This window comes from Neorhizobium sp. USDA 3394 (assembly GCF_056280385.1).
The window spans coordinates 113,863-169,379 of record NZ_JBWCDU010000002.1 but is presented as its reverse complement, the minus strand read 5'-3'; the positions used below and the strand labels follow the sequence as shown (position 1 = coordinate 169,379).

Below are 55,517 nucleotides of genomic sequence, written 5' to 3'. Positions count from 1 at the left end.
GCAACGGGCCGCGTCGAATTCGATGGCCAGGAGCTTCTGGGGCTTCCCGAGCGCCGCTTTCGCCCGTTCAGGGGACGCAGGATCGGCTTCGTGCCGCAGGATCCGGGCAATTCCCTGAACCCGGTGCGCACCATCGGCGCGCAGGCGATGGAAGCTGCCGCACTGCTGGACGAACCGGACAAGGCGCTTCGCAAGGCAGTCGTTCTGGAGACATTCGCGCAAGTCGGGCTCGACAATCCGCAGCGCGTCTACGACTCCTATCCGCATCAGCTTTCCGGCGGCATGCTCCAGCGCGTGCTGATCGGTCTCGCCGTTCTGCCGCGGCCGGCGCTGCTGGTCGCGGACGAGCCGACTTCCGCACTCGATGTGACGATCCAGAAGCGTATTCTCGACCTCTTGTCGAAATTGCGGGAGGAGTTGCAGATCAGTCTTCTCCTGATCACCCATGACCTGGCGATCGCAGCGGAGCGCGCGGATTCGATTGTCGTCCTCAAGGACGGCGCCATCCAGGAAACCGGCAGTACCGCTATGGTATTCTCCGCCCCTTCCTCGTCCTACGCCAGAAAGCTCCATGGCGATGTGCCGGCACTCAACCCGGACCGGTACCGGCCGTTGCGAGAGCCTGGTTTCCGGCACCTCGGCGCCAGGCGCGACAAGACACCGAAGATCGAGGTCAGCGGCGTAACGAAGAACTTTACCGTCGACGGCAAGGTTCTGACCGCCGTCAACGACGTCTCGTTCGACGTTCAGGCGGGAACGACGCATGCGCTGGTGGGGGAATCCGGATCCGGCAAGACGACGGCGATCCGGCTTTTGCTCGGGCTTGAGCAGCCCGATACCGGAAAGATCGCTGTCGGCGGCGAACAGGTGAACGGTCGGTCGCCGGAGCAGCTTCGCTCTGTCTGGCGCCACCTGCAGCTTGTCTACCAGAACCCCTTCACATCCCTCGATCCGACCTGGAACGTCGAAAAAATCGTGCGCGAACCGCTGGACCGCTTCAAGATCGGGACATATCAGGAGCGGACACTCGCGGTCCGCAAGGCGTTTGCAGACGTGGGACTGGGGGAACATCTCTTGTCTCGAAAGCCCGCCGCCTTGTCGGGCGGCCAGCGCCAGCGCGTCGCCATCGCCCGGTCGCTTGTCCTGAAACCCGATGTGATCGTGCTTGACGAGCCTACTTCGGCGCTCGACGTCAGCGTCCAGGCCGATATCGTCGAAGTACTGCTGTCGCTGCAGGTCAAGCTCGGCCTCACCTACATCTTCGTGTCGCATGATCTGGCGCTCGTGCGGCAGCTTGCCCACACGGTCTCGGTCATGCAGCGCGGACGCATCGTCGAGCACGGCACCGTCGCAGAGATCTTCGACACCCCCCGCCAGCCCTACACCCGCTCGCTGCTGGAATCGATCCCATCAGGTGCCGCGCGTCTTGCGCGCACCCAACCCCTGCAGCACCGGCAGATCTTCAACGAGGAAAAGATCGCATGACCGTCATCGCCCCCTCCCCGGAGCAGTCCGCGTCATTTCGTCCGAAGAAGCGGCTCGGGTTCAACACGCGCGTCTCGTTCAACGACGAAACCGGCCCCGCCCACGGCTTGCGGGAGGGCATCGAGCTTTTCAAGGCGGCAGAACGCCTGGGCTACCAGTCGGGTTGGGCCTATCAGCGGCATTTCGACCACTATCTATCCTCGCCGCTGCCCTTCTTTGCCGCGGCGGGTCAGCATACCAGCCATATCGTGCTGGGTTCGGCCGTCATTCCAATGCGTTATCAGGACCCCATTCTTCTGGCAGAAGCCGCAGGTACGACCGACCTTCTGATCGGCGGCAGATTGGAACTGGCAATCTCGACCGGTTCGAACGCAGCCTTCGATGCTGTCTTCGGCGCGGTCGAAGCCGACGCCCGGACGGAAGCCAGGCGCCGCCAGGCGCGTTTTCTGTCCGCGATCTCCGGCGAGGTGCTGCACACCGTCGCAGAACCCGGCCAGGGTGCCGCGCAAGGCAGCCAACTGAGGGTGACGCCGCACAGCCCGACCCTTCGCTCGCGCATCCGTCAAGGTTCCGCCAGCCTCGGGTCGGCGATCCAGGGCGCCGAACTCGGCATCGGGCTGATCGCCGGTACCGTACAGCACGACCACGCCGAGGGTGAGAGCTTCGGAAACTATCAGGCCCGTTGCATCGAGGCCTTCCGATCCACGTGGCGAAAGCAGCGGACAAGCGAGCCGCCGCCCGTCGCCGTGGCAGCGTCGATCCTGGTCGGCACGACATCCGACATTCGCGAGAAATATGCAGCCTATGATCTTGAGCGCCGTACCCAGGGCATAGCCGCATCGCGGCCGAAGGGCGCACTCGAGCCGAGCGCGCGGACCAACCAGCCGCCGGGAAGCCAGATCTCGCCGGTCTTCCACGGCACTCCGGACCAAGTAATCGAAGCAGTGCTCAGTGATCCCGGGCTCGCCGCGGCCGACGAGATCGTTCTCTTCCTGCCGCCGGCCTTCGGCCTTGCCGAGAATATCCAGCTGCTGACCGACCTCGCCGGGACTGTCGCCCCGAGCCTTGGCTGGTCGCCTGACTGGTAGAGGCGTCCCCTGGAATTTAAACGCCGGCAGCCATCGATTGGATATATTTTCTATAGTTTCAATAGAAATAGAAAGACCTGTCTTCCTTAGCCTCTGCCTGCCGCCTAACTTCCTGCCACCATCGACAACCAGAGGAGCTTCCATGTCCGCGGAATTCATCAGCGTCAGCTTTCCCAACGCCTCGAACGACCTCAACCCCATCCCGGATGCCCCGGTCGATCCCCGCTATCTTGAGCGCTACTCGCGCGCCCTCGATGACTACGGCTTCAACTACACGCTGATCCCCTACTCCTCCTCGTCCTTCGACCCTTTCACGATCGGCGCCACGGTTCTCGCGCATACGAAGAACATTAAGATCATCGTCGCGCTGCGGCCCAACACCGTCTATCCGACGGTCGCGGCCAAATCGCTGGCAACCCTTGATCAGTTGAGCGGCGGACGCGTCGTCGTCCACTTCATTGCCGGCGGCAGCGATGACGAGCAGGCGCGCGAGGGCGACTTCCTCGACAAGGAACAGCGCTACGAGCGGCAGGAAGAATATATCCGCATCCTGCGCCTTGCATGGACTTCCACCGAGCCCTTCGATTTCGATGGCAAATATTACCAGTTCAAGCAGTTCCGCAGTGCTGTGCGTCCGACAAACGGTCTGATCCCGATTTCGCTTGGCGGCTCATCGGATGCAGCCTATCGCATCGGCGGTTCGCTCTGCGACATCTTCGGGCTCTGGGGCGAGCCGCTCAAGGAAACGAAACAGCAGATCGATCGCATCTACGCGGAAGCCGCAAAGGCAGGCCGAACGGACCGCCCGCGCATCTGGGTGACGTTCCGGCCGATTGTCGCCGAAACGGACGAGCTTGCCTGGGAAAAGGCGCACAAGGTTCTGGACCGCCTGAACGAGAACCGCCAGAAGGGGCTCCACCGCGCGCCCGTAAACGCCGCGCCGCCAGCCAATGTCGGTTCGCAGCGCCTCCTGGATATCGCCAAGCGCGGCGATGTTCATGACCGGGCGCTCTGGTATCCAACCGTCACCGCCACCAATGCCAGCGGCGCGACCACGGCACTTGTCGGTTCGCCGCGCACGATTGCCGATTCCATTCTCGATTACATCGATCTCGGTGCCGATCTGATCTCGATCCGCGGCTACGACAATTTCAACGATGCGGTGGATTACGGCCGTTACATCCTGCCGCTGGTGCGCGAGGGCATACGTGAGCGGGAAGAAGCAAAGAAGAAGGTCGCCGCCTGATGATTGCGCGCGACACGGCTTTCGATCCAAGTCTGCTGAGCGCGACGACGCGCGCTCTTGCGGATGCAGCTCCCGAGGCTGACCGGACGGGGGATTTTCCCTGGACAGGCATCCTTGCGGTTCATCAAAACGGCCTGCTCGAAAGCACTGTCGCGACGAGATATGGCGGCGCCGGCGCAAACCTCTACGAGGCCGCAACGATCCTTGCCGCACTCGGGCGTGGTGATCCGTCGGTCGCGCTGATCAGCGCCATGACGATCTTCAACCACCTCGGTCAGGCAACGAAAAGCCATTGGCCCGAGGACCTCTACAAACGCCTGCTTACCCAGGCCAAGCAGCAGCCGCTGCTGCTCAATGCCGCGCGTGTCGAACCGGAACTCGGCTCGCCCGCCCGTGGAGGCCTGCCGGCGACGGTTGCCCGGCGTACCGCATCCGGCTGGTCGATCACCGGCCGCAAGCGGTTCGTCACCGGCGCGCACGGTCTGACCCATTTTCTGGTCTGGGCACATACCGATGAAACGCCGGCCCGCGTCGGAACATTCGTCGTTCCGAACAGGATTCCGGGTATTCGCGTCATCGAGAACTGGAACAGCCTTGGCATGCGCGCCTCCGGCTCTCACGATGTCGAATATACCGACGTGGAAATCCCGCGCGAGAATGTCATCGATCTGGTCGATCCCTCCGTCGCACAGCAGGATAACCGCGCCCACGCGGCAATCACACTGGCGCTGACCGCGCTTTATCTCGGGGTGGCCGAAGCGGCTCAGGAGGCGTTCATCCGCTTTGCTCACGAGCGCGTCCCGACCAACCTTGGCCACCCGATTGCCCGCACGGAACGCTTCGTGACGCTTTCCGGCGAGATCGACCTTCTCGTCTCCGGCGCCCGGCAGATCATTTTCGATGCCCTGAAGGACAAGCAGGCCGAGGCCGAAAAACACATCAGGGCCCGGCTGCTTGCCGGCCGGCAGTTGCGCGACGCGGTACAGATCGCCGTGCGCGGCATCGGCAATCCCGGCCTCGGGAACGAACTTGGGCTGGAGCGTCATTTCCGGGACATTCAGTCCGTGCTCGTCCATGCCCCGCAGGAAGACACGTCCATCTCCATTCTCGGGCGCGTCGCCTTCGAGCGTTGGAAGAGCGAAAACGAAACGCCATTGGCGCCTCCGGTCAATCTCACTGTATTGAAAACGGCCTGATCATGACACGCTACATCATCATCGGTGCCGGCGCGGTCGGTGCGAGCCTTGCGGCGGAGTTCGAAACGCATGGCATCCCCTATGTGCTCGTTGGACGCGGAGCGCAGATTGCCCATATCGCCGCGCACGGTCTCTCGTATCGCCGGCCGGGCGGACACCGCGTGCTCAGGCTCAACACCGCCGATGCGGCCGCGCCACCGGCGCTTCAGGCGGGTGATATTCTGGTCCTTGCGGTCAAGGCGCAGGATGTCGAGTCGGCCACGGAATTCTGGGCCTGGCGGCAGGTCGAGGGTGCAGGCTTTGCATCACAACTGCCCCTCGTGACATTGCAAAATGGCCTGGCTGCGGAAGACATCGCGCTGCGGCGTTTCGATCGTGTCTACGCAGCCAGCATTCGCATTCCGGCCCGCTACACCGTCACCGGCGAGGTTGTCGTCGGGGGCGAGCCGAATGTCGGCATCGTAGCTCTCGGACGCTACCCCGAAGGGCTCGATGACACGGCGTTGTCGATCGTCGCGGATCTTTTGAAGGCGGGCTATCTTGTCGAAGCGCGACCCGACATCCGGCGATGGAAGGCAGCCAAGCTCGAACACAACGTCACAAATGCGGTCGAGCTTTTCGCCGGCGCTTCCGAGCTCCGCTCAAAGGCCGCCGCCGGCTTGGCGCAGGAGGCCCGCGCTGTTCTGATTGCGGCCGGCTATGATCCAGCTTCTCCCTCGGAGTGGAGAATTGACATATCATCCTGGCGCGTCGCCCCGGAAAGCGGCATCGAGCCCGGCCAGCAATCGACCTGGCAAAGCTTCACCCGCGGCACCTCGAGCGAGGTCGATTATCTGAACGGCGAAATCGTCCGGCTCGGCCGCATCCATGGCGTAGCGGCCCCTCTCAACACTGCCTTCCAACAGGCTGCGGCGAGGCTTGCGCTGGAAGGCCGGCCGCCGGGCACGAGGGATATCGCCGAAATCGTCGGCGGTGTTGCCAGCTAAGTTGGACGCAGTTCTGTAACTGGATTGGAAGGAAAGACATGGGGACCCCAAAGATCGTCGGGATGGCAGGGAGCTTCAGCCGGCCTTCGAAAACCACGTCACTGGTCCGGCACGTCGCCGAACGCGCGAGCAGCCGCTATGGCTTCGACGTCGCCGTCTACGACATGATCGATGTCGGGCCATCGCTGGGCTCTGCCCTTTGGCGCAACCAGCTCGATGAAAAGGCACAACATGTGCTGCAGGAAATCGTCGCCGCCGATATCCTTGTCATCGGCGCCCCGACCTATAAGGGCTCATATCCTGGCCTCTTCAAGCACCTGATCGACCTCATTGATCCTCATGAGCTGAAGTCGAAGCCGATACTCATCACCGCGACAGGCGGCGGCGATCGTCACGCGTTGATGGTAGAGCACCAACTTCGCCCGCTCTTCGGATTCTTCATGGCACACACCTTGCCAACAGCCGTCTATGCATCGGATCGAGATTTCCTTGACTATGCTGTTGCGTCGCAGCACCTCAGCAAGAGGATCGATGAAGCGGTGAGCGAGGTGGACGTCTTTTTCGCGAGGCGAGTACCGACACGCGAAGCCGCAGAGTAGACACCGCACCGCACACCCAGCCGGCGTTCACGCCGCATGAATGCGCCTCGGCCAGACCGTCAGCTCCATCCTCGACATGGCCGTGAGCCTGCCGACGGCCGCGCAAGAGCTGAGAAGGACGTTCAAGCCAATCGAGGATGCGGCGTGGGAAACCGGCGTCGACGACCACGGGGGTATCTGATGGCATCGTAGCCCTGTCCTCCCACGGTTTTTCCTTCGCGGCCTCCGAGATCGATGACCCGTGTGGATATCGTCGGCAATATCCCAGTCGCGAGTGACCAACAGGGTGGCGAGCCCCGCCTCTTCGGCGATCTCCCGCAGGAACGCAGAGACCTCTTTTTGGCTGACCGGGTGAAGATGAGAGGCTGCGTTGCGAAGCCCGTGGTTGGGCTACCACCACAGCCTCGGGAACCCTTTGTAGGGCGAAGGCGAAGTAGGACGCCCGTGCAAGAGCCGCGCCTCATCTTTGACTCGCGCGGCGGGGAGCGATTGTCTCCACTAGCCGGCCGTTCTGCAGGGACCGCCCAATCCGCTGGATGTCGGCTGTATTGTCGCTCTCCAATTGGAACTGATTGACAAGATGCCGCAGGCGGCTCGCCTCGGAGGACAACGAAGCGACGGCGGCTGTTGACTGCTCGACCATCGCCGCGTTCTGCTGCGTCGCCTGGTCCATTTGATTGACGGCCGTATTGATTTCGGCAAGTCCCGTCGACTGCTCGCGCGCCGCGGTGGCAATGGCATCCATGACCTGATTGATCTGTACAACGTACTCACCGATCGACTTGAGCGCCACCCCGGTTTCGAGAACCAGTTTCACGCCATTATCCACTTCAGTCGACGATTTCTTGATGAGCCCTTTGATTTCCTTGGCCGCTTGAGCAGCTCGCTGGGCAAGCTCGCGGACTTCCTGTGCGACGACTGCGAAACCCTTGCCCGCCTCACCCGCACGGGCCGCCTCCACACCAGCGTTGAGCGCCAAAAGGTTCGTCTGGAAGGCGATTTCATCAATTACGCCGATGATGTTCGAAATCTGCTGCGAACTGTCCTCGATGCGTCGCATGGCTTTCTCGGCTTCCGATACGACCGTCGCTGACCGTTTGGCACTGGCATTGGCTTCTAGGGCCACATTGCGTGCCTCGTCGGTACGTTTCGTCGACATCGCGACATTGGACGTAATCTCATCCAAGGCTGCAGCCGTCTCCTCGAGAGAGGCTGCCTGTTGTTCTGTGCGCCTGGAAAGGTCCTGAGCACCGGATGCAATCTCACCGGTCCCATTGTCTATGCTCTGTACGGTCTGGAGTACCGCGCCGATTGTCGTGCCCAGTTGGCGGAGCGAAGCATTAAAGTCCTCGCGCAGCGCCTCGTATTCGGCCCCAAATTGCTCAGAAAGCTGAAATGAGATGTCGCCCGCCGCAAGCCGCCGCAGACCTCCACCCAATGTCGTGGTCGCGAAGCGCAATTGTTCGGCCTCCCGTTCTGCGCGCTGCTGGGCGGCGGCGCGCGCCGTTTCCATCTCGATGCGGGATTCAGCCGCTTCATTCTCGAGCCTGACGACATTGAGGGCATTGTGACGGAAAACTTCAACTGCACCGGCCATTTCACCAACTTCGTCGGCGCGCCCGGCGTAAGGAATGTCGCTATCAAGGTCTCCGTTCGACAGTTGCTTCATCGCGGAGGTTATCCTTCGGATCGGATTCGCGACGCCTGAGATCGCAAACACGATGCCGGCGAGAACTATGAGCACCGCAAGCACCGCGATCGCCGCCGTCCCCAGGAAAGCGGACTTCGCGGAGGCACTGCTTGCCGCCACAAAGCCTTCAGCCTGGTTGAGGATGAACGCAACCAGATCGGTTACCCCCTTGCCCACCAGTTCGGCTTGCGACTCCATGTCCTTCTTGAGTAAATGAACCGCTTCCGATGTCTTTCCGCTGTTATGGAGTGCGACCATTTGCTCAGCCGAGGCGCGGTATTTGCTGAGTTCCGGCTTGATCCGATTGATCAGTTCCCTCCCGCGCTCAGTCCGGGCGCCGTTTTCGTAGTCGGCAACAACCTTTTCGACAGCAGCGACAGCGGCGTCGATCTTTCGCTTCCCGATACTCTGCTCCTCCGCCGTATCGTCGAGGATGTAGCTGGCATAGACAAGTTTGAGATCGAGAAAATTGCCTTTTATCTCACGGGCCGTCAACAGCCGTTGGATCCAGAAGGTCCCGATCTGCTCCGCATTGGCGCTGAGTGTTGAGATCGTGCTGAGGGAGACATAGGATAGACCAATCATGAACACACTGATGATCGACAGCTTCAGGACGAGGGCTTGCTTGATGCTTGGGCGGTTCATGCTGCGGCTCCAAAGGCGCTTAGCGGCGACCGGCTCGATCGTCAGGACGGAATGTCGCATCATATCGATAATTTCGAATTAACTAAAATACATCGCCGTCTCGCGCTCCTTCGCAGCGGAAGACCGCGCCGGTGCATCCAACCCGCAACGGGTATTTGCTGAACCTGCAAAAATAGCCTGATTGGCCTCGAGGCAGGAAAGGCTTGAGCTGACCGATAGGGGACCGGCCGTCGGCCTCGCGCGTTTACCTCAGGCGGCTCAGGTCCACGGCCCGATTGCGGATGATGGCCTCCATGGCGAAAAATCCGGTCACGGTCGCCAGGTCGAAATTGGTGATGAGCTTCTGATAGAAGGCGTCGTAGCCGGAAATTCCGCGGGTGACGACCTTGATCAGATAATCCCAGTCTCCGCCTATTCGATAGAAATCGATGACTTCCGGCAGCCGGTCGACATGCTTGCGGAAATCCTCCGACCATTCCTTGGAATGGTGACGGGTCCGGATCATCACGATGACCGTCAGGTCAAAGCCCAGCATCTCGAGATCGACCTCGGCGCGTGTACCGCCCACCACGCCGCTTGACTGGAGCCGCTGGAGCCGGCGCCAGCAGGCATTTTGCGAAAGCCCCACCTGCTCGGCCAGATCACGCTGCGACAGCGCGGCGTTGCGCTGGAGGCAGGTCAGGATTTTCAGATCAATATGATCAAAATTTACAGCTTTATCGATCATGTGACCCGCATTTTTGCCCGTTACCTGAAAAATAGGTGAAGTTTTCAGACCGTGATCGAGATTAGAATCGCTGTCAATTGCTGTTTGGAGAACCGACGATGCGTGAACAGGCCGATCTCAATCCATCAAAGGAACTCGTCACCGTACTCGGCAAGTTCAAAAGCAGCCTCGAAGTTGCCGATCCGATCACCGCGTTGAAAGACGGATTGATCGGTTCGAGGGCGAAAGTCGACGGGCCGTTCGGCTTGAAGGATCTCGTCTACGCCGACTATGTCGCCTCGGGGCGGGCGCTCAGGCAGGTCGAGCAGTTTGTGCTCGACGAGGTCCTGCCCTATTACGCCAACAGCCATACGGAGGCCTCCTATTGCGGGGGAATGATGACCCGCCTTCGGCGTGAGGCGCGGTCGGTCATCAAGGAATGCTGCGGAGCAGACAGCCGGCATGCCGCCATCTTTGCGGGATCCGGCGCGACCGCCGGCCTCAATCGGCTCGTCCACCTGCTGGGCATTACCGATGCGATCACCGCCGGCCGGCGGGTTTGCGTGATCGTCGGCCCTTACGAACACCACTCGAACATCCTGCCCTGGCGCGAGAGCGGCGCGGAGATTGTCGAAATTCCCGAAGGAAGCCGCGGCGGTCCGGATCTTATCCTTCTGGACGAGGCGCTTCAGGGCGCCGGTGCCGACCTGACGATCTGCTCGTTCTCAGCCGCATCGAACATAACCGGCATCTCGACCGACATCGCCGCCGTCACCAGGCTTGCGAAACAGGCCGGCGCCAAAATCGTCTGGGACTATGCCGGCGCCGGGCCCTACATGCCGATCTCGATGACGCCGGAGCAAGGCGCCGAGATCGATGCGATCGTGGTATCGCCGCACAAGTTCCTCGGTGGTCCCGGCGCCTCCGGCGTGCTGATCGTCCGGCATGATGCCGTCGTCACCAGCAAGCCGTCGTGGCCGGGCGGCGGCACCGTCAAATTCGTGTCGCCCACCTGCCACGATTACAGCGATAGCCTGGAAGCCCGTGAAGAAGCCGGAACGCCCAATGTCGTCGGCGACATCCGTGCGGCACTCGTCTTCCTCGTCAAGCATGCGATCGGACTGGAGGAAATCCGGCGGCTGAACGACCTCTTCACGCAAAGGGCGCTCGCCGCCTGGCAGAACGTGCCGCAGATCGAACTCCTAGGGTCCCTTTCGATGGACCGCCTGCCGATATTCTCGTTTCGCATCCGGGACGGCAAGGGTGGTTATGTTCATCAGCAATTGGTCACCCGCATGCTCAGCGACCGGTTCGGCATTCAGGCCCGCGGGGGCTGCGCCTGCGCAGGCCCTTATGTGCACCGGCTGCTGTCGATCGATCCCGAGACGTCGGAGCGGATCAGGCAGGCAATCCTGAACGGCAACGAGATCGAAAAACCGGGCTTTACGCGGCTCAATCTGAGCGTTCTGCTTTCGGACGAGACCGTCCAGTTCATCCTTCACTCCGTCGCGCAACTGGCGCAGGATGCGGCTTCCTATACCGAGTTCTATACGTTCGATCCCGCACGGGCGATCTTTTCTCCGCGTGCATCGGATTTTCGGGAGGCCAGTTATGCATAGACCTGAGGTCGCTGCATTCTTCGATCCGCGGACGTGTTCGATCCAGTACGTGGTGAGCGATCCGCAAACCAGGGCCTGCGCCATCATCGATCCGGTTCTCGACTTCGATGAGAAGTCGGGTTCGACGGCGACCCATAACGCCGATGCCCTGCTGGACCATGTCCGCCGGCATGACCTGCGCCTGCAATGGATCCTCGACACTCATCCGCATGCCGACCACTTCTCCGCCGCCGCCTATCTCAAAAGCAAGACCGGCGCGCCGACGGCGATCGGCGCTCACGTGATCGATGTCCAGAAAATCTGGGCGCAGATCTACAATTGGCCGGACCTGCCTGTCGACGGCAGCCAGTGGGACCGGTTGTTTGGCGATGGAGAAACCTTTTCCATCGGCGACATCGAGGTCGGCGTCATGTATTCCCCCGGCCATACGCTGGCATCGATCACCTATGTCGCCGGCGACGCCGCATTCGTGCATGACACGCTGTTCATGCCCGACAGCGGCACGGCCCGCGCGGATTTCCCCGGCGGCAGCGCAAGTGCGCTATGGTCAAGCATCCAGGCCATCCTGGCGCTGCCCGGGGATACGCGGATTTTCGTCGGACATGACTATCAGCCGGGCGGCCGGCAGCCGCAGTGGGAAAGCACGGTGGAGCGGCAGAGAACGGAGAACATCCATCTCAAGCAGTCTGCCGGCAAGGAGGCATTCGTCGCCCTTCGCGAAACGCGGGATCGCAGCCTGCCGATGCCGAAACTGATCCTGCACGCCCTGCAGATCAACATCAATGGCGGCCGGCTTCCGGAACCGGAAGCCAACGGAATGCGATACCTGAAGTTGCCCATCGATGCGTTTGAAGGCTGCGCCTAGTCTTGAGCACAGCACGACCCGCCTGATTGCCAGCGGTGCGGTCAGCGGCAAGTTCAGCTAGGGAGACAGAGCGAGTGCGGTTTCTGGCGAAAAAGCCGGAGAAACCGCACGGTGTGTCGACCGAAAAATGATGGTTTTGGGCGGTCCCGGCGCCTGCGTGAAGGCCATATCGCAAGCCGTCAATCCATTGGCATCCGATTTCATCCTGGAAAGGGACTATGCGGATGAAATTTCGATTCGTCGACCCATCGCTAACCGAGCACGTCATAACGATTTGCGACAGTTTCACCCTCCATCGTCCCAAGCGAGTTACAGCCCCTCCCCTGCCTGCCGCCGTTGAAAATGGGCCGGGGAAGATCCTCCGGCGTGCAGGGACCCGCACGCGGCGATAGCGGACTTATCGACTTGGCGGCGTTTCATTCGAGCGGTTCGCCATACGAGCACCGACGCGGTCCCTTGCCGGGTGGAGGTTGCCATCCTTGGCGCGAGACCCGTCTTGCCGTTCCTTGACGACCAAAGCCGCGCCTCCAGACCTCAGTTCGCCGATCGAACCCGTTGCTTGAAATCCCCCTGCTCTCATCTCGTCCGTGAGATCATCGGAAAGCCCACCGGCCCCTTGCCGGCTTGATCGGCGAGGTCGGTTTTCGGACGCGGTTCCGTTCATCGCCAAACCCTTCCCGCTCCGGGCGCTGAATGGCCAACGCGAAGCCTGCGAAAGACTGGGCCAAATGGCCATGGCTCTTTGGCAATTCGCTCTCTGGGCATGCGGACAGCTGGAACGTCGCTGCGCCCCGGTCGCGGCGACGGTTTCGCTCGAGGCTCGACACCGCCAGCAGCCTCACGTGCCCGCGGCCTTCATTACGGATCTGCATTCGCTGATGAGGTAAAGTCGTGCAGTCTCCCGTCACCCGCACCACCAGCCTGTCCTGGGACATTCTCGGCCCCACGCCGTTGCACCCCTTATCATCCGTCATCACCTCCTCCCGGATCATCAACGGGACATTTGGATTACCGAACAGGCCTCTGCGCGTTCCCTGGATCCGCGCTTCGTGAAGCCGGGTCCTTCGTAGCGATCGCACACTACGACTCTCGGACAGTTTTTTCAGTTGTCCGCGGACTACCAGTGGCAAGGATGACTCTCTTCGGGGCCTAGTCTCAAGAGCACATCCACAGCTGCATTGGGGCGATTGATCATTGCCACGACGTTCTCGGCAAGCTTGTGGGACCGAATGGCGACGCAGCCAAATGCGGCCGAGCAGTTCGTGTGCAACAATCGCGTGCCTGTCCACGGGGCAAGCTTGGGCCGGATCGAATGGCCCTTGTGCGTCGACAACCACTTGGTTGCGAACGCAACTCGGAAGAGCCCCAGACAATGGTCTCCCCACCTTTGCCGCCCCAGACTACTGGTGAGCGCGAACGGAAGTCCTGCCGATCACCAGGATCCCATCGTCAGAGGTCGCGGATGAGAGGCTCCGTCATCCTATCCTGAGACCCGCCTTCCCCCCTTCTCACGAAGCGGTTGGAGCGAGTGGTGGATGACGTCGAGCGCCGGACAGTTTACGCCAGACCGAACTGGATCGCAGAACAAAAAAAGATGTCTCTCAACACGCGGCGATCACCACGCGAGGAACATCTCCGGGCTTGTTCGGCGAAAGCGGCTGGATCGCGCGACTCGAAGGCGGGCGGATCGCCTCATGCGACGGATGAGTGAGAATTTGCTGCGGCACCAAGGTGCTTGTCGACATCATGGGCGGCCGCTCGTTGCCCAGTCCCGAAATGCCTCAAGAAGCGACCGAAGGTGAAGGGGGCCGCCGGCGCCGCAAAACACGTTGTCCTCGACCCAGCACGTCCACCAGTCCACCTGATGATCGTAATTGTGACTGATCCGATCGAGTGCCCGGCCATCGCAGTCCGTCCCTGCAAGATCGACCTTCAGCGACCAGCCAGGATTATCAAGAGTGTCGATCGAGGCGCCAAAGCCGTGCTCCCAAGCTCCGTCACACTGCGCTTCGTACCAGCGCCCAAACCAGTCCAGAACGTCCATTGCGCAAGGTTATCTGAGAGGCGCCCGATTGGAAAGGACCGACCGCTGCTGCCGATGCGCCATCCCCCTTTATGGGTTCACGACCGGCTTTTGACTATCCCTCTTCCCGATCGACCGATGAGCGGAGTAGTCCGCGGACTACTCCGCTCATGAGTCTCCTAACCCAGCCGGCTGCTACCAAGGAAGACGGCACAGAGGATACTTCAGCGGGCGCAATTCGCAGGTAAAACGCGCGAAAATGACGGTTTAGTTAAGCGTTTGTAAATCGGTAACGAATCGGAGCATAATATAACTGCGCAGTTAAAGCGCTTTCTGTGAAAATTGCGCAGTTAAACGGGAAACCAACAAATGCAGCCGAGTCTCGTTATCCAGGACGATCAAGAGCATCTTCCTACACTTCTGGCAACAGACGCGCAGGAGCTGTCCTACCAGCTCCAGCAGCACCAGGCTAAAATCTTCCCGCCTCTTTCCCAAAAGACGATGCGGTTCTTTTCCCCGGCCGAGGCGGCGGGGTTCATCGGCATCGGCGAAGGTTATCTCCGGCAGGTCGCCGCCGAGGGGCACGGTCCGGACCCGCTCGCCAACGGGCGCCGCCTTTATGGGGCCGAGGATATGGACCGGATCCGCCGGGTTCTCGACGAGCGCAACGGAACTCCGAAATATGTCCCGGCCCGCAAGGGCGCCGACAAGCTTCAGATCGTGTCTGTCATGAACTTCAAGGGCGGATCGGGCAAAACGACCACCGCCGCGCACCTGGCGCAATATCTGGCCTTGCGAGGTTACCGCGTCCTGGCCGTCGATCTCGACCCCCAGGCTTCTCTTTCCGCGCTGTTCGGCCACCAGCCGGAACTGGACGTCGGAGAGGCCGAGACGCTCTATGGCGCAATCCGCTATGAAGATCCGCGGCCGATCGCCGATATCGTACGCGCGACCTATACCCCCAATCTTCATCTGATCCCCGGCAATCTCGAGCTCATGGAATTCGAGCACGAGACCCCGAAGGCGATGGCATCCGGAACCGCGGAGACGATGTTCTTCGCGCGGATCGGCGAGGCGCTGACCGAGATCGAAAGTCTCTACGACGTCGTGGTCGTCGACTGCCCGCCGCAGCTCGGGTTCCTGACGATGTCGGCGCTGTGCGCAGCCACGTCCGTGTTGATCACCGTACATCCGCAAATGCTCGACGTGATGTCGATGTCCCAGTTCCTGACCATGACCAGCGAACTCATGTCCGTGGTCGAAAGGGCAGGGGGCCGGACGAGCTACGACTGGATGCGGTACCTCGTCACCAGATTCGAACCCAATGACGGTCCGCAAAGCCAGATGACGGGCTTCATGCGCGCGATCTTCGGCAACCGCATGCTTCAAAATGCGATGCTGAAATCGACTGCCATCGCCGATGCCGGCGTAACGAAGCAAACGCTCTATGAAGTGGAAAGGTCGTTGTTCGTCCGCGGCACCTACGATCGGGCGTGGGAATCGCTCAATCTCGTGAACGCGGAGATCGAGGCCCATATCCGATCCACTTGGGGAAGGAAGTAATTAGATGGCACGAAAGAACCTCATCGAAATATCCTCGTCCACCTCGGCCCGCCTGGAGCCTGTCGCACCGAGGGATAATCGCCCTATCGCCGGATTTGTGCCACAAGCCCGCAATCCTGCACCTGTGGGCGGGATCACCAAGACGCTCGGAAACATCACTGAAAAGGTCGAGCGGGCGAACGATCTTGAACGGCAGCTGGCCAAAGGCCAGATCGTCGTCGAGATCGATCCTGGCCTTGTCGACGCGTCCTTCGTCGAAGATCGGCTGGAGATCGACGCCGTTCAGCTGAACGAGCTGGTGGAGCAGATCCGCGAGCATGGCCAGCAGGTGCCAATTTTGGTGAGACCGCATCCGCAGACGAAAGGCCGCTTTCAGGTTGCCTACGGCCATCGGCGCCTGGCCGCAATCAAGAGACTTGGCATCCGTGTCCGGGCCGTGGTGCGGGAACTCACCGATGATCAGCTGGTGGTCAGCCAAGGGCAGGAAAACAACGCCCGGACCAATCTGTCCTATATCGAGCGGGCGCTTTTCGCTTTGCGGCTCGAGCAGCGGGGTTTTACACGCGATATCATCATGGCGGCGCTGGGTGTGGATAAGGCAGCGCTCTCCAAGATGCTGATCGTGACGCGGCAGGTCCCCATCGCCCTGATTACGGCCATTGGCGCGGCACCGGAGATCGGACGCAGGCGCTGGCTGGAGCTCGGGGAGCGTCTTGAGAGTGTCGAGCCTGACCGGATTCTGGCGGAGTTGTCCGCGGACAACTCGCAGCAGCTATCGAGCGACGAACGTTTCCATCGGGTGCTGACGCTGGCTTCCAGAAGGCCGGCCGCTACGAAGGCTCCGGCCGTCAACGCAAAAGTTCCCGGAGTCCCGGTCCAGTTCAAGAAAACCGCATCGGGCGCCACCTTTGTTTTCGACAACAAGGCCGCGCCCGGGTTCGATCAATTCGTGCAGGAGAGGCTCGAAGTCCTCTTTGCAGAATTCCAGCAGAACAAAGGAGCGTAAACCGCAAAAGAAAAAGGCCCCCAAGCGACATGGTCGTGGAAGCCCTTCTCAGATCTTAGCAAATCCAGAATCGCATTTCCTCGAATCACTGTCAAGAGTTTAGGCGCCGTTTGGGCGTGCGGATTTCTTTTGCCTTAGCGAAAGTGAAGGCAGATGGAGAGTAGGTATGTGACGACGCCCTTCGGGCGGCGGGCGATGTCGCTTGGCATGTTGGCAAATCAACAACTCGCCGAGATGATCGAACCTGGAATTACCCGTAACAAATGGAAATTGTTCAGAGCGGTCTGCGAGGCACGGCCATCGCTGGGTGTGACCGATCGGGCCTTGACGGTGCTCGACGCGCTCTTGACCTTCTACCCGGACGACGAAATTTCCGAGGCGAGAGGCCTCGTGGTGTTCCCGTCGAACGCCCAGCTCTCTCTCCGCGCCCGTGGAATGACGCCTGCTACCCTCAGGCGACATCTTGCGGTTCTCATCGATGCCGGTCTGATCCTGCGCAAGGATAGCCCGAACGGGAAACGTTACGCCCGTCGCAGCCGCGCGGGAGAGATCAACGAAGCGTTCGGCTTCAGCCTCGCACCACTTCTTGCGCGTGCTGCCGAAATCGAGAGCCTGGCCGCCCAGGTGGTCGCCGATCGGGAATTGTTGCGGATTACCCGCGACCGGCTCACCATCTGCCGGCGTGATGTCGCCAAGCTGATCGCCGCAGCCTTTGACGAAGGCGTTCCCGGCGATTGGGGGAGGATCCTCGACATGTTCCGAACACTTGTGGGGCGGATTCCGCGTGTCCCCACCATCAAAACCATCTCTCCCCTCCTGGAGGAGATGGTGATGTTGCGCTCGGAAATCATCAACCTGTTGGAAATCCGAGCAAAAACGCAAAAAATCGACGCCAGAGAGTCTCAGATTGAGCGCCACAAACAGAATTCGAATCTTAAATACAATTATGAATCTGAACCGCGCTTTGAGATCACGCGTGACGCACCCCAGCCGAACGATCGTGAACCGCGGAATGAGCCTCCCGAAGGCTACCGAAGCCGGGAAAGAGGCCATAACGAAAACGTAACGCCGAGATCTCTGCAATCCTTTCCGCTCGGGCTTGTGCTCCAGGCCTGCCCGCAGATCGCAGATTACGGGCCAGGCGGGAGGATCGACAACTGGCGCGACCTGATGGCAGCCGCGGTCGTTGTCCGCACCATGCTTGGCGTCAGTTCTTCGGCCTATGAGGAGGCTTGCATGGCGATGGGATGGGAAAATGCCGCGACCGTCATTGCCTGCATTCTCGAGAGGGGAGGGCACATCAACTCGGCCGGAGGTTATCTGCGTGATCTGACCCGCCGTACGGAAAGAGGCGAGTTTGCTGTCGGTCCGATGCTGATGGCTCTTGCACGGGGAAGCGTTCCCGGTAGTCGGCTCGTCGGCTGAGCCCGAGGCGAGCACTCGGGGCGCCTGGATGCAGGATTGGCACGATTTTGTGGTCGACGGCGTGTGCGGTTATTAGCTGCGACATCCGCTAAAACCGCTCACGTCGATTGAGCCGATGATCCGGTTGCATCCAGCGAAATCGGCGGGCTTTTCTCGAAGACCATCAGGATGGAGTGGCTTGTATCCGGTTGGCATTGGGTCGGCGCAGGTTGAAAAGATTGCCGGCAAGGATCAGTCCCGCGCCTATCGCCGTCAGACTATCGATAGCTTCGGCATATAGGAGATAACCGAGGAGGGCCGACAACGGCACACGCAGATAGTCCATCGGCATTACCACCGTGGCGTCGGCATGGAACAATGCTTTCGCCATGCAATAATGGGCGAATGTACCTGTAAACGCGATCAGGAAGATCCACGGCCATGTTGTTGCAGATGGCCAGACCCAGACGTTCAGTGCCGGTACTATTCCGATGATCGACTGAATGACGAGCATCCAGAAGATGATCTTCGTTGCGCTGTCTGAACGTGTCAGGGCCTTTGTGGTGATGAAGGATATGGCGAACACGAAGGCTGCCCCGAGCACGATGAGGTGCCCCGGGTTGAGCACCGCCGCGCCTGGGCGCACGATCAGCGCCACACCGGCCAGACCGAACAGGATCGCCACATTTTTCCGCCATGTCAGCCGTTCCCCGAGAAAGGCCGCGGCCATCAGTGCTGCCCAGATGGGGGCGGTGAACTCAATGGCGATGACCTGCGCCAGCGGGATCAGTGTAAGGCCCATCAGCCAGGCGAACTGGCCGACATAGTGGGCAACGTTGCGGCCTATGTGGCTCGGCAGAATGTCCGTTCGCATCGCCTTGATGCCGCCTTGGCGATGGACAAGCGGCAACAGCATGAAAAAGGCGATGACGGAGCGCATTTCCATCACCTGGAAAACGTCGATCTCGCGGGTTACGGCACGGCCCGAGACCGCCATGAGCAGGAGCAATGCGATGGATGTCATCATCCACGCCGCCGCCCTGATATTGGATTGTTTATTGTCCACGTATGTCTTTCTTCCCGCCGCGCGACCCGCGGATCATAACCGGGCCTAGCCATTTGTCGCGGCGGCTTCTCCTGGCCGGAGTAGATACGACGGAAGGTCTATCCTTGTGAATAGGCGTGGCGGGAGCGGCAGCTTTGAGTGATGAAAGCATGACGTGAGCGCCGCGATCGTGTCCTGGTCGTCCGCCTCGCAGATGAGCTTGATGTCGAGAGGGGAGGGCGGCCAATCCGAGACCGGCGTAAAGGCCCTGGGAGCATGAGAGCACCGCGCGGGCCGAGAACCGGGGCTGAACCATCGAACAGCCCGTTGATCGTCTCGCGCACGCGCCGCGCCGCACCTGATCTCCAGACGGCCCGGCGGGTCGCAGATGGAGCGGTGATGGCAAGGTCCTGCCCGAGCAGCGGCATTGCAAGCAAGGCGGCCTTGAGGTCGGCAAGCCTCCCCGCTTCGGGCACGACAGCCGCCTGTGGCGCCTTGTGCAGATGGTTGATCCTGATCTGGTTTGGGCGGTGCAACTGGCTATCGAGCCTAGGTATGTCGGCGACCGAGCCCGGATCGATCGCCGCGATGAAGGGCAGGCGAAGGTAAGGTGCCATGCCGCCGTAATAGGCCGCTTCGTCGATCTGGCCCCTGTGAAACAGCTCGCTCTCGATACTGGTCCCGTCGCGTCGTGCCCTGTCGGTTAGCGCCGGCAGCGCTGCCGTGGTCGGCTGACGGGCTTCCGGGCGACGCGGTATTGTCCCGCGTGTCATCTTGAACCGGCAGCGCTGCTGGCGGATATTCACTCAAGCGCATGTCTCTGCTACACCGCCTGCGGCGAACGCCCCAACCTGTCCCGATCTGGATCATAGCGATGCATCCCATGATTGCGTCCCCGAATATCAGGGGGTTCTTCAGTCTTCTCCGGCTTTGCCTTCTAACCGGAGGGATTGTTGCCGCCGCGGTCCCGGCTCGGGCTGCCGAAGGCAGCCCGCTGCCCCTGATGTTCGATGCCAAGGAGCGGCTTGCCCGGCCTGACCTTTCCACCGTGATCCGGGTCCGCATCCTGACGAGCATCGATTTCCCGCCGTTCAATTTCGCTGACCAGACCGGCAGGCTTGCCGGCTTCAATGTCGATCTTGCCCGCGAAATCTGCGCCGAGCTGAAGATCGAGGCGAAGTGCCAGATCCAGGCGCTGCCCTTCGGCGAGCTGGAAAAGGCCCTGGAAGGCGGCGCTGGCGAGGCGGTCATGGCCGGCATGGCGCTGACGCCGGAGCGGCGTCAGCGGTTTTCCTTCTCTCGGCCTTATCTGGGCGTACCGGCGCGTTTCGCCCGCAACCTGAAGGCCAGGATCGACGGCGATACGGCGTCAGCGCTTTCCGGCAAACCGGTCGGCGTCGTCAGGGGTACCGCTCATGAGCTGATGCTGAAGGCATTTTTCCCGAAGATCGCCGCCGTACAGTTCGACAATTACGAGGCGGCGCTGGAGGCCCTGAAGACGGGCAAGGTGGATGCAGCCTTTTCCGATGGCCTGAGATTACCCTTCTGGGTAGCAGGCGAAGGATCGGCGAAATGCTGCGCCCTTTTCGATGGGCCCTATCTCTCGGAGAAATTCCTCGGCGAAGGCCTTGCGATCATGCTCCGCAAGAACGACCCGCTCCTGACCGCTGCCTTCGACCAGGCGCTCAGCGTCCTGTCGCGCAACGGCCGGCTGCAGGATATCTATCTGCGCTATTTCCCGAACGGGCTTTATTGATTGGCCGGGTAGGAGCAGTTTCCTACTCCCTCCCTCACTGGCTCGCCCAGATGATGCGGGCTATCCATTCCACGTCGGAAAGGTCGAAGGTGCGGTTCGGATGTTCCGGATTGAGGGAGAGCAGCTCCACGGTCCGGGCGCTCTGGCGGGCGAGCACTTTTGCCATGACCTCGCCTTCCTTGGTCTTGAGGACCACGCGGTCGCCGCGGCGTACCTGCGCGCCGGGCTCGACGATCAGCACGTCGCCGTCGCGATAGAGCGGCATCATCGATTCGCCCTGGACTTCCAGCGCATAGACGCCGGCCTTGCGGGACGGATCGACCGGAAATTCCACCACGTCCCAGCCCTGGCCGGCCGGAAACCCGCCATCGTCGAAAAAGCCCCCGGCACCGGCCTGCGCAAAACCAAGCAGCGGGATGGAGCCGTTCTGCGGCAGGAAGTTGCCTTCCGGGATCGAGGAGCGGCCGGGAACGGCGGGCAGGTAGCTCATGAACTGGTCGATCGTGGCGCCCGTCGCCTCGAGCACCTTGGCGATCGATTCCGTCGACGGCCAGCGCAGCCGTCCGTCCGGTCCGAGCCGTTTTGACTTGTTGAACGAGGTAGGATCGAGGCCGGCGCGGCGCGCCAGCCCGGAGGGCGTCAACTGGTGGCGTTGGGCGAGCGTATCGATCGCGCTCCAGATCGTCTCATGTGACAGCATCGTCGTCCGTACCCGTGACCGGTGCGCGAGACAAAGCCGGACAATCCAGCGCTCTGCGAACCTCTCGATCAGAACCCTTAACCGGTCAGACCTCTATCGACCGGACCCTTGAGCGCCTCGTTCCAGCGGGCTGCCGGCTCGCGCGCACCCCGAATTTTAACGGAACCTCGGCCTCGCGTAAAGGGATGAGAGGAATAAAATCCTGTTCCTGTCGCAGCCCTGTCAGGCCACCAGCGCCATGTTGATCTTGCCGAGCTTGATCACCGCCTGGGTGCGGCTGTCGACATTGAGCTTGAGCAGGATTGCCGAGACATGCGCCTTGATGGTCGCCTCGGAAACGCCGAGTTCATAGGCGATCTGCTTGTTGAGCAGCCCCTCGCCGAGCATGGAGAGCACGCGGTTCTGCTGCGGCGTCAGGGTCCTCAGCCGTTCGATGATCTCGGTGAGGCCCGAATCCTCTTCCGGTCCGGCGAGATAGTCTTTCGGCGCCCAGATGTCGCCTTCCAGCACCGTCTGGATGCCGGCGCGGATATCGTCGAGCCCGGAGGATTTCGAGATGAAGCCGGAAGCCCCGAGCTCCAGCGCGCGGCGGATGGTGGCGCAATCGTCGCTGGCCGAGACGATGACGATCGGCAGGCCGGAAAATTCGGCGCGCAGCGACATCAGTCCGGAAAAGCCGCTGACCCCCGGCATGGCGAGGTCGAGCAGCATCAGGTCGGTCTCGGGATTGTTTTCGGCCGCCCGCCTAGCCGCGTCGAAATCGCCGGCTTCGATGATCACGAGTTCTTCGGCAATACCCCGTACCGAATGGCTGAGCGCGCCGCGAAACAGAGGATGGTCGTCTGCTATGATGATCGTGAGTGTCTGCATGTCCACGCCCCCTCCCAAGAGCATAGTCGTGCCAATGAATCTTAGAAAGTTGTAAACCTCTCGCAGACCCGAAACAAGTCCGGGGAATCACGTACGATTGGGCTGTGGTTTATCGGCTTCCCGTTCGTCCGCGAACTCGCCGACGATCGCCATGAAGCGCCGCATGAACTTCTCCATGATCGACAAAGAGCGATCGACTTCCGCATCGCTCGGCAGCGCCTTTGGCAAGGCGTCCGGCGGAATGTTGCTGAGCCGCTCCTCGAGCGCGGTGACACGTTTGGCCAGCCGGTCGAGTTCCTGTTCGTAGGCTGCCCTCTCGTCGGGCTGCATGCGGCAGGCGAGCGTGCCGTTCTCGTCGCGGCAGAGCGTCATCGCGCCGGTTTCGGTATCGAGCCGGACGATGCCGGTCTCGGTGCGTTGAAGCTGGAAACGGTTGGTCTGCGCTTGTTGCGCCGAGGCGGAAAGCGGCAAGAGCAGTGCGCAAGTCGTCAATGCGAGCGTTTTCATATTGTGGTCCTCCTGCTGTAACGGTGGACAAGCGCCGGGCTTTGCGGCAAACGGTCGGAGAATAGCAGGTCCCCGAGAGTTGATGATGACGGATATAGTGTACAAGATCGTGCCGGAAACGCTTTGGCGCCAGGCAAAGCAAAAAGGTGTCTTCGAAGGCGCGGAAATCGACCTCAAGGACGGCTATATCCATTTTTCGACCGGTACGCAGGCGAAGGAGACCGCAAGGCTGCACTTTGCCGGCGTCGCCGGCCTGATGCTGGTCGCCGTCAATGCGCCCAGTCTCGGCGAGGCGCTGAAATATGAAGCCTCCCGCGGAGGCGATCTTTTCCCGCATCTTTACGACACGCTGCCCTTTTCTGCCGTGCTCTGGGAAATGCCGCTGCTGATCGGCGTCGATGGCCTTCATGCCTTTCCGGAGAAAATGCCATGATCGGCCCCTTTGCCGGGTTTGCCGCGCGCAGCCTTTTCGTTTTCGATCCGGAAACCGCCCACGGCCTGTCGATCGCCGCTCTCAAGACCGGCCTCGTGCCCGCCTGCCGCCTGGCTCCCGATCCGCGGCTTGCCCAGATGGTCGCCGGTATCCGTTTTCCAAACCCGATCGGGCTTGCGGCCGGTTATGACAAGAATGCCGAAGTGCCGGATGCGATGCTGAAACTCGGTTTCGGTTTTGCCGAGATCGGCACGGTGACGCCGAAGGCCCAGACGGGCAACGACAAGCCGCGCATTTTCCGGCTCGTCGAGGACCGTGGCGTCATCAACCGGCTCGGCTTCAACAACGAGGGCCATGAGGCGGCGTTCGCGCGCCTGACCGCGCGGCGCAACGCGCCGGGCATTGTCGGCGTCAATATCGGCGCCAACAAGGATGCCGCCGACCGGGTCGCCGACTATGTCGCCGGCATCCGGAAATTCTATGCGCTCGCCACCTATTTCACCGTCAACATCTCCTCGCCCAATACGCCGGGCCTGCGCGATCTTCAGGCGCGCGACAGCCTGAAGGCGCTGCTTGACGCCGTGCTCACTGCCCGCGCCGAGGAGGCGCTGCGCCATGGCCGGACCGTTCCGGTCTTCCTGAAGATCGCACCCGATCTGACCGAGGAGGGCCTCGACGATATCGCGGCCGAGGCGGCCGCGCATCCGCTCGACGGGCTGATCGTCTCCAACACCACGCTCGCCCGAGATGGATTGAAGGACCAGGTCCAGGCGAAGGAAGCGGGCGGTCTTTCCGGCGCCCCGCTCTTCAGGCGCTCGACCGCGGTTCTCGCCAAGGTGCGCAAGCGCGTCGGCCCGGACCTCGCCGTCATCGGCGTCGGCGGCGTTTCGAGCGCGGCGGATGCGCTGGAAAAGATTCGCGCCGGTGCCGACCTCGTGCAGCTCTATTCCTGCATGGTCTATGAAGGACCCGGCCTGCCGGCGACGATCGTCAAGGAGCTCTCGGGCCTTCTCGACCGGGAGAAGGTCTCTTCGATCCGCGAGCTGCGGGATACCCGCCTCGATCAATGGGCCGGGATAAAACTCTGACGCGCCTTGCGCGGCACCATGGCTGCCAGGAAGAAGCCGCGCATCAGGAGGAACAGGTTGAGCGACAGCCAGAGCCCGTGATTGCCCATCATCGGCACGAGCACGGCAAGGCTGATGCAATAGCCCGCAAATGAGACGAGCATCATGTTGCGCATCTCGCGCGACCATGTGGCGCCGATGAACACGCCGTCCATCTGGAAGGCGAGCGCGCCGGACAGGCCGGTCACGGCCGCCCAGCCGAAATAGACATAAGCTTCCTGCCGCACGTCTTCCGAGGTGGTCAGAAGCTCGATGATCGGCTGGCCGAAGACCACGAAGAACAACCCGACCACACCGGCCATCACGAAGGACCAGAGGCCGGTCAGCTTCAGCGCGCGGTCGAAGGACGGCCGGTACCGGGCGCCGACCGCCCGGCCGGCGAGCTGTTCGGCAGCACCCGCGAGCCCGTCGAGGAAGAAGGCCGAGAGCATGAAGATGTTCATCAGCACCGCATTCGCCGCCAGCGTCACCGCCCCGAAACTCGATCCGACCCGGGTCAGCACCGCAAAGGCGCCGTTCAATATCAGCGAGCGGATCAGTATGTCGGCATTGAGCTGGAAGAGCTGGCGCAGCTTGGCCGCGTCGAAGATATCCGCGCGCGTCGGCCTGTCGGCGGCGGAAAACTGCCGGCCGACGATGGCAAGGCCGATCACCGCGGCGGTCACTTCCGCCGCCGCGGTCGCCCAGGCGACGCCCGCCACGCCCCAGCCGAACACCAGGCCGAACAGGATGGCGAGCACGATATTGGTGCCGTTGAGGATGATCTGCAGCACCAGGCCCAGCATGCCGTGGCCCCGCCCGAGCACGAAACCGAGAATGGCGAAATTGGCGAAGGTTGCCGGGCTCGTCAGCACCCGGATGCCGAAATAGTGCCGCGTCACCTCGGCAACGGCCGGGTCACTGGTCATCAGGTCCGGCGCGTATCGAAGGATCAGCGGCGAGAACGCCAGCATGATCACCCCGAGACCGATCGCGCTCAGAAACGCCCGCCAGAATACCGCCTGTTGTTCTCGGCTGTCTCCTCGGCCGAAGGCCTGCGCCACCAGCCCGGTTGTCGAGGTGCGGAAAAAGCTGAGGCTGCCATAGATGAGGTCGAAGAGGATGGCGCCGATCGCCAGACCCGCCAGCGCTTCCGCCTGGCCGAGCTGCCCGACCACCGCGGTGTCGGTGAGGCCGAGCAGCGGCGTCGTCAGGAAGCCGAGCGTCATGGGGATGGCGATGCCGAGCACCAGCCGGTGCGTCACGTCGAACGGCCTGGCAGCCCCGGTCTCGTGATCACGCCCCCCGCTCTCCATGGGTCAGCCGGAAAGGACCATGGCCCAGTAGGGCCGGGCACCGGCGGAGGACCGGGCCATGGCAACCCCGAGCCCCCGATAGGAGCCGAGCATGTTTTCGAGATGTTTGGGTGAATCGATCCAGGCCTGCACGGCGGCTGCGACCGTATCCTGCCCGCTGGCAATGTTTTCCGCTGCCGGCAGCGCCACGTCACTGCTCTTCATCCGGGCGCCGAAACTGTCGCCGAAACCGATCAGGTGCTTCATTTCGTCGGCCTTCGCCATGCGAACCGCCTGGCGGGCCGCCGCCTTTCGCGCCGGCATGTCGAGCGCCAGCGCAGACAGGCCGCGGCTCTGGCGCAGCTTGTTGACCATCGGAAGAGCTGCCTGGGTTTCGTCCTCGGCACCGGCAGTCGGCGTCAGGACGGCGGTGGTGGAGCAGCCGGCCAGCACCAGCGCCATGCCGGAAAAGACGAGGAGGTCCCGCCGGGAAGGTTTGATCAGCGAAGTCATGTCAGCGGCGGTAGCTTATCAGGCGCAGGATGACGAAGATCGGAATGACGATGATCGCGCCGAGCACGAGATAATTGCCGACCCGTCCGAGTGCCCTGAAGCCGTTATACCAGAGGTCCAGGAACCAGTAGCGGATCGTGTCGACGATATTGTCCGGCGTGAAGCCGAAAAATGCCAGCACGAAACCCACCAGCAGGCACACCACGATCAGCTTGACGATCGTGCGACCCGGCGTATCGCCCAGGAACCTGTTGACCCCGTCCGCCATTCTTGTCCTTCTCCGAATTTCCAATGAGAGATAATCGGCAGCCGTTGCCACCGCAAGCGTTTCCCCTCAGATAGAACTTGAGTTTTTTTGTGGCTTCGGCAAAGAACCTCCACCTTCGAGGATCATCCATGCCGCCCAGCCCGTTTTCCAGCCAATTCTCCTCGGGCGACGCCACCGCCGATCGCCGCGCCGATTACGCCCGCATGCTGGCGGAGGGCGGAGATTTCGCGGCTGCGGCGGAGTTGATGGAACAGGCGCTCGAACTGACGCCCGGCTGGGCCGCCGGCTGGTTCCGGCTCGGCGAATATCGCGACAAGGCCGGTCTCGCCGGGGCCGCGGATGCCTACCGCCAGACCCTGGCCCTGCGGCCGGACGATGTGTTTGGCGCCCGCCTGAAACTTGCGCTGATCGGCGCAGAGCAGACGCCCGACCGGCCGCCGAGCCGTTATGTCGAAGGCCTGTTCGACGATTATGCCGGCCGGTTCGACACGGCACTGGTCGAAAAGCTCGGCTATTCGGTGCCCGGCAAGCTGGCGGGGCTGGTCACGCCGCACGGACCTTTTCGCAATACCGTCGACCTCGGCTGCGGCACCGGCCTGTTCGGTGCCGAGATCCGCGGCCGGACCGGGCGCCTCGAAGGTTTCGATCTTTCGCTCAACATGCTGGCGAAGGCGCAGGCCAAGGGTCTTTACGACCATCTCGGACAGTCCGACCTCAGTCTCGCATCGGATGCTTCCGGCCTGTTCGGAGACCTCTCGCCCCACCGCGCCGATCTCGTCTCGGCAGCCGACGTGCTGATGTATCTGGGTTCGCTCGAAACCGTGTTCCCGCTGGTGCTCGAACTGTTGTTGCCGGCCGGTCTTTTCGCATTCTCGGTCGAGGATGCGGGCGAGGGGGAGGGTTTCGTGCTGCGGGATTCCCTGCGTTACGCCCATTCCGAGGCTTTTATCCGCGCGCTGCTTTCCCGCTTCGGCCTGGACCTCCTCAGGGCGGAAAACACCGTCATTCGCATGGATGCCGGAAAACCGGTCCACGGCATTCTGTTTCTGTCGCAAAAGCCCGGCTGAACCTGCTGTTTCTTGCTTTTTCTCGTGCCCGCCGATGAACGCTTGAAGACCCTTGCCGACGGTTTTATTGCAGTGCAATATCACCGAAAACCTGAGGGGTTCAAATTGGCTGAGCAGCAGAGGCGCGGTCTCGGATTTTACAGCGCCGATCCGGCACAACATACGTTGCTGGAAGATGCGCAGGGCCTGTTCATCGGCGCCATGGTGTCGGCGCTCGGCTTCTACTTCCTGAACGAGGTAGGCCTTTTGACCGGTGGCACGGCGGGCGTCGCCTTCCTGCTGCATTATGCGTTCGGCATTTCGTTCGGCCTGCTGTTCTTCATCGTCAACCTGCCGTTCTACTACCTGTCGTTCAAGCGCCTGGGCCTCGCCTTCTCGCTGAAGACCTTCATCGCCATCGCGCTGGTCTCGGTCATCACCGAACTGGAAAGCCATTTCTTCCTGATCCAGTACCTGCACCCGTTCTGGGCAGCCCTGCTCGGCGGCCTGGTGCTCGGTTACGGCCTGCTCGGGCTTTACCGCCACCGCGCCTCGCTCGGCGGGGTCGGCATTCTGGCGATCTATATCCAGGAACGGTTCGGCATCCAGGCAGGGCTGATCCAACTCGCCTTCGATCTTTGCGTCATGCTCTGCGCCTTCGCGGTGGTTTCGCCCATCACCGTCGCGTGGTCGGTGCTGGGCGCTGTCGTGCTCAACCTTGTTCTGGCCATCAATCACCGCTCCGACCGGTATATCGTCGCGCGGTGATCGAGGCGGCAGGTTGGGTCAGGCGGCCTTGCTGGCCGGCTTGTCGACCGGATGCTGGTTGCGGAAGCCGACGGCCAGCCGGTTCCAGGTGTTGATGGCGCCGAGAGCGACGGTGATCTTGACCATGTCCTCTTCGGAGAAATGCTCCTTCAGAGCGTCGAAGGCGCTGTCCGGAATGCCGGTATCGGCGATGCGGGTAACCGCATCGACCCAGCCGAGCAGGGCGCGTTCCTTGTCGTCATACACCGGCGATTCCCACCAGACGCACATCATGTTGATCCACTGTTCCGAAAGGCCGTCATGCCGTGATTCCTTCACATGCATGTCGACGCAATATGCGCAGCCGTTGATCTGCGAAGCGCGCAGCTTGATGAGGTGGATGAAGCGACGCTCCAGCCCGGAAGCCTGCACATAGTTTTCGAGGGCCGTGACGGCCTTGATGGCTTCCGGGGCGGCCTTGAGCATGTTGAGACGCTGATGCATGGGTCTTCTCCTTGGTTTATGGCCGCCTTCGGCGTGCCTATGGCCCGGTTACCGGGCGGTTCTGCGTTCGTTGATTTCCAGGAAGGCGCAGCCGCGTGCGGCGATGCCGCCGTCGTCGGTTGCGCTGAGGTCCGCCAGGATGTCGGCGATCGTCACCTTGGCGAGTTCGGCGCGATAGGCCTTTTCGGCCTTCAGCATCGCGGCGTTGATGCCGCAGGGTTTGGTAAAGTACCGTCCCGGCAGCGGGTTCGGGCCCCGCTGGCGGATTTCGGCGCAGCGGAAGGCCGGTGCGGGTCCTTCGACGGCGAGCACAATGTCGAGCAGGGTGATCTCGTCCGTCGCCTTCGCCAGACGATATCCGCCCTTCGGCCCCGGCACGGTGTCGACGATGCCGGCACCGGAAAGCGCCTGAAGATGCTTCAGGAGATAGCTCGTCGAAACGCCGTGAAATTCCGCCAGCGCTGCCGCCGAAAGCACTCCGCCTTCCGAAAGGCTGGAAAGCATGCTGACGCTGTGGATTGCCTGTTCGACGCCGTCGCCGAGTTTCATCGCTCATCTCCTAATCACGGATAAAATTTATCTATGATTATCGGCGGCGTCAAGCCCCTTCTTTTTCGACCGTTTTCTCTTACCTTACCGGGCGTGGATATCGTCGAAACCCAGTCTACCGGCCGTGACGCCGCGCTTCTGCCCCGGCCGTTCCAGAAATGGTTCGCGGAGAAGGGCTGGCAGCCGCGCGCCCACCAGCTCGAACTGCTGTCGCGATCCACGTCGGGCGAAAACATGCTGCTGATCGCGCCGACCGGCGCCGGCAAGACGCTTGCCGGTTTCCTGCCGTCGCTGACCGATCTCACCCGCCGCGGCCGGATCCCGCCGGGCTCCGCCTTCACCGGCATCCACACGCTCTACATCTCGCCCTTGAAGGCGCTGGCCGTCGATATCGAACGCAACCTGATGAAGCCCGTCTTCGAGATGGGCCTCGACATTTCGATCGAGAACCGCACCGGCGACACGCCGCAGGCCAAACGCCAGCGCCAGAAGCTCAACCCGCCGGACATCCTCCTGACCACGCCGGAACAGGTAGCCTTGCTGCTGGCCAACAAGGAGGCCGAACGTTTCTTCAAGGACCTGAAATACGTGGTTCTCGACGAGCTTCATTCACTGGTCACCTCCAAGCGCGGCCATCTCCTGTCGCTCGGCCTTGCCCGGATCCGCCGGCACGCGCCGCAGATGCGCACCATCGGCCTCTCGGCCACCGTCTCCGATCCGATGGATCTGCAGCGCTGGCTGGTGCCGCAGGGTGAAGATCCCGCGCTGCCCGCCGGCCTCGTGCATGTCACGGGCGGCGCGGCGCCCGACATCACCATCATGCGCACGGAGGACCGCATTCCATGGTCCGGCCATGTCTCCACCTATGCGATCCCGGAGGTCTACGAGGAGATCAAGCGCCACAAGACGACGCTGATCTTCGTCAATACCCGCTTCCAGGCGGAACTCTTGTTCCAGACGCTCTGGACGATCAACGAGGACAATCTACCGATCGCGCTGCATCACGGCTCGCTCGATGCCGGGCAGCGCCGCAAGGTAGAAGCCGCCATGGCGGCCAACAAGCTGCGCGCCGTCGTCGCCACCTCCACGCTGGACCTCGGCATGGACTGGGGCGATGTCGATCTCGTCGTGCATGTCGGCGCGCCGAAGGGGGCCTCGCGCCTCGCCCAGCGCATCGGCCGCTCCAACCACCGGATGGACGAACCGTCGAAGGCGATCCTGGTGCCGGCCAACCGCTTCGAGGTGATGGAATGCCAGGCGGCGCTCGACGCCAATTATCTCGGCGCCCAGGATACGCCGCCGGTGGGCGAGGGCGCGCTCGACGTGCTCGCCCAGCACGTGCTCGGCATGGCCTGCGCCGAACCGTTCGATCCGGTCGAACTCTACGACGAGATCACATCAGCCTCGCCCTATGCCACCCTCTCCTGGGAAATGTTCGAGCGCATCGTCGATTTCGTCGCGACCGGCGGTTATGCGCTGCGCTCCTACGAGCGTTACGCCAAGATCCGCAAGACCAAGGAAGGCCGCTGGAGGGTTTCCAATCCGGCGGTCGCGCAGCAATACCGCCTGAACCTCGGCACGATCGTCGAGGCGACCGAGCTCAATGTCCGGCTGGTGAAGCGCAATGCCCAAGGGCTGGCAAAGGGAACCGTCGGCCGGGGCGGCATGTCGCTCGGCAAGGTCGAGGAATATTTCCTCGAACAGCTCGTGCAGGGTGATACCTTCCTGTTCGCCGGCAAGGTGCTGCGGTTCGAGGGCATCCGCGAGAACGAATGCCTCGTTTCCAACGCCTTCTCGCTCGATCCGAAAATCCCCGCCTATGCCGGCGGAAAATTCCCGCTCTCCACCTATCTCGCCGACCAGGTGCGCGGCATGCTCGCCGATCCCGACCGCTGGGGCGTGCTGCCGGACCAGGTCCGCGACTGGCTGAACATCCAGCGCGAACGCTCGATGCTGCCGGCCAGGGATGAACTTCTCATCGAGACCTTTCCGCGCGGAAAACGGTTCTTCATGATTGCCTATTGTTTCGAAGGACGGCTCGCCCACCAGACGCTCGGCATGCTCTTGACCCGGCGGCTGGAGCGCACCGGTGCCCGACCGCTCGGTTTCGTCGCCACTGACTATTCGCTGGCCATCTGGGGGCTTAACGACATCGGCGCGATGATCGGGTCCGGCCGCCTCAGCCTCTCGGACCTCTTCGACGAGGACATGCTCGGCGACGACCTGGAAGCCTGGCTCGACGAATCGTATATGCTCAAGCGCACCTTCCGCAATTGCGCGGTGATTTCCGGCCTGATCGAGCGCCGTCATCCGGGCAAGGAAAAGACCGGAAGGCAGGTCACCGTCTCGACCGATCTCATCTACGACGTGCTGCGCAGCCACGAACCGGACCACGTGCTTTTGGAGGCGACGCGGCGGGATGCGGCATCCGGTCTTTTGGATCTTGCCCGATTAGGCGATATGCTGGCGCGAATCAGGGGGCACATCACCCACCGCGATCTCGACCGCGTTTCGCCACTTGCCGTTCCGATCATGCTGGAAATCGGCAAGGAGAGCGTTCCGGGCGAGGCGCATGATGCGGTGCTGCAGGAAGCCGCCGACGAACTGATCGCGGAGGCGCTTGGCTGATGCGGTACGCTGGACTGGAAGACATTGAATTGATGCACCGCCTCGCTTTGGCGCGAACGATTTCTGGGGGACCTGCCGCAACCGGTGCGGAAGAGATCGTCGTGAACGGCGTGCTTGCCGTCTGCGATCCGCTCGGGGGGCTTTATCTGCCAGAAACCGGCATTCTCGTCGTCTCCGACCTGCATCTGGAAAAAGGTGCGGCGTTTGCGCGCCGCGGCATGATGCTGCCGCCCTACGATACGATCGCCACGCTCAACATCCTGTCGGCGGTCATCGCCCGCTATGATCCGAAGATCGTCGTCTCGCTCGGCGACAATTTCCACGATCGCAAGGGTTCTGAACATCTTGCCCCCGACCTGCGTGCGCTGATCACGACCATGGCACGCGGGCGCAACTGGATCTGGATCAACGGCAATCATGATCCGGACGGCACGGTCGATCTGCCCGGCACCTGCACCGACGAACTCTTTTATGGCGGCCTCGTCTTCCGCCACGAGCCGAGCCTGATTTCCGGCCCAGGGGGGAGCAAGGGCGAGATCGCCGGCCACCTTCATCCTTCCGCCACCGTCCGACGCCGTGAAAAATCCGTGCGCCGTCCGTGTTTTGCCAGCGACGGAACCCGCCTGCTCATGCCGGCCTTCGGCGTGCTCGCTGGTGGCCTCGACCTGCGCCACAGGGCCATGAACGGCCTGTTCGACCGTGAGGCCCTGGTCGCGCACCTTCTCGGCCGCGAGCGCATTTATTCGGTGCGCTACGCCAATCTGATCGGTTGACCGTCTGTTTTAAACCTGTCCAAGCGCCCGACCACATGCGGGGTCGCGGATGTCATCCATCACCGACAGCTCCGATGACGCCGGCACAGGTTCGATCCGGAACGATGACGATCTCGCCAGATCCAACAACCGCGCGTCCCGCATTTAGGGAAACCTGTCCAGATGAAATGATACCCAATCCTCGTGCTCGACCGCGTTGAGGGTTATCCGGTGGCCACCGAGCCGGAGGGTCGGAGCGTTCAGTGCAGTTCGCAGGATGGACGGTTTGGTGCGAACATGCCCGACATAACGGCAACTGTCGCCGTCGCGAAATTCGGTGACATTGTAATCTACCAGCGCCAAGACTGTCGTGCCGGCGGCGAGTTCCCCCTTTAGGCCTTCAAATACGGTCATCATTCACTGTCCCCCGGGCCAAGGGAGCATTGTGCGCCGCAATATCGAAGGTGTAAAGCATCGCATGACCGGCCGGCTTTGAATGAAGCATCCGCAGCCAGGCCGGGGTAGACCAGGTCTTACCGATAGACCAGTACCGGCGTCTTGGAATGCGCCAGCACTTTCATCGTCACGCTACCGAGCATGAAAGCCTTGAAGCCGGAGCGGCCGTGCGAGGCCATGGCGATGACGTCGCAATGATAGGCGCCCGCGGTCTCGATGATGGTACTCGCGGGATCGAGACTGCCAAGCTTCACCGTTTCGCAGGCGACCATCCGTTGTTTCGCCGCTTCCTTCGCGTCGGCGAGAATGCCATCGGCCGCCTCGTTGTTCTGGCGGTCGTATTGCGCGTAGACGACTTCCATGCCGGTCGGATTGAGCGTCAGGACCTGCAGCGGTTCCATTACCACCACAACGGTGGCTTCCGCGCCGATTTCGTGTGCGAAGTCGAGCGCCTTTTCCAGCGCGCTGGTCGAAAGCGGAGAGCCGTCGGTCGGAATGAGAACGTGTTTGAACATCTGTGCCTCCTTTTAACCTGATGACATCATCGCATGTAACCGGGATCCCCCATTGATCCAGCGCAAGCCTCAGGTCTGGACGACGCAATAACATGGCCCGGCCAGGGATTGATGCCGTCCCGCAGCCAGCGAAGTGTGTCGTGCCAGAAGCCTTGCCGATGCCGGGAGTGGAACAGGCTGAAATGTCCGATGGCGGCCAGGTCGTAATCCTCCGGTTTCAGCAGCACCTGCGTCACCTGGGCATTGCGATAATACCGGAGTGTGCGCCGGATTGCAGCCACCGTCCCGATGTCGTCGTCCGACATCGTCACCGCCAGGATCGGCGCCGTCACCGCTTCGAACCGCCGCAGTAAATCGCCGCGTTCCGCTGCCGGATGGGTCGCCTCCATCCGCGCCTGGCGAAAACTCCATTCGTTCGCCACGCCCGCCGGCAGGTCCTCCAGCCATCCGAGACGCTTGCCGGGAAAATAGCCGAAGGCGGCCGTCAGCGCCGGCATCATTACATGCCATTTCAGAAACAGCCGCAGGCGATGGCCGCTGGCATAGTCCGGCCAGTAGGCATATTGCGCTCCCATGGTCAGCATCCGGTCGATGCGTTTGGCCATCGGCGAAAGCCCCGGCAGATAACCGCCGATACTGTGGCCGACGACGTAAAGCGGTTGTACCGGCCGGGCCGCGTCCATGAACCTCAGCGCCGCGTCGAAATCCTGCTCGCCCCATTCCCGCCAGCGATAGCCGCATCCCTTCAGGCTATCGGGCCGGGAAAGGCCGATGCCGCGATAGTCGTAGGTCAGCACGTCGAAACCTTCGCCGGCGAGGAAGTCGGCGTAATAGTGGTAATAACGGGCAAGCACTCCGGTCGCCGGGTTGACGATGACGCTGCCGATGGCCGGGGACCGGGCCGGCCAGAGGTGCCCGTGGATGGTGATGCCGTCGCGGCAGACCATGCTCACAGGCGCTCCCGCAGGACGCGACGAACGGGCGTCGCCCTCGATTTCCCGTTCCGCAGGCGCTTCGCATTCCGTATCGGCCATCGTCCTTCTCCCTGGAACGGTGACCATATATCGCACTCGGTAAGGCGCAATTAGCCGAAGGGAGAAGGTGGCTCGGATGTGAAGATCCGGCCGCGCAGCGCAGCCGGTCCTTCGCCTGCGGCGTCAGGCCGCCTTGCCGACCGCACAGGTCAGGATCACCGCTCCGTTGGCCGCCGCATTCGAACTCAGCAGCTTGAGCTCGGTCTGCTGTTCGGTCTTCCTGACGAGCGGATTGCCGGAACCGAGAAGCACGGGGGCGATGCACAGCCCGTATTCATCGACGAGGCCTCCTTCATCGGCAAGGCCAGCAGTTCGGCGCTGCCGAAGATGAAGAACGTCTTGCCGTCCTCGCCTTTGCCCTTGCTCTAGCTTTCTTTCCGCCCAGGCGTGGATGGTGCCGGCGCTTTAACCAGCTCGGAGACAAAGTTCGTGAGAGGCACGATGTTTTCGTGCTGGCTCGCCTCTTCCAGGGCATTCATGTACTCGTCACGGCGCGCAACAGGAATGACAGTCCATGGCGCTCCGCACTCGGCGAGAAGCGCATTCATCAAAAAGCGCGCCGTGCGTCCGTTCCCGTCCGGAAATGGGTGGATATAGGTGAATAGGAAAGGGGCGAGGATTGCCTTCACGCGTGCATCGGATTCTTCCGACATGCTCTCGAACAGTGCATCCATGGCGTCGGCGATTGCATGCGGCGATAAGGGGACATGCGAGGACCCCGCAGATACACATTGTACGATCGGTAGCCGGCGAGTTGGTGCGCCTTGATGATACCCGCGGTTACCGAAGGGCTGAACATGGCTCGGAACCAATCCCGGTGCCGTGCTTCGAGCAGTTCGCCGGTAGGTGCTCCCTCAAGGATCTTCCTGATGTCATCGCGTACCTCCTCAAAAGCCAGCCTGTATCCCTTGGCGGCGAGCGCGTTCTTCGTCTCTTAGTCCTGTGCGTCCTCGTCCGGTTTCCACTGACCGTCCTGTACCCTCCGGATCAGCTCTTCCGATACCTCGCAACCCTCGATCGAAAGCGAGTTCAGGGCGTCTGCCACATAACGCTCATCAATGTCGGCGATATATCCGTTCCGGTCGTTGATGCGCACTTGCTCGAATCCGATTTGGCTGAGGGCGTCTTTCCCCATTTTCGCCCACAGGTTCTTGATCCGGATAGCGGACGGCGGCTGGGTTCGTCGCGCATCGGGGACAACCGCCCTTCACCCGCGAAACGGTCTTCCAGGTATCTGGCAACGAACTCCCAGTAGACGGTACTCCAGGCCGTATCGATCCTGTTGTTGGCCGACGGCCGCGAGTTCACCGCCAGCCAGCCCTTCATGATTTCTTCGAGGAACCCATTGTCCTGTAGTCGTTTCCGGTGGACACGGCTGAGCTCTTCGGATTTCATCACTGATCGGGTGCCGTTTGAGAAACACTAATATCCTGCATTTGAGTCGCGCTAATTTTATGCCTTGAGCTCAACTGAGATTCCGTCTCGCCGGGAACAGTTTCGCAAGGCGAGACGAACTCGACACTATTGCTCACCACCAATGCGCGACAGATCGATCCGTATGCCTGCGCGTCGGTGATGTCAGGCGGTTAGTCGGGACGAATGCGCAATCGGCGGGGATGGAGCATCATGCGGCTATCCCTGCCGCGCTTCTGCGATGTGCGATCGCCTGAAGCGATGCAGGTGGACGGCGACAGCTGTCTGATTCAGGTTGGTTAGGACCAACAGATTTGGGACCGCAGAGGAGACGCTGACGAACCATTGCGGCGCGGCTGGCAAGCGAAGCCGCTCGATCACTGAAGATGGGCAATGATGGTGCGTGTAGCTGACAGGACCCTTGGTTGATCCTTTCTCCTGGAACGGTGACCATATATCGCGCTCGGCAAGGCGCAATTAGCCGAAGGGAGAAGGTGGCTCGGATGTGAAGATCCGGCCGCGCAGCGCAGCCGGTCCTTCGCCTGCGGCGTCAGGCCGCCTTGCCCACCGCATAGGTCAGGATCACCGCTCCGTTGGCCGCCGCATTCGAGCTCAGCAGTTTGAGCTCGGTCTGCTGTTCGGTCTTCTTGAAGAGCGGATTGCCGGAACCGAGAAGCACAGGGGCGATGCACAGCCTGTATTCATCGACGAGGCCTTCCTTCATCAGCGAGGCCACCAGTTCGGCGCTGCCGAAGATGAAGATCGTCCTGCCGTCCTCGCCTTTCAGCCTGGTGAGTTCGGCAACGGGATCGCTGACGACCCGCGTATTGTTCCAGGGGGCGTCCGTTATCGTCTTCGACACGGCGATTTTGGCGATATTGTTCATATAGTTCTTGACCTTGCCGCCTTCGTCGGCGGTCGGCCAATAGGCCGCCATGCCCTCGTAGGTCTTGCGGCCAAACACCAGGAGGTCGCCTTCCTCACCGAACTGCTCGGAGAGCTTTTCCAGTTCCGGCCCCCAGGCATAGGAGTGAAAGGCGAGATCCCACGGTTTCTCGCCCTCGAAATATCCGTCGAGGCTCATCAGGTTCCAGGCTACCAGCTTTCTCATGTCATCCTCCATCACGTTTAAACCGGTTGCAAAAAGCAAGTAGTTGAAAGTTACTCAAACTGATTGTAGAATGCAAGCGGTATTGGAGAAAAAAATGAACGAAGCCTATCGGTCGGGTTGCCCGATCAATCTGACGCTGGAGGTTCTCGGAGACCGCTGGAGCCTGATCGTTATCCGCGACATCATGTTCGGCAATCGCCGCCACTTCCGCGAACTGCTGCAGAATTCCGAGGAAGGCATCGCTTCCAACATCCTTGCCGACCGGCTGAAGCGGCTCGTCGAGCGCGGCCTGCTTTCTCGCGGGGACGACCCGAGCCACAAGCAGAAAGGGATCTACAGTCTTACGGAGATGTCGATCCGCCTGGTGCCGATCTTTGCGGAAATGGGTGCCTGGGGCCGCCGTTTCATGCCGGTTTCCGAAGAGCTTTCGATCCGCGCACAACTGCTTGAGGAAGGCGGCCGGCCGCTCTGGGAGGACTTCATGGCCGAGTTGCGCGTCCTGCATCTGCAGGCGCCGCGCGATCCGGGCAAGCCTTCCGTCTTCGACCGCCTGCGTGCCGCCTATCTCGAAGTCGTCGCCCGCAACGCGGCGGTGGCCGATGCGGCGGAATGATCAGAGCATCGTCAATTAACAGAGGGAGGGCCAGCTAAAGACGCCATCCGCAGATCTCTCTCATGCTCGGGTAATTTTCATCCACAGGTTCGTCGCCGCCGTTCGCAGTTCGCGATGGTGGTGGGAGGAGATGTCGTGGCGCGGGATTTGAAACAGGTTGGTGATCGATCATGGATGGAGACGAGCGTGGTAGATGTCGCTGTGACTTGAAGCGCTTGATGATCCGCGCTCGTCGCCGGACTGGCTGGTGAGAATTCTCCGCCCGATTGTTCAACCCTTTGTGGGAGCGATGCTCTACACCCGGCATGATCTCTCGCTTTGCTGCACCGTAGGACCGCAGCTTGTCTGTGATCATCATGCCCGGCGATCGTCCCTGACCCTTCAAGAGCTTGCGCATCAGGCGCTGGGCAGCCTTTGCATTTCGGCGGCTTTGTACGAGAACCTCCAGGACGAAACCGTCCTGATCAACTGCGCGCCACAGCCAATGCTTCTTGCCGCGGAGTGAAACATCGGCTTCATCGAGAGTTGTCTCCAAGCCGACCGGATGATCGACGACGGATCTCGTTGGCAAACGTGCGACCGAATTTCTCCGCCCGCAGCCGTACGGTGGTCCGAGACAATAATCCCACGGGCAGCCAGCAAGTCCAGCACCCGCGGTATCCTGTCATAGCATATGCGAAGGCCCAGTCAGGCCGCCCATGGGTCAACCATGTCTATTCCGAGGCCCTCAAAATCCTTGGTATTGCGTGTGGCAAGCGTCAAATCGTGAGCGATGGCCGTGGCCGCAATCAGACCGTCCATTGATGCGAGTCCCCGGCCGCTTCGCTTGGCAAGTGCCATCAGGTCACCCCACGCAAAAGCAACCGCACTTTCCACCGCAATAGCCCTGTTGTCGAAACGTTGGGGCAGATCATGCGCGAGCCACTCGTCCAGGGCGTCGCGCTTTCGCCCGTTTTCCATCAGCGCAACACCGCGGCGGATTTCGGCAATCGAGACAATGCTGATGAACGTTCGATCTTCATCAAGCCCGTGAAGCCAGTTCAAGACACCTTCAGCAGGGCGAGGTTTCGTAACTTCTGACAGAACATTCGTGTCGAGGAGCAGTCTCATAGGGACAAGTCACGCGGTTCGTCGCCTTGCCGCTCGATGTCCAGATCGGAACCACGCAGAGGCGATGCCAATAGAAATTCCGCAAGCGATCCTCTGCGCGCAGTCTTCTTCTGCCACTCTTCGGCAGAGACAACCACCACGCTCGGCTTCCCATTGCGGGTGATGGTCTGAGGTGCCAACTGGGCGCGCTCCATAACTTCCGAGAGTTTTGCCTTCGCCCCCGCAACCGTCCAGATCATATCATCGTGCATTGATGATCGCATTGTCTCACTTATAACTAGAATGACCATAGTGACTATAATGATTGAGCGGCGTCTCTGCAAGCGCGCGGTCAAACTATACAGGGGAGGGACGCCGGCAGCGTCGTCTACAGATCAATTACGGGCGTTCGTGCTTCGTTCGGTCTCAGTGTGTCACCCGGAACAGTTCTTGTTCCGCCCCCACGGTTCGCACGCAGCGTCAGACGACCAAGACCGACGGCATCAAGATCCATACGATCGCGTTCATGGCTGGGCGAACGGCAAGAGCCTGCTCGATTACTGCTCCAGCGGCGCCGGGTATTACTCCGAGCCGAACAATATGACGGCGCTGGTCGAGCTTCGGCGAAATCGCCCGCACAGCCGCTAAGACTGGAACCCGCTTGACCCACCGACCTGTGACCGATGTCTAGCCGGGCGCTTCCGAGGGCTCGGTGCCCATCTCTCAGTTCCGGTCGATCTGAATTTCCGTTCCGCTATCCCGCACGATATGCAGGTCCCGGATTATGCCGGCGGCATCAAGAAGTGCAGCCTTGACCTCTTCGGGCGATCGATTGCCCAGGTCCAAGGCCACGGCAGTCGTCTGCAGGTCGATAACTGCGTCGGCTGCCGTATTGCTACGCGGGATACCGAGTGTCTCCCTCATATCGCGGATCGTCGTTATCGCGCGGGTTCAGTAGGCGGCGAGCTTCTTCTCCATGGAGCTTCTCGACCTCATTGGCTGCACGGACCGGTACCGCGATGAAGTTGTTTGTGGGACTCAATGCAGCGTGACCTTATCAGGCGCCATACCCGCCGAGTTCATATAGTCTGCCAAGGTATCGGCACTGTCTTGCGGCAGGCCGCAAAAGGGCTCGCCCCGGAGAACCACAGTACGGCCGTTGGTGGTGTCGAATATTTCCCAGGTATGTTCGCCGTCTTTGCGAACGTCAAAGCGGTGGTGTGTGCTCATGCCGGAAAACTGACACGAAGTTGCAGGGAGTCAAGCACCGGCGACGAACGAAAAGAGCCCCGCTTTCGCGAGGCTCGATAACCTTGGGAGGGGACTGCTTGGAACTCGGGTGCAGAGTATCAGATTTACCTGCAAAAGCTGTGTTGGATTGGTCACACTCTTGAGAGACTTGACAATTGCCAAGCTGGCAACGAAGGTTTTTAGGGAAACTGGACCTCGAGGTCTGGTTCCGGCCCCCCTTGTCCTGGTAGACCTATGGGGCGTTCCCTGTGTACTTGCTGCCCCGTATCCTTAACCGGTTGCGGGGTTTTTTCTGATTTGATCTCCAGCTGTTTTGAGGAACTGAGGGGTTGCGCAGCGGCAACAAAATGATCAACTGCCGCCATGACCAAAGATGAAGTTGAAGCGTTCGTTGCCGCCATGATCGAAGCTGGAAGCAACATCCAGGCGATCGGGACGATCGGCTATGTTCTGGCCGAGCCGGTCGATCCAACTGACAGGGAAGCTTACCGCCGCATCGAGCTCGTTTCCTCGGCGTTCGGCGAGCGAGACCACCTGAAGGATGACATTATCGCCTATCTCCACGAAATCGGTCGAGTGGTGGAAATCCCGGTGGAGCCCGACGCCGGCTTGTCATGACTATACAGAGCGGATGACAGAAACCTCCGGCCTCCGCCGTTCAACGGGCGGCGCGACTCGAATAATGCGTCGGAGACTTACGGCTTGCCAGCATAGGTCGTAGAGAAATTTTCCGGCAGTCGAAACGTTTGGTCGTCGGCCAGAGCCTGTTGGCGGTATTCGTTCAAAATGTAGACTACGGCGGCGTCTGATTTTGACCATCCGCCTGGAAGTCCGCCATCTGCGCCGGTGAGGGTGCGCGCAAACGCTGTTCCGCGCGGTTTCTTGGAAGCGTTGGCGCTGTAGTTGAAGCTAATCATGGTTACGCCGAGCCGAGGGCGTGAGACAAAGAATCTGTCCACGTCGCGCCATGGAATTTTGAACGGTGACCGCTGACTCCCCCCGGAAAGGGTTAGGCCTTCGTTGTCCAAAGTCAGCCGATAGGGCCGAAAGAGCATTGCCACAAAGGCAATCGAGCACATGGCAAAAAACAGGTCAGCCCAATAGCTCACGCGCGGCGAAAGAACACCTCCCACTACGAAGACAAGGGACCCGAGTAACAAGAGGATTGTCTTCTTACGCGACGTCACGATTTCGGTTTTCATGCTGCAAATTGGCAAGGTGAGGTAGTTTTCGTCAAGGAGGTCCTCCTTCCTAGGAAACACCCGCATAGGTATAGCGGCCTACTTGGGTTGGGGAACTCCCAAAATCCGGGGGGCGACGAGGATATTGCCTCACGGGTGGAACGTCTGCCCTCGGTCGCAGTTCGAATAACGGGCGTAGCGACCCTTCCAATCATCGGCACCTCCACCGATGCCGCTGCGTCTCCGACTACTCCGAAAATCCCCTGACTCGGCCCGCTCCTGCGGGCTTCTTTTTAGGGTTCGGTCACTCCATCTTGCGGCGCACGGCCTTCAGCAGCTCATCTACTTCGGCGTTAGTTCCGGCCCCTAGCATGAGAGTGTCCATGACCTCGATTATAGCCGCCATAGTCTCGAGTTCGTTCCACCCGGCGCGCTCTGCCGCCGATATTACATCTTGCAATGGAGGAAAGACCGCCATCTGACAAAAAATGTGGCGGTTCTCGTCACCGCGCGGAACCAGTGGGGGAGCGACGTCGGTCATGGCAATTGAGATAGGTGTCGCGCCGAAACCGGCAAGGCTTGAAGTGAGTACTGTAAATGCGGACTGGCGCATGTGAGGGGAGGGGTCGCGAGAGCGTGTTCGTGGGGGCGACGAACGATCTAATGAGGGACGGGTATTTGCCCTCGCGACAGCAATGAAACCGGGAGCGGCACAGATAGTTCCACATCAGGGACGAAGAGCGGGAAATTTTCTAGACCGCGCGAGTACGGAAAGACGCCAAGTCGGAAGCGAATGCCTCATCCATCATTGATCTAACACTGCTCCATGCCGGCGGGACACCTTGCCAGATATTTCGATCGGGGAGGGCGCGATAGACCTGATAAGTAAATATAGGAGTGTTCTGCGGCCTCGTTCGCACGCAAACCCGGTAGCTTTTTCCGCAAATATCTCGTTCAAATACCAGACGTTCCATATTCCATCCCTCTTTCGACCCCATGTAGGGCGATTGAGAGGCGCGCATCTTGATCGAAGTCAAGAATGCGGAAATTTTCCCGGAACGACAAGCCGCGCCTCCTTTACCTCCTCATGGCCGAGCCGGGCAAAGCGGTCGGTGGGAGCCGACCGACCACTTTCGTTCAGGGCCTATCGCTTTCCCCACACTGCCGCGGCCCACGTTGAAAGCCAGTTCCGTGGCGAGCGTCATGTGTTTCACTACCAACGCGGCGTTGGCAGGCGATCGGTTATGGCAATAGAGCTCTCTACAGCGTCCCACCGAATGCCGGCGGCTGCATCGACTCGTGCTTGGTGCCTGGCTAGGGCCGGGACGAGGTCAATCAATGCTTGCCTTGGAGTGTCCGTCATTTGCCATCGCTACCTCGTCAACTCAGGGAGAATGTCGTGATTTGCCCTGCTTTTCCACGCTGAACAAAACACCCGGTGGAAATCTGGGATAGCCACACCTTCGTCACATCCTTGTCAGGTTTCCTCGCTCATGTCAGGTGAGGAGGTGCGCCATGTCACTCGCCTATCATGCACGGGCATCGTCATCTCACATCAAGTTCCACATTCCGCTAAGTTGACGATGCGATGCTCAGTCCTTGCGGAAGACGATGCTGGCGCCCCAGCCCGTGATGATGGCGATCAGCACGCACAGGAAACCGTAGGCGAGCGGCCGGTCATGGGCGGCGTCGGTGATCGCCTGTTCGATGCCGGTCTTGACCACCCGCAGCGGCATTTCCCGCTGGTTGATCAGCTGGCCGCTCTTGAACAGGTAGGCGCGCACCATGTGCATCCCGTCCGGAATGTTGGCCGGCAGTTTCAGCGAGGCGCGGAACAGGCTCGACGAGACAAAGCGCACGCCGCTCGTGTCGCGCTGATAAAGTCCGTTCGACAGCTTCAGGCGCCGATAGGCGTCGCGGAATTCGCCGATCATGCCGGAATCGGGGATGTAGCCGACCGGGTTCAGAGCCAGGTGGTCGATGCCGACCCCGATATTGTTGAGGCTCGGCGCCTCGTCGATGCTGTCGATCATCCGGGTGCTGGCGAGCGAATAGCTTTCCGGCACCTGTTCGAAGGTCAGGCCCTCGGTGTTCATCCAGATCCCGAAGACGCGCTCCTTCTTGCGCACCGTCGCATAGTCCTTCGGCCCTTCGAGCGTCACGACAACGTCGTATTGGCCGATCGCCAGGAACAGTTCGTCGGCGTTGGTCAGCGCCCCGAAGATCGTCAGGTCGGCGCCGCGGAAATCCGAAGCGATGGCGATTTCGCTGGTCGAGGTGCCGATCTCCAGCCCCTCCTTGACGCCTGATGCCTGCCCGAACGGCACCTGCGCCTCGACCGGGAAGGCGAGTGCCAGGAACGGCAGGAGGAGGGCGGTGCGGAGAAACCGGCGCATCAGTAGGACATCCCTCCGACAGCGACCGAATAGACGTCGTTCGGCGTGACGATCAGCCCGATCGCCAGGCGGATGCCGACGGCGAGAACCAGCAGCGCCAGGAGCGCGCGCAGCTGTTCGCCGCGCAGCTTCTGCCCGACGCGAACGCCGTATTGCGCGCCGATCACGCCCGCCACCATCAGGATCGTCGCCAGCACGATGTCGACGGAATAGTTGGTCGCCGCCTGCACCATTGTCGTGTAGGCGGTGACGAAAATGATCTGGAACAGCGAGGTGCCGACGACGACGCTGGTGGGGATGCGCAGGAGATAGATCATCGCCGGCACCATGATGAAGCCGCCGCCGACGCCCATGATCGAGGTCAGCACGCCGATGCCGAAGCCGAGCCCGACCACCGGAATGGCGGAAAGATAGATCTTCGATTTCTTGAACCGCATCTTGAGCGGCAGCCGGTGCACCCAGTTGTGCTGGCCGGGACGCTTGATCGGTAGTGGGTTGTTGTTCTTCGCCCGGCGCATCGCCCGGACGCTTTCCTGCAGCATCAGCGCGCCGATCGAGCTCAGCAGCACGACGTAGAGCAGCGAGATGAACAGATCGAGCTGCCCGATACGCCTCAGCCACGAGAAGACCCACACACCCGCCGTCGCGCCCGCAAGGCCGCCGATAAGCAGGACCGAGCCGAGTTTCATGTCGAGCGTGCCACGCCTGAAATGGGTGATCGCGCCGGAAATCGAGGAGGCGACGACCTGGTTTGCGCCGGTTGCGACCGCCACCACCGGCGGGATGTTGTAGAAGATCAAAAGCGGCGTGATCAGGAAGCCGCCGCCGACGCCGAACATGCCCGAGAGAAAGCCCACGGCCGCGCCCATGCCCAGGATGATGAAGATGTTCACCGACAGCTCTGCGATCGGCAGGTAGACAGTCACGGCAGAACCTCGACACGGCAAAAAGCGACGCCCTCGCGGGCGGTTCGCGATGTGGTTGTCCGCCCGTTGCGGCGATGGGAACGTGATCTCACATGCCATGTGAACAGGGCATGAAGGGTGTCACCCGTCATGCGCCCGGGCGCCGCTGCAAGTCAATTCGCAAGTGCCGGATAATGCGGCAATTTTACTGTTTTTGTGATGGCGTGATTAATATCGCGCAACTCCCCGATCCCGGTCGGGTAAGTCGACTTACTTGTTCTTGGCCAGCAGTTCCTTGACCAGCGCGTCGGTGATCTTGCCGTTCGGCTCCTGGCCGACCGAGGTCTGGAAGGCCTTGATCGCCGTCACGGTCTTGGCGCCCATCTTGCCGTCGGCCGTGCCGGCGTCGAAACCGCTCTTGTTGAGGATCGCCTGGATGTTGCGGATCGCCTTTTCCATGTCGACCGAGGCCGTGGTGAGCGGCTTGCCGGAAGCCCATTCGTCCGGGAGATTGACGGAATTGGCCTTCGGGTCGAGCGGCTTCACCTTCCATTGGTCCGCCTTGGCGCGGGCGCTTTCGAGCTGTTCCTTGCGCATGGCGTTGGCCACCTCGTCGCGTTTCTGGGCGGCGTCCTTGTCGCCTCCCTTGGCCGCGACCGCGAACCACTTGTAGGATTCCTCAAGATCCTGCTTCACGCCGTTGCCGCGGGCAAGCAGGATGGCGAGGTTGAACTGGCTGTCGGCGACGCCGAAGTCGGCGGCCTTGGCGAACCAGGAGACGGCTGCGGGATAGTCCGGCTGGCCGGCGGCGCCCGAAGCCTGGAGCACGGCCAGATTGTGCATGGCGCTGGCATTGCCGGCGTCGGCGGCCTGCTTGTAATAGGTCATCGCCTTGGTCAGGTCGCGGGAAACGCCGGTGCCCTTTTCGAAGAGGTTGGCGAGCCGGTATTGCGCCGGTGCCAGACCGCGGTCGGCGGCGAGCTTGTACCAGTTGGCGGCCTCCGACAGATCGCTCTTGACGCCCTTTCCGTCGGTGAAGCGAGCGCCGATCTCGAAAAGCGCGTTCGGGTCGCCGGCAGCGGCCGCGTCGGCAAGCGACTTCGGTTCGATACCGACCGGAACCACGATCGCGGCCAAAGCATCGGCCTTGGGCACGGCGGCGAAGGTGTTCTGTGCCGGAAGCGGGTTGCCGGCCGGCTCCATCACGGAGGGCTGGCCCGTCGCCGGGCGCGGATCGGTCAGATGGTTCGCCATCGCTGGCGCTTGTTCGACGGGTGGGGTCGGCGCGGCTGCGATATCCGCGTCGCTTTCGGCGCCGTCGGTCGCAGCCTGGTCCTCGACCGCCGGCATGCCCTTGCTGCCGCTCATGTTGGCCGGCGCGGCCGGCCGTGCGGGGGCTTCGATCGCCGGTGCCGGCGCCGCGGGAGCCTTCGTGCGGCTTGTCAGCGTCTTGGCGAGCGGCATCGCCATCAGCACCAGAAGCACGGCGCCGACCGCCATCAGGATCGGACGGCGATGCTGCGAAAGCATGGCGCCGAAACCCTTGTTGGCGGAAGCCTTGGCGGCCTTGCGCAAGTCCTTGGAGGGCGAACCGCCCTGCGAGGGATCGGTTTCCTGGGCGGCCGCCTTGGCGGCGCGGCGGGCGGCGGCAATATAGTCGGCGCGTTCCGCGGCGCTCGTCCGGTCGGTGTCGAATTCACCGGCGACCTGGCTGGCGCGAACCCGCTCGAGGATCTTCTTGACATCGGGTGCGCCGGAGCCGGGCTCCAGAAGGTCGTTTTCGCGATCCGCCGGCAGCACGTCGGAGGGGTCAAGTGGGGGGGTCGGCTCGATCACGGTGCGGCCACCCTTCGGCGCCTCGGCCTTGCCGCCGGGCAGGAAGCGGCGGGAAAGCTCGGTCAGAAGGCTGGTCTTGGTGGCCTTGTCCCTGGTCGGATTGTCCTTGATGGCGGTTTTCGTGTCGGCATGGTCGGCGCGAAGGACCGTTTCGTCCAAGGACGTTTCTTCCGGGGCTCTTGCACGGTGACCGAAGGCCGCGGCCGGCTGTTCGTCCGCCTCGGCCTCTGCCAACTCGTGGCGCATCAGCTCTTCGGCTGCCGCGACGGAAAGCTGGGCGGCCGCCGGCATGGCCGGGGCGGGGCGGGCTTCGTAACGGGACGGTTCGTCATGATGGCGATCCCGCTCCGCAGGAGCGGAGGCGACAAGCCGTTCTTCCATGCCGTCCAGGCGGTCGGCGATCTGCACCAGCGTGCCGTGCAGGGCTTCGAAGGTCTGGTGGGTGCGGTCGTCCGAATGCCGGGTCAGGTCTTCGAGGTGGCGAAGGTCGTCTGCAAGCGCCGAAAGTGCCGCCATGTCCGCGGCGCCGCCCGGTGCGCCCGCCATGCCGTTGCGCGAATAGGCTTCCACCACCGTCTCGGCCGCCTGGCGGGCGGCCTCGATGATATATTCGTCATTGGTCGCCATATAGCTTTCGAGCGCCGTCATGCGGTTTTCGAATTCGGCGGGAGGCGCGCCGGCGCCTGGCTGCGGCTGGCTGATCAGCACCGAAAGATGCGCAATCTGGTCCTCGAGACTGCGAAGCGCGCCGTCTTCGCCGCGCGGCGACGCCGTTGCCTCGTCAAGCCGGGCGGCAATGTCGGTCAGCCGCTCTTCGATCCGTCCGAAGGCGTGTTCGTCGATCGCCGACTGGGCCTGCGGCTGATAACCGATTTCCTCGATCCGGCGGGCGAGGTGGTCGAGCCGTTCGGCGAGCACCTCACTGACGCTACCCTGCTCCAGCCCGTCGATCTTGCGTGAGATATCGGCGAGATAGGCGGAAAGGTCGGGGTCCTGGGATGGCTTCTGGGCCTGTTCCAGGATCAGCGAAAGCTGTTCGAGCCGTTCCTCCAGCCGCATCGCGGCCTGTTCGTCGGTGAGCTCCTCGATGCGGCCGGTCAACGCCTCGATGCGGGCGGACAGCGCTTCGGTCGGATCGAACTGGGTGTGAGTTGCCCGGCTTATCGCGTCGATCTGGTCGGCGAGCGCGCCGATGCGGCCGTCCAGCCGCTGCAGGAAGGATTGGTCGATCGAGGCCGAGGCCGATGCGCGGCTGCCGGCGGCGATCGCGCGGCTGATCTCGTCCAGCCGCTCGTCCAATGTCGCGAACTGTTCGGCGATGAGCACATCGTTCGGCTGCATGCGCGAGCCGAGCTGCTCCATGGCGCTCGCGACCGTGATCAGCTTCTGTTCGAGCGCCCGGATGACCGGGCTGTCGCTCATCGCGCCGAGCTGGCCCTTGATGTCGTCGATGCGGTAGGCGAGCGACACGAGTTCTTCGCGCAGGGCCGTCGGATCGAGGCCGTGCATGCGGTCTTCGAGACCCTGCCAGCGGGTTTCCATCCGCCGCACGGAATCTTCGCGGGCAAGGCCGTCCATGACGGCGCGCAGTTCCTCGAACTCGCTGCGAAGGCCGGCGGCCTCCGGCGTTGCCTGGTAGCCGAGCTGGCTGATGCCTTCGGCAAGCCGGGCAAGGTCGCTGCGCAGGTCCTCGGTGAAGTGCTGGTCCTCGGCAAGCGATCTGATCGAGCGGATTTCGGAGCGTAGCGCGGTCATCTCGCGGCCGACGCTCTCGGAAATGTCCTGTTTCAACTCCTGGCGCAGGCTGACCAGCGCCTGGGCGATGTCCCGCATGCCGTTGTCGGCTGGCTGTTGCGGCTGCGGCGCCGGCATGCGCGGCGGTGCGGCCGGGCGGCGCGGTTCTTCACGGCGTGGTGCGGGCGCCACCGGGCGCGTTTCGGTATAACGGGTCGCTTCGGCGCGAACGGGAGCCTGGCGCACCGGCGGGCGATAGGCTTCCGGCGGGCGCAGTTCGGTGCGACGCGGTTCGGGATGACGTGGCTCCTCGCGGCGCAGTTCGGGAGCCCGCGGACGTTCGGGCCTCGCACCGCGGTCGCGGCTGGCGTCGAGCATGCGCTGGCGCTCGCGGATCTCGGCAAGCGGATCGCTTGCGAATTGCGGTTCGCGATAGGTGGCGGGCTGTGCGGGCCGGCGCTCCAGGCGCGGATCGGCTGGCTTCGGCACGCGGGCATCACGCGCCGTGCCCGACATCAACCCCTCGATACGCGCTTCAAGCCCTTCGATGGTGCGGTTCAACGCATCCAGGGAAGAGCGGTCGCCGGGACGGGAAGGGGTCGGTCGTGATCCGTTCATGTGCTCGCTCGTTTCGACTTTGTACCTGCCGGCTCTCGCAACGACCTTGTTTCAGGGGATACGGAATTCCCGCCAATCAGCCATACATTAGAGATGCCTTACGCAGGACTTGCCATTTCAGCGGACGCGGGACATCTTGAGTTAAATGGACCGCGTCGCCAGAGAGCCCACTATTTCCTTAAACGTGGTAAACAAGTCGTTAACCTGAACGAAAATTTTAACCTTTTCGATGCGTTTGGCGGCTTTGCAATGATGACGTTGCGCCTGCCGTCTCTATCTTCCGGCTTTCCCATCCAGCCTCGCAACTGTTCGGTCCGTTAATACTGTACCCAGGACGGAGGAGTGGCGGCGGTGCAGATCGCCGAAGTTCACGCCGTCGCAATTGACGTTTACGCGAACGTCAATTATTTGTGGTGGAAAGGATGCGGATCCTGCCGTGAGCCGAAGGCCGGGCCGATCCGCTGACGAGATTTGGAGGAAGCTCGACATGCCAGTGTACAAGGCCCCGCTAACCGATACGCTTTTCATTCTCAACGACGTGCTCGGCCTTGAGCGCTACGGCAATCTGCCGGGCTTTGCCGATGCTACTCCCGACATGCTGGAAGCGATCATCGGCGAGGCGGCCAAGGTGGCCGAGGATGTGCTCTTTCCGCTGAACCTTTCCGGCGACCAGGAAGGCTGCGCCCGCCATGACGACGGCACGGTCTCGGTGCCGAAGGGCTTCAAGCAGGCCTACGACCAGTATTGCCAGGCCGGCTGGATCGGTCTTGCCGTACCGGAGGAATACGGCGGCCAGGGCCTGCCTTACACGTTGCACGCCGCCGTCGGCGAATACATGTCGTCGGCCAACATGTCGCTGATGATGTATCCGGGCCTGACCCAAGGCGCGATTGCCGCGATCCTCGTGCATGGTTCTGACGAGCAGAAGAAGACTTACCTGCCGAAAATGGTCGCCGGTACCTGGTCGGGCACCATGAACCTCACCGAACCCCATTGCGGTACCGATCTCGGCCTCCTGCGTTCGAAGGCGGTGCCTCAAGGCGATGGCTCCTACAAGATTTCCGGCCAGAAGATTTTCATCTCCGCCGGCGAACACGGCATGACCGACAATATCGTCCACCTGGTGCTCGCCCGCATCGAAGGCGCACCGGAAGGCACCAAGGGCATCTCGCTCTTCATCGTTCCGAAGTTCATGGTCAATGCCGACGGATCGCTCGGAGCCCGCAACGGTGTGACCTGCGGCGCGATCGAACACAAGATGGGCATCCACGGCAACGCCACCTGCGTCATGAACTATGACGAGGCGACCGGCTTCCTGATCGGCGCTGAGAACAAGGGCCTCGCCGCGATGTTCGTTATGATGAACGAAGCCCGCCTCGGTGTCGGCCTGCAGGGCCTCTCGATTGCCGAGACGGCCTATCAGAACGCCGTCATGTATGCCCGCGAGCGCATCCAGGGCCGCTCGCTCTCCGGCCCCAAGGCGCCGGATAAGAAGGCCGATCCGATCATCGTCCATCCTGACATCCGCCGCTCGCTGATGACCATCAAGGCCTTCAACGAGGCCGGCCGCGCCTTCCTGCTGTGGACGGCGCTGAAATCCGACATCGCTCACCGCTCGGAAGATGCGGCGGAGCGCCAGAATGCCGACGACCTGCTCGGCCTCGCGACCCCGATCTTGAAGGGTGTCATGACCGACAAGGGCTTCGAGCATGCCGTGATGGCCCAGCAGGTGTTCGGCGGCCACGGCTATATCGAGGAACACGGCATGAGCCAGTATGTCCGCGATGCCCGCATCACCATGATTTACGAAGGTGCCAATGGCATCCAGGCGCTCGACCTCGTCGGGCGTAAATTGGCGCTGAACGGCGGCCGCGCCGTGATGGCGATGTTCAAGGAGATCGGCGATTTCTGCGAGGAAAACCGCGCCGACGAGAACATGGCGCCCTTCACCAAGGGTCTCAAGAAGGGCTTGAACGACCTGCAGGCCTCCACCATGTGGTTCATGCAGAACGCCATGGCCAAGCCCGACAATGCCGGCGCCGGCTCGACCGACTACATGCACCTCTTCGGCCTGGTGACGCTCGGCTACATGTGGGCCAAGATCGCCAAGGCAGCGCAAGACCGGCTGGCTAACGGCGACGCTCGCGCCGACTACCTGAAGAACAAGCTGGTCACGGCGAAATTCTTCATGGAAAAGATCATGCCGGAAACCGCGGTGCGGAAGGTACGCATCGAGGCTGGAGCCGACAGCGTGATGGAACTGGCCGCGGAAGCGTTCTGATTTAGGTCTTTCTTCTCCCCGGCGGGGAGAAGGTGGCCCGAAGGGCCGGATGAGGGGGCGCGCCGAAGGCGCTCTTGTTTCTGGCTCCGGCTTTGCCGGAGACTCCCTCATCGCCTTGCATTCGCTCGGCACTTCTCCCCGCTGGGGAGAAGAGGGAAGACAAAGAATTCGAAGGCGCTACAGCGCCACCCAGGGAGATGACACCATGACCGAAGTCTTCATTTACGACCACGTCCGCACGCCGCGCGGCCGCGGCAAGAAGGATGGGGCTCTGCACGAAGTGCCGTCCGTGCGCCTCGCCGCCAAGACGCTGGAGGCGATCCGCGACCGCAACGGCCTCGACACATCTTATGTCGACGACATCATCATGGGCTGCGTCGATCCGGTCATGGATGCCGGCGCCGTCATCCCCAAGGCCGCCGCCTTCGAGGCTGGTTATTCCACCAGGGCGCCCGGCATGCAGATCTCCCGCTTCTGCGCCTCCGGGCTCGATGCGGTCAACTTCGCGGCCGGCAAGGTTGCGGCCGGTTCCGACGACATCGTAGTTGCCGGCGGCGTCGAGTCGATGTCGCGCGTCGGCATGGGCATGTCAGGCGGGTCCTGGTACATGGATCCGTCCGTCAATTTCCCGGCCTACTTCATGCCGCAGGGCGTCTCGGCAGACCTGATCGCCACCAAATACGGCTTTACTCGCGACGACGTCGACGCCTACGCGGTCGAAAGCCAGAAGCGCGCCGGCAAGGCCTGGGACGCCGGCTACTTCAAGAACTCCGTCATCCCCGTCAAGGACCAGAACGGCCTGACCATCCTCGACCGCGACGAGCACATGCGGCCGACCACCGACATGCAGTCGCTGGCCTCGCTCAACCCGTCCTTCCAGATGCCGGGCGAGATGGGCGGCTTCGAAGCCGTCGGCATCCAGGCCCATCCGGAAATCGAGCGCATCACCTACGTCCACCACGCCGGCAATTCGTCGGGCATCGTCGATGGCGCCGCGGCCGTGCTGATCGGCTCCAAGGCCGGTGGTGAAGCCATGAGCCTGAAACCGCGCGCCCGCATCCGCCACTTCGCCAACATCGGCTCCGACCCGGCGCTGATGCTGACCGGCCCGGTCGACGTCACCGAGAAGCTTTTGGCCCGCTCCGGCATGAAGATCTCCGACATCGACCTCTTCGAACTCAACGAAGCCTTCGCCGCCGTGGTTCTCCGCTACATGCAGGCTTTCGACATCCCGCACGACAAGATCAACGTCAACGGCGGCGCCATCGCCATGGGCCACCCGCTCGGCGCCACCGGCGCGATGATCCTGGGCACGGTGCTCGACGAGCTGGAACGCCGCGACCTCAACACCGCGCTGGTCACGCTTTGCATCGGCGCCGGCATGGGCACGGCGACGATCATCGAGAGAGTTTGAGGGGAGAGACCCCCTCGTCCGCCTGCCGGCACCTTCTCCCCAAGGGGAGAAGAGGAATGCCGCAACGCCTCTGATCTTCCTCTCCCCTCGGGGAGAGGGTGGCCGAGCGAAGCGGAGGCCGGGTGAGGGGGCGGTTCGGAACACCAGAGAATTTCAGGGAAGAGGAATCCCATCATGAGCACCTACAAGAACTTCACCGTCGAAACCGACGCGGACGGCATCGCTCTCGTCACCTGGGACATGCCCGACAAGTCGATGAACGTCTTCACCATGGAGGTGATGGACGAGATCGAGGCGATCGTCGACGCGACCGTTGCGGACGCCGCCGTCAAGGGCGTCGTCTTCACCTCCGGCAAGTCGTCCTTCTCCGGCGGCGCCGATCTCACCATGATCAAGTCGATGTTCTCGATGCTCGCCGAGGAACAGGCCAAGGACCCGGCCACGGCCGCTCAAAAACTGTTCGATGCCGCCGGGCGCATGTCGTGGCTGTGGCGCAAGGTCGAGACCAACGGCAAACCCTGGGTCTCGGCGATCAACGGCACCTGCATGGGCGGCGCGTTCGAACTGTCGCTCGCCTGCCACGGCCGCGTCGCTGCCAATTCCAAGTCGGTTAAAATTGCACTTCCGGAAGTCAAGGTCGGCATTTTCCCGGGCGCCGGCGGCACCCAGCGCGTGCCGCGGCTGGCCAACGCCCAGGATGCCCTGCAGATGATGACGACCGGCACGTCGCTGACCGCCCAGCGCGCCAAGGCCATGGGCCTCGTGCACCAGGTCGTCGAGCCCGCCGAACTGATCAACGCCGCCAAGCAGATGATCAAGGACGGCTTGAAGCCCGTCGCCCCCTGGGACGAGAAGGGTTTCAAGGTCCCCGGCGGCGGCATCTGGACGCCGGCTGCCGCCCAGCTCTGGCCGGCCGCCCCCGCCATCCTGCGCCGCGAAAGCGCCGGCAATTATCCGGGTGCGCTCGCCATCCTGAAATGCGTCTATGAAGGCCTGCAGCTTCCCTTCGATACCGGCCTCAAGGTCGAGCAGCGGTATTTCACCGAAATCCTGCGCACCACCGAAGCGTTTTCGATGATCCGCTCGCTGTTCGTCTCGATGCAGGAACTCGGAAAGGGTGCTCGCCGCCCGGCAGGCGTGCCCAAGACGGAGTTCTCTAAGATCGGCGTCGTCGGCGCCGGCTTCATGGGCGCCTCGATCGCCTATGTGACGGCCGCCGCCGGCATTCCCGTCACCCTCATCGATCGTGACCAGGAGGCTGCCGACAAGGGCAAGGCCCATTCCGAAAAGCTGGTGGCCGATCAGGTCGGCAAGGGCCGGATGACCAAGGAAGAGGGCGAAAAGCTTCTCTCGCTTATCACCCCCACCCCGGATTACCAGGCGCTGTCCGACGCAAGCCTCGTCGTCGAGGCGGTGTTCGAGGATCGCGCGGTCAAGAAGGCGGTCATCGAGGCGGTCGAAGCGGTCATCCCGCAAACCACCATCTTTGCCTCCAACACCTCGACCCTGCCGATCACCGGTCTTGCCGAGAATTCGAAGCGTTCCGACCAGTTCATCGGCGTGCATTTCTTCTCGCCGGTCGAAAAGATGATGCTGACCGAGGTCATCCTCGGCGAAAAATCGGGAGATAAGGCGCTGGCCGTGGCGCTCGATTTCGTCGCCGCGATCAAGAAGACTCCGATCGTCGTCAACGATACCCGCGGCTTTTATGTCAACCGCTGCGTCTTCCGGTATATCAACGAAGCCTATGACATGCTGATCGAAGGCGTGCCGGCGGCGATGATCGAAAATGCTGCAAAAATGGCTGGCATGCCGGTCGGCCCGCTGTCGCTCAACGACGAGGTCGCCGTCGATCTGTCACAGAAGATCATGAAGGCCTCGATCGCCGATCTTGGCCCCAATGCCGTCAAGCCGGAGCACATGGCGCTGGTCGACCAGTTGGTCGACGTGTTCGACCGCCGAGGCCGCAAGAATTTGAAGGGTTTTTACGAATATCCGGCCAAGCCCGCCAAGAAATTCCTCTGGCCCGAGCTGAAGACCCTCTATCCGCAGAAACGCGCCAACGAGGTGGATGTCGCCGTGCTGAAACAGCGCCTGCTGGTGACGATCGCGCTCGAAGCCGCCCGCACCGTGGAGGAAGGCATCGTCACCGACCCGCGCGAAGCCGACGTCGGCTCCATCCTCGGCTTCGGCTTCGCCCCCTATACCGGCGGCACGCTCTCCTACATCGACGGCATGGGCGTGAAGACCTTTGTCGCGCTCTGCGAAAAGCTGGCCGCAAGCTACGGCCCGCACTTCAAGCCGACGCCGCTCTTGAAGGACATGGCGGCGAAGGACGAGACGTTTTATGGGCGGTTTGACCCGTACCCGAAAGTGGGGGAGGCGGCGTGAGGCTCTGAAGAAGCGTTGCAAGGAGCGCCGCCTGGGGCCGTTCCGGTCACATGGAACGGCAGCGGCTGTCTGAAGAACCAGACACCCAGCGCTCGTCACCATTGACGATGCATTCCTCGGTATCGGGATAACGAATACACGGTGGCACTCCGTGAGTTCGGATGCGCACCTTCGGGAAACAAAGCCCGCTCACGGCCTAATTTTCCCAGGCGTCACGGTAGGGGGCTTCAGCCGTCCATGTCCTGGCCAACCGGATCCTTCGCCGTGTGCCACGCCGGTTTGAGGAGATTATCGCTTGGCGCCAGATGTATCGATCTTCTCGGCAAGCCAGATCTTGATGAGCGACTGGTATGGGACATCACGCTTGCCAGCGGCGACCTTAATCTGTTCCAGAAGCGAATTGGGCAGACGCAACGAAATTGACGTAGACGACGGCTTC

Annotated in this window: 52 protein-coding genes and 1 pseudogene (2 of these 53 only partly in view); 24 read left to right on the top strand and 29 right to left on the bottom strand. The window is 61.9% G+C overall.

The features are described 5' to 3' along the window. The 7 genes from ACZ9EJ_RS22340 to ACZ9EJ_RS22310 form a co-directional block, all read left to right on the top strand. Positions 1 to 1,485, top strand: the 3' portion of a protein-coding gene (locus tag ACZ9EJ_RS22340; RefSeq protein WP_046640564.1) for a dipeptide ABC transporter ATP-binding protein. The gene continues 219 nt to the left of window position 1, outside the view; the window shows 1,485 of its 1,704 coding nt (coding positions 220–1,704); its start codon lies off the left edge, out of view; the stop codon is at positions 1,483 to 1,485. Further along, positions 1,482 to 2,573, top strand: a complete 1,092-nt coding sequence (locus ACZ9EJ_RS22335; protein WP_046633056.1) for an LLM class flavin-dependent oxidoreductase — start codon at positions 1,482 to 1,484, stop codon at positions 2,571 to 2,573. The genes ACZ9EJ_RS22340 and ACZ9EJ_RS22335 overlap by 4 nt, the downstream gene beginning before the upstream one ends. Before the next feature lie 142 nt (positions 2,574 to 2,715). Beyond that, positions 2,716 to 3,819, top strand: a complete 1,104-nt coding sequence (locus ACZ9EJ_RS22330) for an LLM class flavin-dependent oxidoreductase (protein WP_046633055.1) — start codon at positions 2,716 to 2,718, stop codon at positions 3,817 to 3,819. Further along, positions 3,819 to 5,015 carry an acyl-CoA dehydrogenase family protein gene (locus ACZ9EJ_RS22325; protein ID WP_046633053.1) on the top strand — a complete coding sequence of 399 codons (1,197 nt, stop codon included), beginning with the start codon at positions 3,819 to 3,821 and terminating at the stop codon, positions 5,013 to 5,015. Before ACZ9EJ_RS22330 ends, ACZ9EJ_RS22325 begins: the two co-directional genes overlap by 1 nt. A 2-nt stretch (positions 5,016 to 5,017) precedes the next feature. Next, entirely contained in the window at positions 5,018 to 6,001 is a 984-nt protein-coding gene (locus ACZ9EJ_RS22320; protein WP_046640563.1) for a ketopantoate reductase family protein, read from the top strand. 38 nt (positions 6,002 to 6,039) lie between these two features. Further along, complete coding sequence (msuE, locus tag ACZ9EJ_RS22315) at positions 6,040 to 6,600, top strand: FMN reductase (protein ID WP_046633051.1); 561 nt, start codon at positions 6,040 to 6,042, stop codon at positions 6,598 to 6,600. 40 nt (positions 6,601 to 6,640) lie between these two features. Continuing rightward, positions 6,641 to 6,781: a hypothetical protein gene (locus ACZ9EJ_RS22310; protein WP_476099858.1), complete on the top strand. Its 141-nt coding sequence runs from the start codon at positions 6,641 to 6,643 to the stop codon at positions 6,779 to 6,781. 279 nt (positions 6,782 to 7,060) lie between these two features. Here the strand turns inward: ACZ9EJ_RS22310 and ACZ9EJ_RS22305 are convergent, their stop codons facing one another. Together ACZ9EJ_RS22305 and ACZ9EJ_RS22300 are read right to left on the bottom strand one after the other, a co-directional pair. After that, positions 7,061 to 8,935, bottom strand: a complete 1,875-nt coding sequence (locus ACZ9EJ_RS22305; RefSeq protein WP_046633328.1) for a methyl-accepting chemotaxis protein — start codon at positions 8,933 to 8,935, stop codon at positions 7,061 to 7,063. A 244-nt stretch (positions 8,936 to 9,179) separates the two neighbouring features. After that, entirely contained in the window at positions 9,180 to 9,662 is a 483-nt protein-coding gene (locus tag ACZ9EJ_RS22300; RefSeq protein ID WP_046633050.1) for an Lrp/AsnC family transcriptional regulator, read from the bottom strand. Between the two features lie 98 nt (positions 9,663 to 9,760). On the opposite strand from ACZ9EJ_RS22300, the gene ACZ9EJ_RS22295 reads away from it, so the two are divergent. Together ACZ9EJ_RS22295 and ACZ9EJ_RS22290 are read left to right on the top strand one after the other, a co-directional pair. Then, complete coding sequence (locus ACZ9EJ_RS22295; protein WP_046633048.1) at positions 9,761 to 11,260, top strand: aminotransferase class V-fold PLP-dependent enzyme; 1,500 nt, start codon at positions 9,761 to 9,763, stop codon at positions 11,258 to 11,260. Further along, positions 11,253 to 12,125, top strand: a complete 873-nt coding sequence (locus ACZ9EJ_RS22290; RefSeq protein ID WP_046640562.1) for an MBL fold metallo-hydrolase — start codon at positions 11,253 to 11,255, stop codon at positions 12,123 to 12,125. Before ACZ9EJ_RS22295 ends, ACZ9EJ_RS22290 begins: the two co-directional genes overlap by 8 nt. 1,744 nt (positions 12,126 to 13,869) lie before the next feature. Here ACZ9EJ_RS22290 and ACZ9EJ_RS22285 read toward each other — a convergent pair. Beyond that, positions 13,870 to 14,169, bottom strand: a complete 300-nt coding sequence (locus tag ACZ9EJ_RS22285; RefSeq protein ID WP_046633042.1) for an immunity 53 family protein — start codon at positions 14,167 to 14,169, stop codon at positions 13,870 to 13,872. A gap of 348 nt (positions 14,170 to 14,517) precedes the next feature. Between ACZ9EJ_RS22285 and repA the strand changes: the two genes are divergently transcribed. The 3 genes from repA (at position 14,518) to repC (ending at position 18,142) form a co-directional block, all read left to right on the top strand. Continuing rightward, positions 14,518 to 15,711: a plasmid partitioning protein RepA gene (gene repA, locus ACZ9EJ_RS22280; RefSeq protein ID WP_046633040.1), complete on the top strand. Its 1,194-nt coding sequence runs from the start codon at positions 14,518 to 14,520 to the stop codon at positions 15,709 to 15,711. A gap of 4 nt (positions 15,712 to 15,715) precedes the next feature. Then, positions 15,716 to 16,717, top strand: a complete 1,002-nt coding sequence (repB, locus tag ACZ9EJ_RS22275) for a plasmid partitioning protein RepB (RefSeq protein ID WP_046640561.1) — start codon at positions 15,716 to 15,718, stop codon at positions 16,715 to 16,717. A gap of 153 nt (positions 16,718 to 16,870) precedes the next feature. Then, on the top strand, positions 16,871 to 18,142 hold the full coding sequence (repC, locus tag ACZ9EJ_RS22270; RefSeq protein ID WP_046633036.1) for a plasmid replication protein RepC: 1,272 nt from the start codon (positions 16,871 to 16,873) through the stop codon (positions 18,140 to 18,142). Between the two features lie 163 nt (positions 18,143 to 18,305). Here the strand turns inward: repC and ACZ9EJ_RS22265 are convergent, their stop codons facing one another. Further along, positions 18,306 to 19,148, bottom strand: coding sequence for a DMT family transporter (locus ACZ9EJ_RS22265; RefSeq protein ID WP_046633034.1), 843 nt, complete (start codon positions 19,146 to 19,148; stop codon positions 18,306 to 18,308). 137 nt (positions 19,149 to 19,285) lie between these two features. Beyond that, a complete protein-coding gene (locus ACZ9EJ_RS22260) occupies positions 19,286 to 19,972 on the bottom strand; it encodes a hypothetical protein (protein ID WP_046640560.1) in 687 nt (228 codons plus the stop codon). Between the two features lie 68 nt (positions 19,973 to 20,040). Between ACZ9EJ_RS22260 and ACZ9EJ_RS22255 the strand changes: the two genes are divergently transcribed. Further along, a complete protein-coding gene (locus tag ACZ9EJ_RS22255; RefSeq protein ID WP_046633021.1) occupies positions 20,041 to 20,922 on the top strand; it encodes a transporter substrate-binding domain-containing protein in 882 nt (293 codons plus the stop codon). Positions 20,923 to 20,956: 34 nt separating this feature from the next. Here the strand turns inward: ACZ9EJ_RS22255 and ACZ9EJ_RS22250 are convergent, their stop codons facing one another. The 3 genes from ACZ9EJ_RS22250 to ACZ9EJ_RS22240 form a co-directional block, all read right to left on the bottom strand. Continuing rightward, positions 20,957 to 21,622: a S24 family peptidase gene (locus tag ACZ9EJ_RS22250; protein WP_046633019.1), complete on the bottom strand. Its 666-nt coding sequence runs from the start codon at positions 21,620 to 21,622 to the stop codon at positions 20,957 to 20,959. 222 nt (positions 21,623 to 21,844) lie between these two features. After that, positions 21,845 to 22,492, bottom strand: coding sequence for a response regulator (locus ACZ9EJ_RS22245; protein ID WP_046633017.1), 648 nt, complete (start codon positions 22,490 to 22,492; stop codon positions 21,845 to 21,847). 87 nt (positions 22,493 to 22,579) lie between these two features. Next, positions 22,580 to 22,999, bottom strand: coding sequence for a hypothetical protein (locus ACZ9EJ_RS22240; RefSeq protein ID WP_046633015.1), 420 nt, complete (start codon positions 22,997 to 22,999; stop codon positions 22,580 to 22,582). Positions 23,000 to 23,081: 82 nt separating this feature from the next. Here ACZ9EJ_RS22240 and ACZ9EJ_RS22235 point away from each other — a divergent pair, with 82 nt between their 5' ends. Both ACZ9EJ_RS22235 and ACZ9EJ_RS22230 read left to right on the top strand, forming a co-directional pair. Next, entirely contained in the window at positions 23,082 to 23,432 is a 351-nt protein-coding gene (locus tag ACZ9EJ_RS22235; protein ID WP_251090248.1) for a DUF952 domain-containing protein, read from the top strand. Further along, positions 23,429 to 24,520, top strand: a complete 1,092-nt coding sequence (locus ACZ9EJ_RS22230; RefSeq protein WP_046640559.1) for a quinone-dependent dihydroorotate dehydrogenase — start codon at positions 23,429 to 23,431, stop codon at positions 24,518 to 24,520. The genes ACZ9EJ_RS22235 and ACZ9EJ_RS22230 overlap by 4 nt, the downstream gene beginning before the upstream one ends. On the opposite strand, the gene ACZ9EJ_RS22225 is transcribed toward ACZ9EJ_RS22230, so the two are convergent. The 3 genes from ACZ9EJ_RS22225 to ACZ9EJ_RS22215 are packed head-to-tail and all read right to left on the bottom strand — an operon-like array spanning position 24,496 to position 26,614. Continuing rightward, positions 24,496 to 25,854 (bottom strand): MATE family efflux transporter, encoded by a 1,359-nt coding sequence (locus tag ACZ9EJ_RS22225; RefSeq protein WP_046633010.1) that lies wholly within the window; start codon positions 25,852 to 25,854, stop codon positions 24,496 to 24,498. The two genes, ACZ9EJ_RS22230 and ACZ9EJ_RS22225, sit on opposite strands and share 25 nt — an antisense overlap. A 3-nt stretch (positions 25,855 to 25,857) precedes the next feature. Then, on the bottom strand, positions 25,858 to 26,346 hold the full coding sequence (locus ACZ9EJ_RS22220; protein ID WP_046633008.1) for a CAP domain-containing protein: 489 nt from the start codon (positions 26,344 to 26,346) through the stop codon (positions 25,858 to 25,860). Position 26,347: 1 nt separating this feature from the next. Next, complete coding sequence (locus ACZ9EJ_RS22215) at positions 26,348 to 26,614, bottom strand: DUF6460 domain-containing protein (RefSeq protein WP_046633006.1); 267 nt, start codon at positions 26,612 to 26,614, stop codon at positions 26,348 to 26,350. A 128-nt stretch (positions 26,615 to 26,742) separates the two neighbouring features. Between ACZ9EJ_RS22215 and ACZ9EJ_RS22210 the strand changes: the two genes are divergently transcribed. Together ACZ9EJ_RS22210 and ACZ9EJ_RS22205 are read left to right on the top strand one after the other, a co-directional pair. Next, positions 26,743 to 27,681 (top strand): class I SAM-dependent DNA methyltransferase, encoded by a 939-nt coding sequence (locus tag ACZ9EJ_RS22210; RefSeq protein ID WP_046633004.1) that lies wholly within the window; start codon positions 26,743 to 26,745, stop codon positions 27,679 to 27,681. Between the two features lie 105 nt (positions 27,682 to 27,786). After that, entirely contained in the window at positions 27,787 to 28,428 is a 642-nt protein-coding gene (locus ACZ9EJ_RS22205; RefSeq protein ID WP_046633326.1) for a YitT family protein, read from the top strand. Between the two features lie 18 nt (positions 28,429 to 28,446). Here ACZ9EJ_RS22205 and ACZ9EJ_RS22200 read toward each other — a convergent pair whose 3' ends face one another. Both ACZ9EJ_RS22200 and ACZ9EJ_RS22195 read right to left on the bottom strand, forming a co-directional pair. Beyond that, positions 28,447 to 28,911, bottom strand: coding sequence for a carboxymuconolactone decarboxylase family protein (locus tag ACZ9EJ_RS22200; protein ID WP_046633000.1), 465 nt, complete (start codon positions 28,909 to 28,911; stop codon positions 28,447 to 28,449). Positions 28,912 to 28,959: 48 nt separating this feature from the next. Further along, the gene (locus ACZ9EJ_RS22195; RefSeq protein WP_046632998.1) at positions 28,960 to 29,460 is read right to left on the bottom strand and encodes an RrF2 family transcriptional regulator; all 501 of its coding nucleotides are present in this window, start codon (positions 29,458 to 29,460) and stop codon (positions 28,960 to 28,962) included. A gap of 33 nt (positions 29,461 to 29,493) precedes the next feature. On the opposite strand from ACZ9EJ_RS22195, the gene ACZ9EJ_RS22190 reads away from it, so the two are divergent. Both ACZ9EJ_RS22190 and pdeM read left to right on the top strand, forming a co-directional pair. After that, the gene (locus ACZ9EJ_RS22190) at positions 29,494 to 32,088 is read left to right on the top strand and encodes a ligase-associated DNA damage response DEXH box helicase (protein WP_080955734.1); all 2,595 of its coding nucleotides are present in this window, start codon (positions 29,494 to 29,496) and stop codon (positions 32,086 to 32,088) included. A gap of 32 nt (positions 32,089 to 32,120) precedes the next feature. Continuing rightward, entirely contained in the window at positions 32,121 to 32,861 is a 741-nt protein-coding gene (pdeM, locus tag ACZ9EJ_RS22185) for a ligase-associated DNA damage response endonuclease PdeM (protein ID WP_304655648.1), read from the top strand. A gap of 144 nt (positions 32,862 to 33,005) precedes the next feature. Here pdeM and ACZ9EJ_RS22180 read toward each other — a convergent pair whose 3' ends face one another. From ACZ9EJ_RS22180 to ACZ9EJ_RS22150, 7 genes are all read right to left on the bottom strand, one after another. Continuing rightward, entirely contained in the window at positions 33,006 to 33,257 is a 252-nt protein-coding gene (locus tag ACZ9EJ_RS22180) for a hypothetical protein (RefSeq protein WP_041364525.1), read from the bottom strand. A 116-nt stretch (positions 33,258 to 33,373) separates the two neighbouring features. Further along, positions 33,374 to 33,811 (bottom strand): universal stress protein, encoded by a 438-nt coding sequence (locus ACZ9EJ_RS22175; protein WP_046632994.1) that lies wholly within the window; start codon positions 33,809 to 33,811, stop codon positions 33,374 to 33,376. A gap of 26 nt (positions 33,812 to 33,837) precedes the next feature. Then, positions 33,838 to 34,845, bottom strand: coding sequence for an alpha/beta hydrolase family protein (locus ACZ9EJ_RS22170; RefSeq protein WP_046632992.1), 1,008 nt, complete (start codon positions 34,843 to 34,845; stop codon positions 33,838 to 33,840). Between the two features lie 123 nt (positions 34,846 to 34,968). Beyond that, positions 34,969 to 35,238: a dihydrofolate reductase family protein gene (locus ACZ9EJ_RS22165; protein WP_080954181.1), complete on the bottom strand. Its 270-nt coding sequence runs from the start codon at positions 35,236 to 35,238 to the stop codon at positions 34,969 to 34,971. Beyond that, positions 35,211 to 35,519 carry a Fic family protein gene (locus ACZ9EJ_RS22160; protein WP_052754153.1) on the bottom strand — a complete coding sequence of 103 codons (309 nt, stop codon included), beginning with the start codon at positions 35,517 to 35,519 and terminating at the stop codon, positions 35,211 to 35,213. Before ACZ9EJ_RS22160 ends, ACZ9EJ_RS22165 begins: the two co-directional genes overlap by 28 nt. A 260-nt stretch (positions 35,520 to 35,779) precedes the next feature. Further along, complete coding sequence (locus tag ACZ9EJ_RS22155; protein WP_476099850.1) at positions 35,780 to 35,941, bottom strand: hypothetical protein; 162 nt, start codon at positions 35,939 to 35,941, stop codon at positions 35,780 to 35,782. An 867-nt stretch (positions 35,942 to 36,808) separates the two neighbouring features. Then, positions 36,809 to 37,369 carry a dihydrofolate reductase family protein gene (locus ACZ9EJ_RS22150; protein WP_046632988.1) on the bottom strand — a complete coding sequence of 187 codons (561 nt, stop codon included), beginning with the start codon at positions 37,367 to 37,369 and terminating at the stop codon, positions 36,809 to 36,811. A 94-nt stretch (positions 37,370 to 37,463) separates the two neighbouring features. Between ACZ9EJ_RS22150 and ACZ9EJ_RS22145 the strand changes: the two genes are divergently transcribed. Next, a complete protein-coding gene (locus tag ACZ9EJ_RS22145) occupies positions 37,464 to 37,982 on the top strand; it encodes a winged helix-turn-helix transcriptional regulator (RefSeq protein WP_046632986.1) in 519 nt (172 codons plus the stop codon). A 60-nt stretch (positions 37,983 to 38,042) separates the two neighbouring features. On the opposite strand, the pseudogene ACZ9EJ_RS22140 reads toward ACZ9EJ_RS22145, so the two are convergent. The 4 genes and pseudogenes from ACZ9EJ_RS22140 to ACZ9EJ_RS22125 all read right to left on the bottom strand — a co-directional run. Further along, positions 38,043 to 38,633, bottom strand: a pseudogene (locus ACZ9EJ_RS22140) (IS6 family transposase); the annotation flags it as partial. 36 nt (positions 38,634 to 38,669) lie between these two features. Next, entirely contained in the window at positions 38,670 to 39,092 is a 423-nt protein-coding gene (locus ACZ9EJ_RS22135; RefSeq protein WP_046640558.1) for a type II toxin-antitoxin system VapC family toxin, read from the bottom strand. Beyond that, positions 39,089 to 39,343: a type II toxin-antitoxin system prevent-host-death family antitoxin gene (locus ACZ9EJ_RS22130; RefSeq protein ID WP_370650378.1), complete on the bottom strand. Its 255-nt coding sequence runs from the start codon at positions 39,341 to 39,343 to the stop codon at positions 39,089 to 39,091. Before ACZ9EJ_RS22130 ends, ACZ9EJ_RS22135 begins: the two co-directional genes overlap by 4 nt. A 451-nt stretch (positions 39,344 to 39,794) precedes the next feature. Further along, positions 39,795 to 39,995, bottom strand: coding sequence for a hypothetical protein (locus tag ACZ9EJ_RS22125; protein ID WP_476099848.1), 201 nt, complete (start codon positions 39,993 to 39,995; stop codon positions 39,795 to 39,797). Positions 39,996 to 40,685: 690 nt separating this feature from the next. Between ACZ9EJ_RS22125 and ACZ9EJ_RS22120 the strand changes: the two genes are divergently transcribed. Next, positions 40,686 to 40,940 carry a hypothetical protein gene (locus ACZ9EJ_RS22120; protein WP_046632977.1) on the top strand — a complete coding sequence of 85 codons (255 nt, stop codon included), beginning with the start codon at positions 40,686 to 40,688 and terminating at the stop codon, positions 40,938 to 40,940. A gap of 77 nt (positions 40,941 to 41,017) precedes the next feature. On the opposite strand, the gene ACZ9EJ_RS22115 is transcribed toward ACZ9EJ_RS22120, so the two are convergent. The 4 genes from ACZ9EJ_RS22115 to ACZ9EJ_RS22100 form a co-directional block, all read right to left on the bottom strand. Continuing rightward, entirely contained in the window at positions 41,018 to 41,524 is a 507-nt protein-coding gene (locus ACZ9EJ_RS22115) for a hypothetical protein (protein ID WP_476099847.1), read from the bottom strand. Positions 41,525 to 43,095: 1,571 nt separating this feature from the next. Then, on the bottom strand, positions 43,096 to 43,899 hold the full coding sequence (locus tag ACZ9EJ_RS22110) for a TIGR02186 family protein (RefSeq protein ID WP_052754151.1): 804 nt from the start codon (positions 43,897 to 43,899) through the stop codon (positions 43,096 to 43,098). After that, the gene (locus tag ACZ9EJ_RS22105) at positions 43,899 to 44,825 is read right to left on the bottom strand and encodes a sulfite exporter TauE/SafE family protein (protein WP_046632973.1); all 927 of its coding nucleotides are present in this window, start codon (positions 44,823 to 44,825) and stop codon (positions 43,899 to 43,901) included. The genes ACZ9EJ_RS22110 and ACZ9EJ_RS22105 overlap by 1 nt, the downstream gene beginning before the upstream one ends. 249 nt (positions 44,826 to 45,074) lie before the next feature. Next, the gene (locus ACZ9EJ_RS22100) at positions 45,075 to 48,992 is read right to left on the bottom strand and encodes a peptidoglycan-binding protein (RefSeq protein WP_476099846.1); all 3,918 of its coding nucleotides are present in this window, start codon (positions 48,990 to 48,992) and stop codon (positions 45,075 to 45,077) included. A gap of 487 nt (positions 48,993 to 49,479) precedes the next feature. On the opposite strand from ACZ9EJ_RS22100, the gene ACZ9EJ_RS22095 reads away from it, so the two are divergent. From ACZ9EJ_RS22095 to ACZ9EJ_RS22085, 3 genes are all read left to right on the top strand, one after another. Next, positions 49,480 to 51,273: an acyl-CoA dehydrogenase gene (locus ACZ9EJ_RS22095; RefSeq protein WP_046642536.1), complete on the top strand. Its 1,794-nt coding sequence runs from the start codon at positions 49,480 to 49,482 to the stop codon at positions 51,271 to 51,273. Between the two features lie 205 nt (positions 51,274 to 51,478). After that, on the top strand, positions 51,479 to 52,687 hold the full coding sequence (locus ACZ9EJ_RS22090) for an acetyl-CoA C-acetyltransferase (RefSeq protein WP_046642535.1): 1,209 nt from the start codon (positions 51,479 to 51,481) through the stop codon (positions 52,685 to 52,687). 174 nt (positions 52,688 to 52,861) lie between these two features. Then, positions 52,862 to 55,078: an FAD-dependent oxidoreductase gene (locus tag ACZ9EJ_RS22085; RefSeq protein ID WP_046642534.1), complete on the top strand. Its 2,217-nt coding sequence runs from the start codon at positions 52,862 to 52,864 to the stop codon at positions 55,076 to 55,078. A 288-nt stretch (positions 55,079 to 55,366) separates the two neighbouring features. Here the strand turns inward: ACZ9EJ_RS22085 and ACZ9EJ_RS22080 are convergent, their stop codons facing one another. Further along, positions 55,367 to 55,517 carry the 3' portion of a BrnA antitoxin family protein gene (locus ACZ9EJ_RS22080; protein ID WP_046636192.1) on the bottom strand. Its footprint extends 128 nt past the window's final position, so only the last 151 of its 279 coding nucleotides appear in the window; its start codon lies beyond the right edge, outside the window; the stop codon is at positions 55,367 to 55,369.

What these genes read in the sequence shown, in the direction of transcription:
- ACZ9EJ_RS22250 (WP_046633019.1), bottom strand. Translation starts at nt 21,622, where the DNA reads ATGCTGTCACATGAGACGATCTGGAGCGCGATCGATACGCTCGCCCAA.
- ACZ9EJ_RS22160 (WP_052754153.1), bottom strand. Translation starts at nt 35,519, where the DNA reads ATGGATGCACTGTTCGAGAGCATGTCGGAAGAATCCGATGCACGCGTG.
- ACZ9EJ_RS22200 (WP_046633000.1), bottom strand. Translation starts at nt 28,911, where the DNA reads ATGCATCAGCGTCTCAACATGCTCAAGGCCGCCCCGGAAGCCATCAAG.
- repA (WP_046633040.1), top strand. Translation starts at nt 14,518, where the DNA reads ATGCAGCCGAGTCTCGTTATCCAGGACGATCAAGAGCATCTTCCTACA.
- ACZ9EJ_RS22195 (WP_046632998.1), bottom strand. Translation starts at nt 29,460, where the DNA reads ATGAAACTCGGCGACGGCGTCGAACAGGCAATCCACAGCGTCAGCATG.
- ACZ9EJ_RS22295 (WP_046633048.1), top strand. Translation starts at nt 9,761, where the DNA reads ATGCGTGAACAGGCCGATCTCAATCCATCAAAGGAACTCGTCACCGTA.
- ACZ9EJ_RS22095 (WP_046642536.1), top strand. Translation starts at nt 49,480, where the DNA reads ATGCCAGTGTACAAGGCCCCGCTAACCGATACGCTTTTCATTCTCAAC.
- ACZ9EJ_RS22320 (WP_046640563.1), top strand. Translation starts at nt 5,018, where the DNA reads ATGACACGCTACATCATCATCGGTGCCGGCGCGGTCGGTGCGAGCCTT.
- ACZ9EJ_RS22255 (WP_046633021.1), top strand. Translation starts at nt 20,041, where the DNA reads ATGCATCCCATGATTGCGTCCCCGAATATCAGGGGGTTCTTCAGTCTT.
- ACZ9EJ_RS22220 (WP_046633008.1), bottom strand. Translation starts at nt 26,346, where the DNA reads ATGACTTCGCTGATCAAACCTTCCCGGCGGGACCTCCTCGTCTTTTCC.
- ACZ9EJ_RS22225 (WP_046633010.1), bottom strand. Translation starts at nt 25,854, where the DNA reads ATGGAGAGCGGGGGGCGTGATCACGAGACCGGGGCTGCCAGGCCGTTC.
- ACZ9EJ_RS22170 (WP_046632992.1), bottom strand. Translation starts at nt 34,845, where the DNA reads ATGGCCGATACGGAATGCGAAGCGCCTGCGGAACGGGAAATCGAGGGC.
- ACZ9EJ_RS22115 (WP_476099847.1), bottom strand. Translation starts at nt 41,524, where the DNA reads ATGAAAACCGAAATCGTGACGTCGCGTAAGAAGACAATCCTCTTGTTA.
- ACZ9EJ_RS22305 (WP_046633328.1), bottom strand. Translation starts at nt 8,935, where the DNA reads ATGAACCGCCCAAGCATCAAGCAAGCCCTCGTCCTGAAGCTGTCGATC.
- ACZ9EJ_RS22085 (WP_046642534.1), top strand. Translation starts at nt 52,862, where the DNA reads ATGAGCACCTACAAGAACTTCACCGTCGAAACCGACGCGGACGGCATC.
- ACZ9EJ_RS22175 (WP_046632994.1), bottom strand. Translation starts at nt 33,811, where the DNA reads ATGTTCAAACACGTTCTCATTCCGACCGACGGCTCTCCGCTTTCGACC.
- repC (WP_046633036.1), top strand. Translation starts at nt 16,871, where the DNA reads ATGGAGAGTAGGTATGTGACGACGCCCTTCGGGCGGCGGGCGATGTCG.
- ACZ9EJ_RS22125 (WP_476099848.1), bottom strand. Translation starts at nt 39,995, where the DNA reads ATGAGGGAGACACTCGGTATCCCGCGTAGCAATACGGCAGCCGACGCA.
- ACZ9EJ_RS22230 (WP_046640559.1), top strand. Translation starts at nt 23,429, where the DNA reads ATGATCGGCCCCTTTGCCGGGTTTGCCGCGCGCAGCCTTTTCGTTTTC.
- ACZ9EJ_RS22180 (WP_041364525.1), bottom strand. Translation starts at nt 33,257, where the DNA reads ATGATGACCGTATTTGAAGGCCTAAAGGGGGAACTCGCCGCCGGCACG.
- ACZ9EJ_RS22240 (WP_046633015.1), bottom strand. Translation starts at nt 22,999, where the DNA reads ATGAAAACGCTCGCATTGACGACTTGCGCACTGCTCTTGCCGCTTTCC.
- ACZ9EJ_RS22190 (WP_080955734.1), top strand. Translation starts at nt 29,494, where the DNA reads ATGATTATCGGCGGCGTCAAGCCCCTTCTTTTTCGACCGTTTTCTCTT.
- ACZ9EJ_RS22265 (WP_046633034.1), bottom strand. Translation starts at nt 19,148, where the DNA reads ATGATGACATCCATCGCATTGCTCCTGCTCATGGCGGTCTCGGGCCGT.
- ACZ9EJ_RS22145 (WP_046632986.1), top strand. Translation starts at nt 37,464, where the DNA reads ATGAACGAAGCCTATCGGTCGGGTTGCCCGATCAATCTGACGCTGGAG.
- ACZ9EJ_RS22130 (WP_370650378.1), bottom strand. Translation starts at nt 39,343, where the DNA reads ATGCACGATGATATGATCTGGACGGTTGCGGGGGCGAAGGCAAAACTC.
- ACZ9EJ_RS22100 (WP_476099846.1), bottom strand. Translation starts at nt 48,992, where the DNA reads ATGAACGGATCACGACCGACCCCTTCCCGTCCCGGCGACCGCTCTTCC.
- msuE (WP_046633051.1), top strand. Translation starts at nt 6,040, where the DNA reads ATGGGGACCCCAAAGATCGTCGGGATGGCAGGGAGCTTCAGCCGGCCT.
- ACZ9EJ_RS22335 (WP_046633056.1), top strand. Translation starts at nt 1,482, where the DNA reads ATGACCGTCATCGCCCCCTCCCCGGAGCAGTCCGCGTCATTTCGTCCG.
- repB (WP_046640561.1), top strand. Translation starts at nt 15,716, where the DNA reads ATGGCACGAAAGAACCTCATCGAAATATCCTCGTCCACCTCGGCCCGC.
- ACZ9EJ_RS22150 (WP_046632988.1), bottom strand. Translation starts at nt 37,369, where the DNA reads ATGAGAAAGCTGGTAGCCTGGAACCTGATGAGCCTCGACGGATATTTC.
- ACZ9EJ_RS22245 (WP_046633017.1), bottom strand. Translation starts at nt 22,492, where the DNA reads ATGCAGACACTCACGATCATCATAGCAGACGACCATCCTCTGTTTCGC.
- pdeM (WP_304655648.1), top strand. Translation starts at nt 32,121, where the DNA reads ATGCACCGCCTCGCTTTGGCGCGAACGATTTCTGGGGGACCTGCCGCA.
- ACZ9EJ_RS22310 (WP_476099858.1), top strand. Translation starts at nt 6,641, where the DNA reads ATGCGCCTCGGCCAGACCGTCAGCTCCATCCTCGACATGGCCGTGAGC.
- ACZ9EJ_RS22330 (WP_046633055.1), top strand. Translation starts at nt 2,716, where the DNA reads ATGTCCGCGGAATTCATCAGCGTCAGCTTTCCCAACGCCTCGAACGAC.
- ACZ9EJ_RS22210 (WP_046633004.1), top strand. Translation starts at nt 26,743, where the DNA reads ATGCCGCCCAGCCCGTTTTCCAGCCAATTCTCCTCGGGCGACGCCACC.
- ACZ9EJ_RS22285 (WP_046633042.1), bottom strand. Translation starts at nt 14,169, where the DNA reads ATGGACGTTCTGGACTGGTTTGGGCGCTGGTACGAAGCGCAGTGTGAC.
- ACZ9EJ_RS22110 (WP_052754151.1), bottom strand. Translation starts at nt 43,899, where the DNA reads ATGCGCCGGTTTCTCCGCACCGCCCTCCTCCTGCCGTTCCTGGCACTC.
- ACZ9EJ_RS22090 (WP_046642535.1), top strand. Translation starts at nt 51,479, where the DNA reads ATGACCGAAGTCTTCATTTACGACCACGTCCGCACGCCGCGCGGCCGC.
- ACZ9EJ_RS22215 (WP_046633006.1), bottom strand. Translation starts at nt 26,614, where the DNA reads ATGGCGGACGGGGTCAACAGGTTCCTGGGCGATACGCCGGGTCGCACG.
- ACZ9EJ_RS22290 (WP_046640562.1), top strand. Translation starts at nt 11,253, where the DNA reads ATGCATAGACCTGAGGTCGCTGCATTCTTCGATCCGCGGACGTGTTCG.
- ACZ9EJ_RS22135 (WP_046640558.1), bottom strand. Translation starts at nt 39,092, where the DNA reads ATGAGACTGCTCCTCGACACGAATGTTCTGTCAGAAGTTACGAAACCT.
- ACZ9EJ_RS22325 (WP_046633053.1), top strand. Translation starts at nt 3,819, where the DNA reads ATGATTGCGCGCGACACGGCTTTCGATCCAAGTCTGCTGAGCGCGACG.
- ACZ9EJ_RS22300 (WP_046633050.1), bottom strand. Translation starts at nt 9,662, where the DNA reads ATGATCGATAAAGCTGTAAATTTTGATCATATTGATCTGAAAATCCTG.
- ACZ9EJ_RS22235 (WP_251090248.1), top strand. Translation starts at nt 23,082, where the DNA reads ATGATGACGGATATAGTGTACAAGATCGTGCCGGAAACGCTTTGGCGC.
- ACZ9EJ_RS22120 (WP_046632977.1), top strand. Translation starts at nt 40,686, where the DNA reads ATGACCAAAGATGAAGTTGAAGCGTTCGTTGCCGCCATGATCGAAGCT.